This window comes from Agromyces cucurbitae (genome assembly GCF_058349945.1).
In genome coordinates this window covers 600893-658030 of the sequence record NZ_JBYRES010000003.1, presented here as the reverse complement: position 1 = coordinate 658030, position 57138 = coordinate 600893, and the positions used below count along the sequence as shown (strand labels likewise).

The following is a 57138-nucleotide window of genomic DNA, read 5'->3' as shown; positions in this document are numbered from 1 at the left end:
GGTGTTCCTCGTGTTCCTCGTGCTCGGCGACTACGTGATCGCGCTCGTCGTCCTGGTGGTCGCGAGCCTCACCGACCTGGCCGACGGCTACCTCGCGCGACGGCTCGATCAGGTCACGAGGCTCGGCCAGCTCCTCGACCCGGCCGCCGACCGGCTGTACATCTTCGCCGCGCTCATCGGGCTCGCGGCCCAGCAGCTCGTGCCGTGGTGGATCGTGATCGTGATCGTCTCGCGCGACGTGTTCCTGCTCGTGCTCGGGGTCGTGCTCGCCAACCACGGGTACGGGCCGCTGCCCGTGCACCAGCTCGGCAAGGTCGCGACGTTCGCGCTGTTCTTCGGGCTGCCCGTCATCATGCTCGGCGCGGCATTCCCCGCCGTCGCGACCGTGAGCGAACCCCTCGGCTGGGCGATCACGCTGTGGGGCGCATTCCTCTACTGGTGGGCGGGCGTGATCTACGCGATCGAGACGGTGCGGGCCATCCGTATTCCGCGGGTGGCAGGCGACTCGCGATCCGATACGCTGGAAGAGGGAGGTTAGCCGTGGCGGATTCCGACAACACACAGGCCGACGGGGCGGGCGACGACGGGTTCGAGCAGGCCCAGACGTCGTCGCAGCCGGTCTCAGACAGCTCGGTCGACTCGACGATGGGCTTCAGCCGCGAGGCGGCCGCCCAACTCGGCGCGGTCGACGCCGACATCTCCGCCGAAGAGCAGGAGGCGATCGCGGCGCTGCCGTCGGGTTCTGCCCTGCTCGTCGTGCGTCGCGGCCCGAACACGGGTGCGCGGTTCCTGCTCGACACCGATGTGACGGTCGTGGGGCGCCACCCCGACGCCGACATCTTCCTCGACGACGTCACCGTGTCGCGCAAGCACGCCGAGTTCGTCCGGCACCGCACGGCGTTCGAGGTGAAAGACCTGAGCTCGCTCAACGGCACCTACTTCGACGGCGTCCGCATCGAGACCGCGCTGCTGTCCGACGGAGCCGAAGTGCAGATCGGCAAGTTCCGGCTCACCTTCTACGCCTCCCGACGCGACCTGGCTCCGGTGGCGAGCGAGTAGTGGCCGGCACCGCGGCGTCGACGCGCACGAGCGACCAGACGCCACTGCTCGGCATCGGCCAGGTACTGGCCCGGCTGCAGCCCGAGTTCCCCGAGCTGACCCCGTCGAAGCTGCGGTTCCTCGAGGAGCAGCGGCTCGTCGCGCCGGCGCGCACCGCCGCCGGCTATCGCAAGTTCTCGCCCGACGACGTCGAGCGCATCACGGTCGTGCTGTCGATGCAGCGCGACCACTACCTGCCGCTCAAGGTCATCCGGGCGCATCTCGAGGCGATCGATGCCGGCGAGACCCCGGCGCTTCCCGGGGCGACGAGCGCGGCAGGGTTCCTCGCGTCGAAGCGCATGAACCGCGCCGAACTCATCACGGCGGCCGGGGCGAGCGCCTCGCTGCTCGACGAGGCCGTCTCGGCGTCGCTCGTGCCCGCGGCCGAGAACTACGGCGACGATTCGCTCGCCGTGCTGCGAGCACTCGTCGCCCTGCGGGCGGTGGGCATCGAACCTCGACATCTGCGCGGCGTGCGCGGCGCGGCCGAGCGCGAGGCGGCGCTCGTCGACCGTGCGATCGCGCCCTCGCGCCGCAGCGATGCCGCGGGAAAGGCGCGCACCGCCGAGCAGGGCCGCGAGCTCGCGGCGGCACTCGAGACGGTGCACTCGAGCGTCCTGCGCTCCGCCCTCGACCGCCTTGCGAGATGATCGCGCGACACGCCGTGACGATCGGCCCGATATGTTTGGCGCGGGCCGCCCGCCTCGGTAGCGTGGAACTCGCGTCGCCGAGGTGGCGGAGCAGAAGTGAGGGGCGAATCGATGAGTGAGACCGTGCGCTCGCGTTACGACCTCGGCCTGCTGTTCACCGACGGGATGCCCGAGTACGAAGACGGCACCGGCTATCGCGGTGCGATCGCGGCCCGCGCAGCCGGCATCAGCTATCGCCAGCTCGACTACTGGGCTCGAACGCAGCTCGTGGAGCCGACGGTGCGCGGCGCGGCCGGCTCCGGTTCGCAGCGACTCTACGGCTTCCGCGACATCCTCGTGCTCAAGCTCGTCAAGCGCCTGCTGGACACCGGCATCTCGCTGCAGCAGATCCGCGCGGCGGTCACCCAGCTGCGCGAGGCGGGGGTCGAAGACCTCGCCCAGACGACGCTCATGAGCGACGGTGCGAGCGTCTACCTCTGCACCTCCGACGACGAGGTCATCGATCTCGTGAACCGCGGCCAGGGCGTGTTCGGCATCGCGGTGGGCAAGGTGCTCCGCGAGGTCGAGTCGACGCTCGTCGAGCTCGACACGCACCCGGCCGACCCGATGGACGAGCTCGCCGCTCGCCGCGGGGCGAAGTCGCGCAAGATCTCCTGACGTCACACGGCGTCACATTTCGCGACGTCGATCGAGCGGCTCGATGAGCGACCGAGACGGGCGCCCCGAGACGCGACGTCGAGCGTCGGCGTACGTCGTTCAGACGTCGCACCCGGGCCCGACGGCCGTGCTGCAGCTCAGATCGCGTGCGACTCGACCGCGAGCTGACCGTCGGTGTCGTCGGCGATGCGCCCGGTCCGCAGCACGCGGTCGAGCAGCTGGTCGAAGTTCGCCGACATCTCCTCCGCGCTCTCGCCCGGCCACATGTGCAGCGGCTTCGCCGCCCCCTGCGCCTGCTGCAGCGACGTGCGCTCGGGCAGCTGCGGGCTCAGCACGAGCGGGCCGAACATGTCGCGCAGCTCCTTGATGCGGAACTGGTGCTCGAGCGACTGCACACGGGCCCGGTTGACGATGATGCCGAGCGGCTGCAGGCGGGGGGAGAGGCCTCGACGGATCTCCTCGATCGCGCGCAGCGCGCGGTCGGCGGCCGCAACGGAGAACAGGCCGGGCTCGGTGACGACGGCGACGCGGTCGCTCGCGGCCCACGCCGTGCGGGTGAGCGCATTGAGCGACGGAGCGCAGTCGATGAGCACGAGCTCGTAGTCGGCCTCGACGTTGGCGAGCGCCTCCTCGAGCTTCCAAATGTCGCGGATCGACGGGTGCGGCCCGTCGAAGTTGATCGCCGACGGACTGCCGATCATGACGTCGATCGTCGACTGCGGGTTCTGGCGGGCCCAGCCGCTCGGCGCGATCGCCGAGCGGACGATCTTCTCCTTGGGAGAGGCGAGCACGTCGGCGACGTTGAGGTGGCCGGCGACCTGGATGTCCATGCCGGTCGAGACGTCGGACTGGGGGTCGAGGTCGACGACGAGCGTACGGACGCCGCGGGCGAAGGCCGCCGACGCCAGTCCGAGCGTGACAGTGGTCTTGCCGACGCCGCCTTTCAGGGAGCTGACGGAGAGAACGTGCACGAACAGATACGTTACCTTTAGTGCTCGGGCGATACCTAAACGTTCGCTGTGCGGATTCCGTTCGGAAAGGCTTGCATGTTCACGAAGATCCTGGTTGCCAATCGCGGTGAGATCGCCATCCGTGCGTTCCGCGCCGCTGTCGAACTCGGTGCGAAGACGGTCGCGGTGTACCCGTACGAAGACCGCAACTCGCTGCACCGGCTGAAGGCCGACGAGGCGTACCAGATCGGCGAGCCCGGGCATCCGGTTCGCGCCTACCTCGACGTGTCGGAGATCATCCGCGTCGCGAAGGAGTCGGGCGCCGATGCGATCTACCCGGGCTACGGCTTCCTCTCCGAGAACCCCGAGCTCGCCCAGGCGGCCGCCGAGGCGGGCATCGCCTTCATCGGCCCGCCGAAGCACGTCCTCGAGATGGCCGGCAACAAGGTCACCGCGAAGGAGCACGCGATCGCCGCCGGCGTCCCGGTGCTGAAGTCGACGCCGCCCTCGCGCGACATCGAGGCGCTCGTGGCGCAGGCCGACGAGATCGGATTCCCGATCTTCGCCAAGGCCGTCGCGGGCGGCGGCGGTCGCGGCATGCGCCGCGTGGACGCGAAGGACGACCTGCGCGCCGCCCTCGAAGAGGCGATGCGCGAGGCCGACAGCGCGTTCGGCGACCCGACGATGTTCCTCGAGCAGGCGGTGCTCCGGCCCCGGCACATCGAGGTGCAGGTGCTCGCCGACGCGAACGGCGAGACGGTGCACCTGTTCGAGCGCGACTGCTCCGTGCAGCGACGTCACCAGAAGGTGATCGAGATCGCGCCCGCGCCGAACCTCTCCGACGACGTCCGCCGGGCCCTCTACCGCGATGCGATCGCGTTCGCGAAGTCGATCGGCTACGTGAACGCCGGCACCGTCGAGTTCCTCCTCGACACGGCCGGAGAGCGTGCCGGCCAGCACGTCTTCATCGAGATGAACCCGCGCATCCAGGTCGAGCACACCGTGACCGAAGAGGTCACCGACGTCGACCTCGTCGTCTCCCAGATGCGCATCGCCGCGGGGGAGTCGCTCGCCGAGCTCGGCCTCGAGCAGGACTCGATCCGACTCCGCGGGGCGGCGCTCCAGTGCCGCATCACGACGGAGGACCCGACCGCCGGGTTCCGCCCCGACACCGGCAAGATCACGACGTACCGGTCGCCCGGCGGCGCCGGCATCCGCCTCGACGGCGGCACGATCAACCCGGGCGCCCAGATCAGCCCGCACTTCGACTCGATGCTCGCGAAGCTCACGTGCCGCGGCCGCGACTACACGGCCGCCGTCGCCCGTGCCAAGCGAGCGCTCGCAGAGTTCCGCATCCGCGGCGTCTCCACGAACATCCCCTTCCTCCAGGCCGTGCTCGAGGACCCCGCGTTCGTCGCCGGCGACCTCAGCACGTCGTTCATCGACGAGCGCCCGCAGCTGCTCCGCGGCCGCGTCTCGAAGGACCGCGGCACCAAGATCCTGAACTGGCTCGCCGACGTCACGGTCAACCAGCCCAACGGCCCGGCGCCGATCGGGATCAGCCCGGTCGAGAAGCTCCCTGCGATCGACCTGTCGCAGCCCGCGCCCGACGGCTCGCGGCAGCGCCTGCTCGAACTCGGCCCGGCCGGCTTCGCCGCGGCGCTCCGTGCGCAGACGCCGCTCGCAGTCACCGAGACGACCTTCCGCGACGCGCACCAGTCGCTGCTCGCGACGCGCGTGCGCACGAAGGACCTGGTCGCCGTGGCGCCGTACGTCGCCAGGCTGACGCCCCAACTCCTCTCGGTCGAGGCGTGGGGCGGGGCGACCTACGACGTCGCGCTCCGCTTCCTCGGTGAAGACCCGTGGGACCGGCTGGCCGCCCTGCGTGAAGCGCTGCCGAACATCAACATCCAGATGCTCCTGCGCGGGCGCAACACGGTCGGCTACACGCCGTACCCGACCGAGGTCACCGATGCGTTCGTGCGCGAGGCGGCCGCGACCGGCGTCGACATCTTCCGCATCTTCGACGCGCTCAACGACGTCTCGCAGATGCGCCCGGCGATCGATGCGGTGCTCGAGACCGGCCGCAGCGTCGCCGAGGTCGCGCTCTGCTACACGGGCGACCTGCTCGACCCGGCCGAAGACCTCTACACCCTCGACTACTACCTCCGGCTCGCCGACGAGATCGTGGGTGCGGGCGCGCACGTGCTCGCGATCAAGGACATGGCCGGCCTCCTGCGCCCGGCTGCCGCGGCGAAGCTCGTCGGCGCGCTCCGCGAGCGCTTCGACGTGCCGGTGCACCTGCACACGCACGACACCGCCGGCGGGCAGCTCGCGACCCTCCTGGCCGCGAGTGCGGCCGGGGTCGATGCGGTCGACGTGGCGAGCGCCCCCATGGCGGGCACCACGAGCCAGCCCTCGGCCTCGTCGCTCGTCGCCGCGCTCGCGCACACCGAGCGCGACACCGGGCTCTCGCTCGACGCCGTGAGCGACCTCGAGCCCTACTGGGAGGCCGTGCGCCGGCTCTACCACCCGTTCGAGTCGGGTCTTCCCGGGCCCACCGGTCGCGTGTACCACCACGAGATCCCGGGCGGCCAGCTCTCGAACCTGCGCCAGCAGGCGATCGCGCTGGGGCTCGCCGACGACTTCGAGCTCATCGAGGACATGTACGCTGCGGCCGACGAGATCCTCGGCCGGGTTCCGAAGGTGACGCCGTCGTCGAAGGTCGTCGGCGACCTCGCCCTGCACCTCGCGGCGGTGAAGGCCGACCCGGCGGACTTCGCGGCGAACCCCGAGAAGTACGACGTGCCCGACTCGGTGATCGGCTTCATGGCGGGCGAGCTCGGCGACCTGCCGGGGGGCTGGCCCGAGCCGTTCCGCTCGAAGGTGCTCGCCGGTCGCGACGTGCGCATCGGCGTGGCGGAGCTCACGCCCGACCAGCTGGCCGGGCTCGAGGCCGACAGCGCGACGCGACGTTCGACGCTCAACGCGCTGCTCTTCCCGGCGCCGACCCGACAGTTCGAGCAGATCCGCGAGCTGTTCGGCGACCTCTCGGTCGTCGACACGGTCGACTACCTCTACGGTCTTCGGCCCGGTGCCGAGCACGTCGTCGAGATCGCGAAGGGCGTGCGGCTGTACGCGGGGCTCGAGGCGATCGGCGAGGCCGACGACAAGGGCATGCGCACGGTCATGACGATCCTCAACGGGCAGCTCCGCCCGGTGTTCGTCCGCGACCGCAGCATCACCGTCGAGACCAGGGCTGCCGAGAAGGCGGATGCCTCGCAGCCGGGACAGATCGCCGCCCCGTTCTCCGGCGTGGTGACGCTGCAGGTCGAGCCCGGCACCGAGATCGCGGCCGGCCAGAGCGTCGCATCGATCGAGGCGATGAAGATGGAGGCCGCGATCACGTCGCCCGTTGCGGGCGTCGTCGAGCGCGTCGCCGTGCCCAAGACCCAGCAGGTGGAGGCGGGTGATCTGCTCGTCGTCGTGCGCGCACGCTAGGCTTGGCGTGGAACGGCGCTGATGAGGAGGGGTATCGGTGGCTGACGAGACGCAGGATTCGGGGCCGGTGAGCCGGCGCGGTGTCGGAGTTCGCACCGGACCGGTCGACCGCATCCCGGTGACGGGTACGAGCGGCGCGCATGCCGCACGACCCGATCTCGACCTCCGGGTCGACCTGCCGCCCGCTCCGGTGCACGAAGTACCCGAAGACGAGGTCGCGGTCGCGATCGACGACGTGTCGGTCAACCCCGGGGCCGTCGCCTCGGCCGACACCGGCACGCGGTCGGTCCCGATCCTCGCGAGCGGGCTGCCCCCGGCGGGCCGAGCCCCCGTGCACCGCGAAGCATCGCCCTACAGCGCACTGCTCGCCGCCGATGCGACGAAGCGCGCCCGCGACGTCGAACTCGACCGCGCAGCACCGTCGGCGGTCGAGGTCGCCGCGGTCGAGGGCCACGACCCCGCGGCGCCGGCCGAGACGCCCGAGACACCCGACTCGCTCACGCCCGACCGGCTCATCGACGTCAACCGCACGACCCGCCCGGCTCCCGAGGGCGGCCTCAACCGATTCCTCTACGAGGCATCCCTGCATCTCGTGAACCTGGGTGATTCCGCCAAGGTGCGGGCCCACAAGGCGATGAACCAGCGCATCCAGAAGCGCTTCGAGGGCGGCGCCCGCTTCGTGCCGGTGCTGACGCGCAAGGGCGGCGTCGGCAAGACGACGATCACGGCCCTGCTCGGCATGGCGCTGGCCGACGCCCGCGACGACCGCATCATCGCGATCGACGCGAACCCCGACCGCGGCACGCTCGCCGAGCGAGTCGACCGGCAGACGCGCGAGACCGTGCGCGACGTCGTCGCGAAGGCCTCGTCGATCGGCGGCTACACCGATTTCTCGCGTTTCGTCTCGCGCGACGAGACCCGGCTCGACATCCTCGCCTCCGACACCGACCCCACCCTCTCCGAGGCGTTCGACGACAACGACTACAACGTCGTCGCGGGGCTCGCCGCGCGGTACTACTCCATCGTGCTCACCGACTGCGGCACCGGCATCGTGCACTCGGTCATGCGCGCGACGCTCCAGCGCGCCGACTCCATCGTCATCGTCTCGGGCGGCAGCGTCGACGAGGCGCGCCTCGCCTCCGAGACGCTCACGTGGCTCGAGGCGAACGGCTACGGCGAGCTCGTGCGCAACGCGATCGTCGCGATCAACCTCGCGACGCAGGGCACCCATCTCGTCAAGGTCGACGAGATCGAGGCGCACTTCCAGTCGCGCGTGCGCGAGATCGTCCGCATCCCGTACGACCCCCAGCTCGCGGCCGGCTCGGTCGTGAACTGGCACCAGCTGCGCGCCGTCACCCGTGACGCGGCCCGCGAACTCGCCGCCCTCGTGGTGGAAGGCCTGCCCGCCGACCGCGGGCACTGATCGGAGAACATTGCCAGAGCGTCCCATCCGCCTGTTCGGCGACCCCGTCCTCAAGACCGTCTCAGCCCCCGTCGAACAGGTCGACGATCGCGTGCGGTCGCTCGTCGCCGACCTCGTCGACAGCGTGAAGCTGCCCGGACGCGCCGGCGTCGCGGCTTCGCAGATCGGCGTGAACCTGCGCGCCTTCAGCTACAACGTCGACGGTGAGATCGGCTACATCATCAACCCCGAGATCGTCGAGGTGTCGGGCGACACGGAGCTCATCGACGAGGGATGCCTCTCGGTGCCGGGTCTCTGGCACAAGACGCCGCGCCACCCGTACGCGAAGGTGCGCGGCATCGACCTCGACGGCAACGAGCTCGTGCTCGAGGGAACGGGCCTCATGGCCCAGGCGCTGCAGCACGAGACCGACCACCTCGACGGGCTGCTCTACCTCGACCGCCTCGAGAAGGACGAGCGCCGAGCAGCCATGAAGGAGATCCGCGAGTCCGACTGGTTCTGACGGATCCGACCCGCTCGCGGCATCCGCCGACGGCGCACTCGCGCCGTCCACGGGAGGAAGCCGAGCGCCTGACGCAGACGAAAGCGCCCCGCGGGGATTCCGCGGGGCGCTTTCGCGATCGAGCGAGTCCGATCAGCTGACGATCGAGTGGCCCTCGGTGGCGGGCGCGCCCGAGTACATCGCCTCGATGTGCGGGGCGAAGTCCTCGAGGATGATGTTGCGCTTGATGCTGAGCTTCGGAGTCAGGTGCCCGCTCTCCTCGGTCAGTTCGGTCGTGAGGATCGAGAACTTGCGGATGGACTCGGCGCGAGAGACGTTCTCGTTGGCGGCGTCGATCGCGCGCTGCACCTCGGCGAGCACGGCGGGGTTCGTCGACGCCTCCTCGAGCGACATGCCCGCGTCCTCGCCGTTGTTGTTGAGCCAGACGGGCAGCATCTCGGGGTCGAGCGTGACGAGCGCCGCGATGAACGGCTTCTTGTCGCCGACGACGACGACCTGGCCGACGAGCGGGTTCGCGCGGATCGGGTCTTCGAGAGCGGCCGGCGCGACGTTCTTGCCGCCGGCCGTGACGATGATCTCCTTCTTGCGGCCCGTGATCGTGAGGAAGCCCTCGGTGTCGAACGCGCCGATGTCGCCCGTCTTGAACCAGCCGTCGTCGAACGCCTCGGCGGTCGCCTCGGGGTTCTTCCAGTACTCCTTGAAGACGTCGACGCCCTTGACCTGGATCTCGCCGTCGTCGGCGAGTCGCACCGCGACACCCGGCAGTGCCGGACCGACGGTGCCGATCTTCGACTTCGTGGGCAGGTTGACGGTCGCCGGGGCCGTCGTCTCGGTGAGGCCGTAGCCCTCGAGGATCGTGATGCCGAGCGCGTGGTAGAAGTGGCCGAGGCGCGGCCCGAGGGGCGCGGAGCCCGACACCGCGTACTTGACGTTGCCGCCCATGGCCGCGCGCAGCTTCGAGAACACGAGCGCGTCGAACACCTTGAACTTGAGCTTCAGGCCGAGCGGCACCGAGCCCTGCTCCTTCGCCGTCGAGTACGCGACCGCGGTCTCGGCGGCGGCACGGAAGATCTTGCCCTTGCCGCCGGCCTCTGCCTTCTGCTCGGAGACGTTGTAGACCTTCTCGAACACGCGCGGCACGGCGAGGAGGAACGTCGGCTTGAAGCTGCCGAGCGAGGGGAGGAGCTGCCGGGTGTCGGGCTGGTGGCCGACGCGCACGCCCGCGTGCACGCACAGCACGGCGATGAAGCGCGCGAACACGTGCGCGAGCGTGATGAACAGGAGCGTCGAGGCGCCGTTCGGGTCGAGCACGACCTCGTCGAGCGCGACGGCGGCGTTGCGCGAGAGCTCGACGAAGTTCGAGTGGGTGAGCACGCAGCCCTTGGGCTTGCCGGTCGAGCCCGACGTGTAGATGAGCGTCGCGATGTCGTCGCCGTTCGCGAGCTTGCGACGACGCTCGATCTCGTCGTCGGGCACCTCGGTTCCGCCCGCGGCGATCTTGTCGAGGTCGCCGAGGTCGATCTGCCAGCTCTTGCGGATCAGCGGCAGGTCGGGGTGCACCTCGTCGAACCGGGCGAAGTGGTCGGGCGTCTCGAGGATCACCGCGATCGCCCCGGAGTCGCTCAGGTTCCAGCGGACCTGCGCGGGGGAGCTCGTCTCGTACACCGGCACGAGCACGGCGCCCGCGAACCAGGCGGCGAAGTCGATGAGCGTCCACTCGTAGCGCGTCTTGCACATGAGGCCGATCTTGTCGCCGGGCTCGATGCCCGCCGCGACGAAGCCCTTGGCGAGGGCGATCACCTGGTCGTAGAACTCGCGCGTCGTCACCGGGCTCCAGCCGCCATCGGCGGTGGGCCGGGAGAACAGCACCGAATCGGGCGTCGCCGCGAGGCGGTCGACGAGCAGGTCGGTGGTGTTCGCCGTAGGGTCGGGCGCGACCACGGCGGGCGTGGAGAATTCGATCACGGTAGCTCCTTCGGTACCGAGTGGATCGCGCCCGGCTCGGGTACCTGCGCGACCTCGGCTGTGGGGTCTACTACACTCTAGTCGTTGCGCGCGCGGCCCCGTTCCGGCGCGACCCCAGCCCCGTCCCCCTCTGAAAGGCGGCGTCAGCGTGCACGCGATCGGTATCGACATCGGCGGAACGAAGATCGCCGGCGCAGTCGTCGACGAACTCGGCACGATCGTGCGCAGCGACCGCGTGCCGACCCCCGCCGGGGATGCGGCGGCGCTCGAGCGCGCGGTCGTCGACATGATCACGGGCTTGCGCGGGCCCGACGAGATCGAGGCCGTGGGCGTCGCCGCGGCGGGGTTCGTCGACGCCGCGCAGTCGACCCTCTACTACGCGCCGAACATCGACTGGCGCAACGAACCGCTCCGCGAGAAGCTCGAGGCGCAGGTCGGGGGCACCGTCGTCGTCGACAACGATGCGAACGCCGCAGGCTGGGCCGAGTTCCGCTTCGGTGCGGGGCGCCTCGTGAGCGACATGGTCATGCTCACGATCGGCACCGGCGTGGGCGGTGCGATCGTCGCGAACGACCGCCTGTTCCGCGGCGGGTTCGGCGCCGGTGCCGAACTCGGCCACCTCCGCGTCGTGCCCGACGGCCTCGCATGCGGGTGCGGCCAGCGCGGCTGCATCGAGCAGTACGGCTCCGGGCGGGCGCTGCTGCGCATGGCCGGCGAGATCGCCGACGCCGGCGGCATCGGCCAGGCGCTCGCGCGCGCCCGCGCCGAGCACGGCGCGCTCGACGGCGGTATCGTCGGCGGCCTCATCGAGGCGGGGGACCCCGGGGCGGTCGCCGCGCTTCGACAGCTCGGTCACTGGCTCGGCGCAGCGTCGGCGAGCCTCTCGGCCGTGCTCGACCCGCAGCGCTTCGTCTTCGGCGGCGGCGTCGCCGTGGCCGGAGAACTGCTCCTCGAGCCGATCCGCGAGTCCTTCCGGGAGCACCTGCCCGCACGGGGATACCACCCCGAGCCCGACTTCGTCATCGCCGAGCTCGTGAACGACGCCGGCGTGGTCGGCGCCGCCGACCTCGCGCGTGTGTGGGTCGCAGAGCACTCCTGAGCCACCCCGCGTTAAGCTGATCGATGTTCTACGGGAAGGGAGCCGCGCGGTGTTCTACTGGATCATGAAGCACCTCGTGGTCGGGCCGATCCTGCTCTCGATCTTCCGGCCGTGGGTCGTCGGGCTCGAGAACGTGCCGAAGCAGGGCGCGGTCGTGCTCGCGTCGAACCACCTGTCGTTCATCGACTCGATCTTCCTGCCGCTCGTGGTCGACCGCCCGGTGGTGTTCCTCGCCAAGAGCGAGTACTTCACGGGCAAGGGCCTCAAGGGCTGGGCGACGCGCATGTTCTTCCAGGCCGCCGGCCAGCTGCCGATCGACCGCTCCGGCGGCAAGGCGTCCGAGGCGTCGCTCAACACCGGCCTGCGTGTGCTGGCCGAGGGCAGCATCCTCGGCATCTACCCCGAGGGCACCCGGAGCCCCGACGGCAAGCTCTACCGCGGCCGCACGGGCGTCGCGCGCATGGTGCTGGAGTCGGGGGCCCCGGTCGTCCCGGTCGCGATGATCGGCACCGAGCACGTCATGCCGATCGGCACCAGGCTGCCCCGTGTCCGCCGCATCGGCATCATCGTCGGCGAGCCGATCAACTTCTCGCGCTTCGAGGGTCTCGAGGGCGATCGCTTCGTGTTGCGGAGTGTGACCGACGAACTCGTGTACGCGTTGCGCGGACTGAGCGGGCAGGAGTACGTCGACGTGTACGCCTCCAGCGTGAAGGAGCAGCGGGCCTCGCAATCGCGGTAGGCTCGGGGTGCGGCGGCGCGACGTGCGTCGCCGTTCCGTTTTCCGGCGCCGCGGCGCCCCGCACCCTCCAGGACAGTCCAGTGGTACAGCTCGTCGAGCCCATCGTCAACGCAGATCCCTCCGTGATCGCGGGCCTCGACTATTGGCGCGACCTGCCGATCAAGCAGCAGCCCACCTGGCCCGACCCCGAGGCCGCGCGCGCCGCATCGGCCGAGCTCGCCACGCTGCCGCCGCTCGTCTTCGCCGGCGAGGTCGACACGATGCGAGAGCGGCTCGCCGCGGCATCGCGCGGTGAGGCGTTCCTGCTGCAGGGCGGCGACTGCGCCGAGACCTTCGCCGGCGCGACCGCCGACCAGATCCGCAACCGCGTGAAGACCGTGCTGCAGATGGCGGTCGTGCTCACCTACGGCGCCTCGATGCCCGTCGTGAAGATGGGCCGCATGGCGGGCCAGTTCGCCAAGCCCCGCTCGAGCGACACCGAGACGCGCGGCGACGTCACGCTGCCCGCGTACCGCGGCGACATCGTGAACGGCTACGACTTCACGCCCGCCTCGCGCGAGGCCGACCCGAACCGCCTCATCCGCGGCTACCACACGGCGGCGTCGACGCTGAACCTCATCCGCGCGTTCACGCAGGGCGGCTTCGCCGACCTGCGCCAAGTGCACTCGTGGAACCAGGGCTTCGCGAAGAACCCCGCGAACTCGCGCTACGAGTCGATGGCTCGCGAGATCGACCGCGCCGTGAAGTTCATGGACGCCTGCGGCGCCGACTTCGAGGCGCTCAAGCACACCGAGTTCTACACGGGCCACGAGGGCCTGCTCATGGACTACGAGCGCCCGATGACCCGCATCGACTCGCGCACGGGCACCCCGTATGTCACGAGCGGCCACTTCATCTGGATCGGCGAGCGCACGCGCGACCTCGACGGCGCGCACGTCGACTTCCTCTCACGGGTGCGCAACCCGATCGGCGTGAAGCTCGGGCCGACGACGACGCCCGAGACCATGCTCGAGCTCATCGAGAAGCTCGACCCGAACCGCGAGCCGGGCCGGCTCACGTTCATCACGCGCATGGGCGCCGGCAAGATCCGCGACGCACTGCCGCCGCTGCTCGAGGCCATCACGGCGAGCGATGCCAACCCGCTGTGGGTCACCGACCCGATGCACGGCAACGGCATCACGACGCCGACCGGCTACAAGACGCGTCGCTTCGACGACGTCGTCGACGAGGTCAAGGGCTTCTTCGAGGCGCATCGCGCCGCGGGCACGCACCCGGGCGGCATCCACGTCGAGCTCACGGGCGATGACGTGACCGAGTGCCTGGGCGGCTCCGAGCAGATCGACGAGGCGACCCTCGCGACCCGCTACGAGTCGCTGTGCGACCCGCGCCTGAACCACATGCAGTCGCTCGAGCTCGCCTTCCTCGTGGCGGAGGAGCTCACCGCGCGCTGAGCGCATCACGGCCGAACGGCGCACGTCCCGTCGGGGCGTGCGCCGTTCGCGTGAGTGGCGCGGCGAACCCCGTCCGGTCGGGGGCCATCTGCCGCCCGGGCCGTCGCACGCGCGCGTCCGGGCGACGAGGATGCCGCGGCATCCGAGCGCCGAGATCAGGGCAGTGGACTCAGAATCCCTGGAAGTTGACCGTCACGGTGGAGCCGCGCTTGGCGGTCTGGCCGGCTTCGGGCGTCACCTTGGAGACGACGAACGCGTCGGGTGCGATGTCGGCGAGCACGTTGTAGTCGAGGGCGAACTGCGCGTCGGTCAACAGCTGCTTCGCCTCGGTCCAGTTCTTTCCGACGACCTCGGGGATCGCCACGAGGTCGGGTCCCTTCGAGACGGTCAGCTCCACGACGGAGCCGGGTCGCATCGGATCGTCCATCCAGTCGGCGGTGATCACGATGCCCTTCGGCACGGTGTCGGAGAACACCGGATCCTTGACCTTCACCTCGAGCCGGGCGGCCTCGAGCTTCGCCTGCGCCTCGTCGGCCGGCGTGCCCTCGACCGGCGGCACGGCGCCGACCGACACGACCAGCGTCACCGCACCCCGCTCGGGGTAGGGGGACGCGAGCGGTTCGCCGTCGGCGTCGAGCGCCGCGATGACCGAGCCGGCGGCGACGTCGGCCGAGAACTGCTCGACCGGGGAGCCGACCGTGAACGCGGCGAGCAGGTCGTTCGCCTCGGACTCGGGCTTGCCCACGACATCGGGCACGTCGAGCATCTGCGGGCCTTCGGACACGTAGAGCGTGACGGTCGACCCGCGGCGGGCGCTCTCGCCCCCGGCGGGGTCGGTGCCCGCGACCTGCCCCTTCGGGATCTCGGGGTCGGTGCGCGTCGCCGGGTCGACGACGAAGCCGGCGTCCTCGAGCACGGTCGTGGCCTCGTCGGGGGTCATCTCGGCGGTCACCGTCGGGACGTTCGCGTACGCCCCGGGTCCGGCGCCGAAGTACCAGCCCGTTCCGCCTGCGAGCCCGGCGAGCAGGAGGACGAGGGCGAGGATCCAGTACCCGCGGCGCTTGCGGCGTGCCGCGCTCTCGGTGAGCGCCGCGGTGTCGTCGTCGGCGCCGTCGCCGGGGGGAGCGGGAACCGCGGTCGCGACCGCCGGCGCGCCGAGCACGCTCGTCTCGGCCGTCGGCGCACCCGCCGCGCCCACGCCCGCGGGCAGCACCATCGTCGCCTGCGTGGTGATCGGCAGGTGCGAGGCCCGCAGCTCGGGCTCGGCCTCGCGCAGGCGGTCGAGCAGTTCGCGCGCGTCACGGGGACGCTCTTCGGGATCGCGGCGCGTCGCCCACAGGACGAGCTCGTCGAGCGAGGCCGGCACCGCCGGGTTGCGCGTGCTCGGTGCGGGCACCTCGTCGTTGGCGTGCTGGTAGGCGATCTGCATCGGGGCCTCGCCGACGTACGGCTGCTCGCCCGTGAGCATCTCGTACATCATGATGCCGACCGCGTAGATGTCGCTGCGCGCGTCGGCCACTCCGCGGGTGACGAGCTCGGGGGAGAGGTACGCGATCGTGCCGAGCAGCGCCTGGCCGGTCGCCGTGTTCGCGCTGGCGGCGCGGGCGAGGCCGAAGTCGCCGAGCTTGATGCGGCCGTCGTCGGCGAGCAGCACGTTCTCGGGCTTGAGGTCTCGATGCACGATGCCGGCCTTGTGCGCGGCGGCGAGGCCGGACAGCACGGCGTCCATGATGTCGACCGTCTGCTCGGGCGTGAGCTTCTTGTAGTCCTTCAGCAGCTCCCGCAGCGTGATGCCCGGCAGGTACTCCATGACGAGGTACGCCATGTCGGCGTCCTGGCCCTGGTCGAAGACGTTGACGACGTTCGGGTGGGCGAGGCGGGCGGCCGACCGCGCCTCCTGCACGAAGCGCGTCTTGAAGGTGTTGTCGTCGGCGAGGTGGCCGTGCATGATCTTGATCGCGACCCGACGCTCGAGCCTGAGGTCGGTCGCGAGGTAGACGGTCGCCATGCCGCCGCGGGCGATTCGCGAGCGCACCTGGTAGCGACCGTCGATGAGACGGTCGATCATCGGGTCCGCGGGCGCTGTGCTCACCGTTCGAGTCTACGAAAGGGCATATGCCAGGACTCGAACAAACGCCGTCGACGCGCCGATCGCAATCCCATCGTGACCCTCGAGGTGGGGGCGCCGGGCCTTGGTTCAGCCCAGTTCGTCGACCCAGGCCCGTGCCTGCGACTCCCACTTGGCGTAGTGCGCCGGGTGCGCGCTGTGCTGCACGGCCTGTGCAGCTTCGGTGAGCGGCATCGATTCCCAACCGGGAATGTCGAGGAGCCCGGGCGCGCGGCCGACGTTCGGGCCGCCCGGGCCGCCGTAGAAGGCGGCGGCGGCGCGACGGGGGTCGAGCACCTGCTCGGCCGTGCCCCAGCCCTGGCTCGGCCGCTGCTGGAAGAGGCCCTGCGAGTCGCGATCACCGTGCCGGACGTTCTTGAGGCCCGACTCCTGCGCGGCCGCGGCGAGGGCGATGACGATCGCACGATCGGGAACGCCGAGCTCGCGGCCGACGTCGACGATCAGCTGGGCGTTCGCACGCATCTCGTCGGTGAGTACGACGCTCACCGAGGCGACGGCGGCGACCGCGACCGGCTTGGGGATGACGAGGCGCTGCCCGATGCGGATCGTCGCGCGCTCGTCGAGCCGGTTCGCGGCGATGAGCGCGTCGAGGTCGACCTTCGCCCGTGCAGCGATGTCCCAGGCCGTGTCGCCCGCGACCACGACGTGCACCGCGCCGGGTGCCGGGGCATCGGTCGGCTGGGGCTCCGGCTCCGGCGTCGGCTCCGGCGTCGCGTCAGGGGCCGCGGCGGCACCCGGGGGGAGCACGACCTGCTCGCCGGGGAAGATGAGCGACTGCCGCCCCAGCCCGTTGACGCGGAGCAGTTCGTCGAGTCCGACCCCGTAGCGGGCGGCGATGCCGCTCATGGTGTCGCCGGCTGCGACGGTGTGCTTCGCGATGGCGTCGCGCGGAGCCGGTGCGGCGGCGACCGGTGCGCGACCGCCCGGAAGCGCGAGCCGCTGGCCCGGGAAGATGAGGCTCGACCAGCCGAGGCCGTTGCTGGCGAGCACCTCGGCGGTCGAGAGGCCGTACCGTTCGGCGATGCCGCTCACGGTGTCGCCCGGGGCGACCACGACCTCGCGGGGCACCTCGCCCGTTGCGACCGTCGACGCGTGCGCGGCGCCCGAAGCGGGCGCCTTCGCCTTGGGCGAGCGCTTGACCGGTTGCGGGGCGGCCTCCGCCGGCTGGACGATGCCGAGGGTCACCGCGATCGTGCTCGCGACGGCGAGCGGCACGGCGAGGATGCCGCGGATGCCTCGCGGCCGGCCCCGATCCACCGGCCGGTCGTCGCGCCCGGCGGCGTCGTCGACGTCGTACGCCATTGGTTCCCCCTTCGCCGGCAGGGTGCACCGGCTCCCGCCACGGTCGCACAGGGGCCGGGGCGAGTCAACGACCGGCGCCGCGCGTCCGACGAGTCGGATTCGGGGCCCGCTTCCGCGTTCGCCACGGGTCGTGGCAGGCTTGACCCGTGACCGATGCCGCCGACACCACCTGGCTGACCGTTCCCGAACTCGTCGAGCTCCTCGGACAGAGCCCGTCGCGGATCAGGCGCCTCATCGACGACCGCTACCTGCTCGCCGCCCGCCGCGACGGCGTGCTGAAGGTGCCGTCGGTGTTCCTGCGCGACGACGCACCGCTGCCCGAGATCCACGGCACCGCCGTGCTGCTCTCCGACGTCGGCTTCAGCGACGCCGAGGCGCTCGATTGGCTGCTCGCCGAGGAGGACAGCCTCGGCACGACGCCGATCGACGCGCTGCGGGCCGGCCGCAAGGCCGAGGTGCGCCGAGTCGCACAGGCACTGCTCTGAGCCGGGTCAGCTCGTCCGCCGGGTGACGGTGCGCACGAGCGCGCCCAGTTCGGCGCGTGCCGCCCCGCTGAGCGGCGCCGCCTCGAGGACCTCGACGGCCCGCGCCGCACGATCGGCGATCATGGACTCGACCTCGTCGACCGCGCCGCACTCGGCGATGGTTCGCTGCAGCATGCTGATCTGGTCGGCGGTGAGGCCGGGGTCGCCGAGGAGTTCGTCGAGCAGCCGACGCTGCCCGGCCGCGAGCCGTTCGCGTGCGATCGCGATGAGCATGGTGCGCTTGCCCTCACGGAGGTCGTCGCCGCTCGGCTTGCCGGTGACCTCGGGGTCGCCGTAGACGCCGAGCAGGTCGTCGCGCAACTGGTAGGCGATGCCGAGCGGCAGCCCGAACTCGCGCAGCGCCGCGAGCTGGGACGCGTCGGCGCCCGCGATCGCGCCGCCGATGACGAGTGGCGCCTCGATGCTGTACTTCGCCGACTTGTACACGATGATGCGCTCGGCCCGCAGCCGCTGTTCGTCCTCGGGCTGCACGACCCAGGCCCGCTCCTCGAGGATGTCGAGGTATTGACCGGCCGTGACCTCCGTGCGCATGCGCATGAACTCGGTACGCGCGGCGCGGGCGGCGGCCCGATCGCCGAGCGAGTCGAGACCCTCGTCGAGCAGTTCGTCGCTCCAGCCGAGCAGGAGGTCGCCGAGCAGGATCGCGGCGTCGACGCCGAAGTCGGCGCCGCCGCCCGCCCAGCCCGACTCGGCGTGCAGCGCCTCGAACAGGCGGTGGGCCGACGGTGCGCCGCGTCGCGTGTCCGACTTGTCGATGAGGTCGTCGTGCACGAGCGCCGCCGCGTGGAACAGCTCGAGCGCGGCGGCCGCCGAGACGACCGGGCGGAGGTCGGCGTCGTCACCCGCCTCGAAGGGGTCGAACCCCCGACCGTGCACCGCCTCCCATCCCCAGTAGCAGAACAGCGCGCGGAAGCGCTTGCCACCGCTGAGAAAGCGCCGTGAGAAGAGGTCGAGCGGGTCGAGGTCGGGACTGATGGAACGGAGAATTGAGGTACGTTCGGCGAGGAAGTCCTCGATACGTTCGTGAACCAGATCGACCAGTCGGGAACTGTGAGCCACCCGCCTAGCCTACCGAGGCGACGCGGGGCTAGAATGGACTCGGATGCGTCGATCCCGAGCCTGAGGGGAAAGAGATGCCGCTTTCAGAGCAGGAGCAACGTCTTCTCGAGGAGATGGAGCGGAACCTCTACCGCAACGATGCCGACTTCGTGCAAGCCGTCGGCGGCGTACGAGGCCGTCGGCCGAACTACCGGGCGATCGTGCTCGGCGTGCTGCTCGCCGTGGCCGGTGTCGGCGCGCTCATCGGCGGCGTCGCGTCGCAGATCCTGATCATCGGGGTGCTCGGCTTCGTCCTCATGTTCGCGGGCGTCCTCGTCGCGTTCACCCCCGGCAAGCGGGGTGCCGCGGCCCCCGCACCCGACGAGGCCCCGTCGAGCGGCTCGAAGCCGCGCTCGGGTGCCGGGTTCATGGATCGCATGAACGACCGATGGGACCGCCGCCAGGAGGGCCGCGACTAGTCCCTCCACTTCCGACCACCTGAACGGGCCGATCAACTGATCGGCCCGTTTTTCGTGTCTACGCGGTGCCGATCCCGGCCGATCCGACGCCGCGCGACGCGTTCGGAGCCGCGACGCGCCCATTCACCCACGGGGACACGGGATTTCCTCCACTCCGCTCCACTGCAGTACTTCCGCAGGATTCCGGGGATCTTCGATGCGCGAGTGTGCGAAATCGAGCGATTGTCGTTGATCGGTGGATGGAGGTGGAGTAAAGTGGGGTCACCTGGATCCTGGCCGGAGGAAAGGGGGTGGCGCAATGTTCCTCGGGACCTACGAGCCGAAGCTCGATGAGAAGGGGCGCGTCATTCTTCCGGCGAAGTTCCGGGAGGAACTGTCGAACGGGCTCGTGCTCACGCGCGGGCAGGAGCGCTGCATCTACGTGTTCAGCGCTCGCGAGTTCGAGAGCATGAGCGACAAGATCCGCCAAGCCCCCGTGACGAGCAAGCAGGCACGCGACTACATGCGCGTCTTCCTCTCGGGAGCCTCCGCGGAGACCCCCGACAAGCAGAATCGGGTCACCATCCCCGCCAATCTCCGCGGCTACGCGGGGCTCGACCGGGACCTCGCGGTCATCGGTGCCGGCAGCAGGGTGGAGATCTGGGACCAGGCGGCGTGGCAGAGCTACCTCGCCGAGCAGGAGGCGGCCTTCGCGGAGACGGCGGAGGAGGTGATCCCCGGACTCTTCTGAATCCCCGGGTCCCGACTCCCAGCCGGCCGGCCCTGGTGCACTTCCCCGCATCAGGACGAACGGATGGGGATCAGGGCCCGAGGCCCCAGGAAGCAGAGGCGGAATCATGGACATCGAACGCATCCACACCCCGGTCATGCTCGAGCGCACGCTCGAGCTGCTGGCACCGGCCCTCGAGGCCGACGACGCGGTCATGGTCGACGCCACGCTCGGCATGGGCGGGCACACCGCGGCCTTCCTCGAGCGGTTCCCGAAGCTCACCGTGATCGGACTCGACCGCGACACCGACGCCCTCGGCATCGCTCGCGAGCGGCTCGCGAAGTACGGCGACCGCGCGCGATTCGTGCACACGGTCTACGACGGCATCGCGCGCGCGGTTCGCTCGGAGGGCTTCTCCGAGGTGCAGGGCGTGCTGTTCGACCTCGGCGTCTCGTCGCTGCAGCTCGACCGCGCCGAGCGGGGGTTCGCCTATGCGAAGGACGCCCCGCTCGACATGCGCATGGACTCGACGAAGGGCCGGACCGCGGCCGACGTCATCGCCGAGTCGAGCGAGGACGAACTCCGCCGCATCTTCCTGGACTACGGCGAGGAGAAGCTCGCGGCACGCTACGCGCGGGCGATCGTCCGGGCACGCGCCGAGGCGCCGATCACCCGTTCGGCAGAACTCGTCGCCGTGCTGCAGGATGCCACGCCCGCAGCGGTCCAGCGGCAGGGGCATCCCGCCAAGCGCGTGTTCCAGGCGCTGCGCATCGAGGTGAACGAGGAGCTCTCGGTGCTCGAGCGTGCGATGCCCGCGGCGCTCGACTCGATCGCCGTCGGCGGTCGGATCGTCGTGCTCTCGTACCAGTCGCTCGAGGACCGCATCGTGAAGCGCGTGCTGCAGGCGGCGTCGAGCTCGACTGCACCGGCCGGACTGCCGATGGAGCTGCCCGAGCACCGCCCGCAGTTCAAGCTCCTCGTGCGAGGCGCGGAACTCGCCTCAGAGACCGAGCAGGCGGAGAACCCGCGTGCCAAGCCGGTGCGACTGCGCGCCGCCGAACGAGTGAGGAGGCCGTCATGAGTGCCCTGCCGGCCCGTCCGCTGACCATCGAGCAGGCGACGGCGCCCGAGCGCCGCATCGAGCGGGGGCGCTGGCTGCGGCCGGTGCCCGAGCCCGGGCGCCGCGCGAAGCCGACCCTCGTCTACGCGATCATCGCGATCGCGGGCGTCGCCGCGATCGTCGTCGCGCAGTTGCTCCTGTCGATCGCGATCACGCAGGGCGCCTACGACATCGACGCGGCCCAGATGCAGCAGACCAGGCTCGACCGGCAGGAGCAGCAACTTCGCGAGGACCTCGACCGCGTGGAGTCGCCGCAGTACCTCGCCGCCAACGCCGAGGCCCTCGGCATGGTGCCGAACACGAACCCGGTGTTCCTGCAGCTCTCCGACGGCAAGGTCAGCGGCGACCCGGTTCCGGCCGGCGCCGGCGCCGAGGCATCCGTGCCGCTCGTGCCGAATGCGCTGATCAACGGCGTGCCGCTCGTCACCGAGGAGCCGGCGGGGGAGACTCCCAAGCAGAAGTCCACGGGCGCGGAGGGATCCGGAGCGGGCGGACGCGCCGACGCCGCGGGAGCGGCGGCGGGGCAGGCGCCCGAGAAGGCCGCCGTGCCGCCGGTGACCGACGGCCTCCCGACGCCGGCCACCCACTGACCGGCACCCGCCGGACCGAGCACCAGAAGGACCGAGGAACCACCGGATGAAGCGGACGAGCCGTCACCCGATGCGGAGGATCATCGTCTCGGCCGTACTGCTCGTGGTACTGGTCGGGGTCTTCGTCGTGAAGCTCGTCGACATCCAGGTCGTGCGGGCCTCGGCGCTCAACGCGCAGTCGGAGGACGCACGGTCGACCCCCGTCAAGGTGTGGGGAGCCCGGGGCGACATCGTCGACGCGAACGGCAAGGTGCTCGCCGACAGCGTCATGCGGTACGACATCGTCGTGTCCCCGAAGCAGGCGAAGCTCGCGGTCGCCGAGCGAAAGGCCGCGAAGGCGGGCGACTCGCAGCAGGACGTCGAGCTCACCACCGAGGAGCTCGTCGCGGGCCTCCAGCCCGCTGCCGCCGAGCTCGCGCCCGTGATCGGCCTCACGCCCGACCAGGTGATCGGGGTGATCACGTCGAAGCTCGCCGAGGACCCCGACTCCGACTACGCGTTCGTCGCGAAGCAGGTCGACACCGAGGCGTACGACGCGGTGAAGGCGCTCGAGATCGCGTGGGTGTACGCGGAGGAGCATCCGAGCCGCACCTATCCGAACGGCGCGGTCGCCGGGAACCTGCTCGGGTTCGTGCAGGCCGACGACGGAACCCCGCTCGCGGGTCTCGAGCTCGCGCAGGACCAGTGCCTCGCGGGCACCGACGGCGAACTGAGCTACCTGCACAGTGCGGCCGACTGGGTGCCGATCCCCGGCACCGAGGTCGTGCACAAGCAGGCGAAGGACGGCGGCACCCTGCAGCTCACGATCGACTCCGACCTGCAGTTCTTCGTGCAGCGCGTGCTCGAGGAGCAGCGGCGGGCGACCGGTGCGGACTGGGCGACCGCGACGGTCATGGAGGCGAAGACCGGCCGCCTGCTCGCCGTCGCCGACGTGCCGACGGTCGACCCGAACAACCCGGGCGCGACGGGTGCCGACGACCGCGGGTCGCGCTCGTTCACGGCGCCGTTCGAGCCGGGCTCGACGTTCAAGGCGATCACGGCCGCCTCGGTGCTCGACGCGGGCAAGGCGACCCCGCTCGACCAGATCGTCGCGCCCTACCGCTACCTGCCCCCGAACGGCGCGAACATCAACGACAGCGCCTTCCACGAGGATGAGCGGCTGACGCTCACGGGCGTGCTCATCGAGTCGTCGAACACGGGCATGTCGAAGTTCGGCGAGCGACTCACCGACCGCGAGCGCTACGAGGACATGCAGAAGTTCCACCTCGGCGAGCAGACCGAGGTCGGCTTCCCCGAGGAGGCGCCGGGCGACCTGCACGGCGATCCCGACGAGTGGGACAACCAGACGAAGTACGCCACGATGTTCGGCCAGGGCCTCACGACGACGGCCGTGCAGATCGCGAGTGCGTACCAGACCATCGCGAACGGCGGCGTGCGCATGCCCGTGACGCTCGTCGACGGCTGCACGACGGCCGCCGGTGAGGAGACGGCGGCGCCGACGACGGGGGAGCGGGTCATCTCCGAGAAGGCCGCCGACGAGACCTCGCAGATGCTCGAGCGCGTGTACGCCGAGGGCTGGCTCGCGGACACGTGGAACATCCCCGGCTACCGGGTCGCCGCGAAGACCGGAACCGCCCAGGTCGCAGACGGCAGCGGCGGCTATCAGACGGGGTACCTGGTGTCGGTGTCCGGCTTCGCCCCGGCCGACGATCCCGAGTTCGTGGTTTCGGTCAGCATCAAGAACCCCGTTAAGATGAACTCGTCCGCCGCATCCGCGCCCGTCTTCCAGAAGGTGATGAGCCAGGTGCTGAAGAAGTATCGGACCGTTCCATCCGGCGCTCCGGCGCCCGATCTGCCAGCCACCTGGTGAGAAAGTTGGGTTCGTGACCGGATCGCCTCCAACGGCCCTCCGGCCGCAGCACCCGAGCCCTCGATCGCTCCGCGGCCTCGCGGAGGAGTTCGGGTTCGACGTGCGCGGCGAGCTCGGCGACCTCGAGGTCACGGGCGTCGGCCTCGCCTCGGGAGCCGTGCGCCCCGGTGACCTCTACGTCGGCGTGCCGGGTCGCAACGCGCACGGTGCGCAGTTCGCCGCCGCCGCCCGCGACGCGGGCGCCGTCGCCGTGCTCACCGACGAGGCGGGTGCCTCGCTCGCGATCGACGCCGGGCTTCCCGTGCTCGTGACGCCCGACGCCCGCGCGGCGCTCGGTGCCGTCGCAGCCTGGATCCACCGCACCGACGAGAACCCGGCCACGACGTTCGCGGTGACGGGCACGAACGGCAAGACGAGCGTCGTCTACCTCCTCTACGGCATCCTGCGCCAGCTCGGCGTCGTCGCCGGGCTCACGTCGACCGCCGAACGTCGCATCGGCGACGAAGCGGTGACGAGCTCCCTCACGACCCCCGAGGCGAGCGAGCTGCACGCCCTCCTCGCCCGCATGCGCGAGGTCGACGTGCGCGCGATCGCGATCGAGGTCTCCGCCCAGGCGCTCAGCCGGCACCGCGTCGACGGACTCGTCTTCGACGTGGCGGGCTTCACGAACCTCAGCCACGACCACCTCGACGACTACGCCGACCTCGACGAGTACTTCGAGGCGAAGCGCGACCTCTTCCAGCCCGACCGCGCGCGGCGGGGCGTCGTCACCGTCGACTCCGAGTGGGGTGAGCGTCTCGTCGCCGAGTCGCGGATCCCCGTCACGACGCTCACCACGAGCGCCGACCGCGCCGCCGACTGGCGCGTCACCGTGCTCGACGAGCAGGCGGCGTACACGGCGTTCGCGCTGGAGGCACCCGACGGCCGCCGCATTGAGACCCGGGTGCCGCTCCTCGGCTGGTACATGGCGGCGAACGCCGCGCTCGCGATCGTCATGCTGACCGAGGCCGGCTACGACCTCGACCGCATCGCCGCAGTGCTCGAACGCGACGGCGGCATCGACGCCTACATCCCCGGGCGCGCCGAACGCATCTCGGGCGATCGCGGGCCGGTCGTCTACATCGACTACGGGCACAGCCCCGACGCCTTCCTGCAGACGCTCGGTGCGATCCGTCGCATCACGCCGGGGCGGGTCATCATGCTGTTCGGGGCCGACGGCGACCGCGACACGACCAAGCGGGCCGAGATGGGGGCGATCGCGGCGCGCGAGTCCGATGTCGTCGTCGTCACCGACTTCCACCCGCGCAACGAGGACCCGGCAGCGATCCGGGCCGCGCTCATCGCGGGGGCGTTGAACGCGGTGCCCGATCGCGAGATCCACGAGATCGCCGATCCGCGCTCCGCGTTCCGCGCTGCGCTCGCACTGGCTCAGGAGGGCGACGCGATCCTGTACGCGGGGCCCGGCCACGAGGACTACCACGAGGTGAAAGGCGTGAAGATCCCCTACTCAGCACGCGACGATTCCAAGCAGGCGCTCCGCGACGCGGGATGGCTGTCGTGATCGCCCTGACACTCGCCGAGGTCGCTGCGGCGACCGACGGCGAGCTGCGGCTCGACGGCACCGAGGCGACGGCCGAGACCGTCGTCTCGGGCGCCGTCACGACCGACTCCCGCGAGCTCGGCGCGGGTGACGTCTTCGTCGCCAAGCGCGGCGAGTTCGACGACGGGCACCGGTTCGCGCCGGCTGCCGTCGAGCAGGGCGCAGCGCTCCTCGTGGTCGAGCATGCGCTCGACCTGTCGGTGCCGCAGGTCGTCGTCGCCGACTCGGTCGAGGCACTCGGCGCGCTCGCCACCGAGGTGGTGCGCCGGGTCCGCGCGCTGGGTCGGCTCCGCATCGTCGGCGTGACCGGATCGAACGGCAAGACGACGACGAAGAACCTGCTCCGAGCGGTCCTCGAGCGGGTCGGCCCGACCGTCGCGGCGCGGGCCTCGTACAACAACGAGGTCGGCGCGCCCATGACGATGCTCGAGCTCACCGAGCAGACCGAGTTCCTGGTCGCCGAGATGGGGGCCTCGGGTGTGGGGGAGATCGCCCGCCTCGTGAAGATGGCCCGCCCCGACGTCGGGATCGTGCTGAAGGTCGGCCTCGCGCACGCCGGAGAGTTCGGCGGCATCGAGCAGACCGTGCGCGCGAAGTCCGAGATGGTCACCGATCTTCTCGAGACCGATGTCGCGGTGCTCAACGCCGACGACCCCCGCGTCGTGCCCATGGCCGGGCTGACCCCCGCCCGCGTCGTCTGGTTCGGCCTCGGCGACGACGCCGACGTTCGCGCCACCGACCTGCACGTCCACGCCCGCGGCACCGACTTCACGGTCACCGTGCCCGGCGGCGAATCGGCGCGCGTGCGCTTCGGCGTGCTCGGCGAGCACCACGTGATGAACGCGCTGGCCGCGGTCGCGGCATCCCTGCAGCTCGGGGTCGGCCTCGCCGACATCGTGACGGCGCTCGAGGGCGTCACCCTCGCCGAGCGCTGGCGCATGCAGGTCATGGGCGGGCGCGACGGCGTCACGGTCATCAACGACGCCTACAACGCGAGCCCCGACTCGATGGCGGCCGCGCTCAAGACCCTCGCCCAGGTGAAGACCCCCGAGACGCGCACCATCGCCGTTCTCGGCGAGATGAGCGAGCTCGGCGAGTTCTCGGGCGAGGAGCACGACCGCATCGGCCTGCTGGCCGTGCGCCTCGGCATCTCGCAGCTCGTCGTCGTCGGGCAGGGCGCGCGTCGCCTGCACATCTCGGCGATCAACGAGGGATCCTGGGACGGCGAGTCGGCGTACGTCGAGGACGCCGACGAGGCGTTCGAACTCGTCACCGCGAGCGTGCGGCCCGGCGACACGGTTCTGGTGAAATCGTCGAACTCGGCGGGTCTCCGCCTGCTCGGCGACCGATTGGGAGAATGGTTCGCGTGAGCGCAGGAACTCGGCGGGGCGGTCCCGTCGCGCGGCCTGCTCGGCGACCGATTGGGAGAATGGTTCGCGTGAGCGCAGGAACTCGGCGGGGCGGTCCCGTCGCGCGGCCTGCTCGGCGACCGATTGGGAGAATGGTTCGCGTGAGCGCAGTTCATCACGACAGCACTGACGGCCGGGCGTCCGGCCCGCTCGGCGACCGGCTCGGAGGTCGGTCCGCATGAGAGCCCTGCTCACCGCCGGAGCGCTGTCGCTCGCGTTCACCCTCTTCCTGACGCCGTTGTTCATCCGGCTGTTCGTCCGGCTCGGCTGGGGGCAGTTCATCCGCGACGACGGGCCGCAGAGCCACCACGTCAAGCGCGGCACGCCCACCATGGGCGGCATCATCTTCATCCTCGGCACGCTCTTCGGCTACTTCACGGCGACGCTCGTGCAGGGCGAAGGCGCGACCACCTCCGGTCTGCTCGTGCTGCTCATGATGGTGGGACTCGGCGTCGTCGGCTTCGTCGACGACTTCCTGAAGACCCGCAAGAAGCAGTCGCTCGGCCTCGGCGGCTGGGCGAAGGTCGCGGGCCAGATGATCGTGGCCGTCCTGTTCGCACTGCTCGCACTGCAGTTCCCGAACCAGCAGGGCGTGACCCCGGCCTCGACGAACATCTCGTTCATCCGCGACCTGCCGCTCGACTTCATGGTGTTCGGCACGATCGCGGGCGTCGTGCTCTACGTCATCTGGATCTGCCTCCTCTCCGCGGCCGCCTCGAACGGCGTCAACGTGACCGACGGCCTCGACGGCCTGGCCGGCGGCGCCTCGATCCTCGCGATCGGGTCGTTCGTCGTCATCGGGTTCTGGCAGTTCAACCAGTCGTGCGCGAACCCGAACATCAACCCGAGCGACATGTACCGCTGCTACGAGGTGCGCGACCCGCTCGACCTCGCGATCGTCGCGACGGCGATCGTCGGCGGGCTCATCGGCTTCCTCTGGTGGAACACGAACCCCGCGAAGATCTACATGGGCGACACCGGGTCGCTCGCGCTCGGTGGCGCGCTCGCGGCGCTCGCGATCCTCAGCCGCACCGAGCTCCTGCTCCTCCTCATCGGCGGCCTGTTCGTGATCGAGGCCGGTTCGGTCATCGTGCAGCGCGCCTACTTCAAGCTCACGCGAGGCAAGCGCATCTTCCTGATGAGCCCGATCCACCACCACTTCGAGCTGAAGGGGTGGGCCGAGGTCACGATCGTCGTGCGGTTCTGGATCATCGGCGGCCTCCTCGTCGCCGCGGGCGTCGGCGCGTTCTACTTCGAATGGCTGCAGAGCTGATGGCGGATGCCGCCGGCACGGCCGCAGAGCGCCTCGCGACGCTGACGAGCTGGAACGCGGACTGGCGGGGCCTCCGGGTCGCCGTGCTCGGCGTCGGGGTGACCGGCTTCGCCGTCGCCGACACGCTCACCGAGCTGGGCGCCGAGGTGCTCGTGCTCGCGCCGGCCGTCGATGACGACCGCGCCCGCATCCTCGAGGTCATCGGCGCGCGGCTCGTGCGGCACCCGCTCGACGACGTGCCCGACGACCTCGTCGCGTTCGCACCCGAGGTCGTCGTCACCTCGCCGGGTTTCCACCCCGACCACCCGGTGCTCGAATGGGCCGGCCGTGAGGGCGTCGCGATCTGGGGCGACATCGAACTCGCCTGGCGGGTGCGCGACAAGGTGAACACGGCCGAGTGGATCCTCGTGACCGGCACGAACGGCAAGACGACGACCGTGCAGATGACCGCGACGTTCCTCGCCGCGAACGGGCTCCGGGCGGCACCGTGCGGCAACATCGGGGTGCCCGTGCTCGATGCAGTGCGCGATCCCGGCGGGTTCGACGTGCTCGTCGTGGAGCTGTCGAGTTACCAGCTGCACACGCTGCCGACGACGGGTCCGGGCGCGGTGCACCCGTGGGCGAGCGTCGTGCTCAACCTCGCCGACGACCACCTCGACTGGCACGGCTCGTTCGAGGCCTATCGCGCCGCGAAGGCGAAGGTCTACGAGAACACGAAGGTCGCGTGCGTCTACAACCGTGCCGACGAGGCGACCCGGCGCATGGTCGAGGACGCCGAGGTGGAGGAGGGCGCACGCGCCATCGGCTTCGGCCTCGACGTCCCGGGCCCGAGCGACTTCGGCGTCGTCGACGGCATCCTCTGCGATCGTGCGTTCCTCGATGATCGCCGTACTGCCGCACTCGAGATCACGACCCTCGCCGAGCTCGAGCCGCGCGGGCTCGCCGCGCCCCACGTCGTCGCGAACATCCTCGCCGCATCGGCGCTCGCCCGTTCGTTCGGGGTGCCGGTCGGAGTCGTGCACGACGCGCTCGGCGAGTTCCGTCTCGACGCGCACCGCATCGAGACGGTCGCCGTCGCGGGCGGCATCCGCTGGATCGACGACTCGAAGGCCACGAACCCGCACGCCGCCGAAGCCTCCCTGAAGGCGTTCGGTCGGGTCGTGTGGATCGTCGGAGGCCTCCTCAAGGGCGTCGACGCCGATTCGCTCGTGGCGGCTCACGTCGGCCGGCTCCGCGCCGCGATCGTGATCGGCCGCGACCGCGCCCAGCTCGTCGAGGCGTTCCGGCGACACGCGCCCGAGCTGCCCCTCTTCGAGGTCGCCGCCGACGACACTGAACAGGTGATGCCCGACGCGGTCGCGCTGGCTGCGGCGGTCGCCGAGGACGGCGACACCGTGCTGCTCGCGCCCGCGGCGGCGTCGATGGACCAGTTCGCCGACTACGGCGATCGCGGCCGGCGGTTCCACGAAGCGGTCAGAGCGATGCTGGGAGGTGAGGCGGATGGCGACTCCGCCCCGCACGAACCGCCCGCCGAAGCCTGAGCCGGCGGCGCAGGGCATCTCCGCCGCGAGGATCCGCCTCGGACGCGTGTTCCGCGCCGAATCCGCGGACTACTTCCTGCTGCTCGGCACGACGCTCTTCCTGGTCGTGCTGGGGCTCGTCATGGTGCTCTCGTCGTCGCTCGTCGAATCGCTCATCGAAGACGGCGGCCTCGTCGACCAGGCGGTGCGGCAGGGGGTGTTCGCGGTCATCGGCATCCCGGCGATGCTCATCGCGAGCCGACTGCCCGAGCGCTTCTGGATGCGCGTGGCCTGGCCGGCGCTCATCATCACGTGCATTCCGCAGCTGCTCGTCGTCGCGACGCCCATGGGCATCACGGTCGGCGGCAACACGAACTGGCTCGCGATCGGCCCGGTGCAGTTCCAGCCGTCGGAGTTCATCAAGGTCGCGCTCGTCATCTGGCTCGGCCTCATGGTCACGAAGAAGCAGGACAAGCTCGACGACTTCACGCACGGGATCCTGCCGATCCTGCTCGTCGGCGGGGGAGCGATCGGGCTGGTGCTGCTCGGCGGCGACCTCGGCACCGTCATGATCATGGGTGCGATGCTGCTCGGCGCGCTCTTCCTCATCGGCGTCAAGCTCCGGCTCCTGCTGCCGCCGATCATCATCGCCGTCGTCGGCTTCGTGATCGTGGCCTTCTCGAGCGAGAGCCGCATGCGGCGCATCACCTCGTTCCTCGACGCGAACTGCGCGGCCGGCGGCACCGGCGACGCGATCAACGACTGCTGGCAGATCCAGCACGGCACGTTCGCCCTCGCGAACGGCGGGATCTTCGGCATCGGGCTCGGCAACTCGGTGGCGAAGTGGTCGTGGCTGCCGGCGGCCGACAACGACTTCATCTTCGCGATCATCGGCGAGGAGCTCGGGCTCATCGGCGCGGTCGTCGTGATCGGGCTCTTCGTGCTGCTCGCGGTCGCGTTCGCCCGGGTGCTGCGCGGTGCGGGCACGCCCTTCGGGCGCGCGGCCACCGCGGCGGTCATGGTGTGGGTGATCGGGCAGGCCTGTGTCAATATCGGTGTCGTGCTCGGAGTATTCCCCGTCCTCGGTGTCCCGCTGCCGCTCGTGTCGGCCGGTGGCACCGCCCTGCTCACCACCCTCGTCGCGATCGGCGTCGTGCTGTCGGTCGCGCGCACGCCCGAGGCATCCTCGCGCCTGGCCGCCCGCTCGGCGGCCCGCAAGGCCCGAGCGGCGGAGCGGGCCGCGCGATGACGGTCTACCTGCTCGCCGGCGGCGGAACGGCCGGCCATGTGAACCCCCTGCTCGCCGTCGCCGACCGGCTGCGCGAGCGCGACCCCGAGGCCGAGGTGCTCGTGCTCGGCACCGCCGAGGGCCTCGAGGCACGACTCGTGCCCGCCCGCGGTTACGAGCTGCTGACGATCGCGAAGGTGCCGTTCCCGCGGCGGCCGAATCGCGCGGCGGCCGCGTTCCCCGCTCGATTCCGCCGTTCCATCTCGGATGTCACCGGCATCATCGCCGCCCGCGGCGTCGACGTCGTCGTCGGATTCGGCGGCTACGTGTCGACCCCGGCCTACGTCGCCGCACGGCGGGCCGGCGTGCCCGTCGCGGTGCACGAGGCGAACGCGAAGCCCGGACTCGCGAACCGGCTCGGCGCCCGCCGCGCCCAAGCCGTCGGCGTGGCGTTCGAGGGCACACCGCTGCCGGGGGCCGAGGTCGTCGGCATGCCCCTCCGCCGCGAGATCGAGACCCTCGATCGCGCCGCGCTGCGCGCCGAGGCGGCGGAGTTCTTCGGCCTCGATCCCGCCCGGCCCGTCCTGCTCGCGACCGGCGGCTCGCTCGGGGCGCGTCGCATCAACCGCACCATGGTCGACAGCGCCGAGGCGATCACGGCCGCGGGCTGGCAGGTGCTGCACATCACGGGGGCGAACTCCGAGGTCGACGATCCCGGCGTCGCCGGCTACCGCATGGTCGGGTACGCCGACCGCATGGACCTCGCTCTCGCCCTCGCCGATCTCGCGGTCTCGCGGGCGGGTGCGGCGACCGTGAGCGAGCTGTCGGCGCTCGGCATCCCGGCCGTGTACGTGCCGTACCCCGTCGGCAACGGCGAACAGCGGTTCAACGCTGCGGGCGTGGTCGGCGCGGGCGGCGGCATCCTCGTCGACGACGCCCGGTTCGTCCCCGAGTGGGTGGCCGCGGAACTCGTGCCGCTGCTCGCCGACCGCGAGCGCGTCGCCGCGATGGCGGCGGCCGCCGCGACGGCGGGCGTCGCCGACGGCACCGACCGCATGGTCGCCCTCGTCGATCACGCCCTCGGCGGGGGAGCCGCGCGCCGCGGCTGAGACGCGTAACGTGGAAGGCAGCGGATCCATCCCGGTCGCGCCCGACGGCGCGCCGCATCCGACCACCCCGACCGCATTGAGGAAGAGCGCCCGAACGTGACCATCAAGCCCGATCTCTCGATCCAGATCCCCGCCGAGCTCGGCGCCGTGCACTTCGTCGGCATCGGGGGGTCGGGAATGAGCGGCATCGCGCGCCTGTTCATCGGCGCCGGGCACCGAGTCACCGGGTCCGACGTCCGCGACTCGGCGAACATCGCCGCGCTGCGCGAACTGGGTGCCGAGATCGCCATCGGTCACGACGCCGCCAACCTCGGCGATGCCGATGCCGTCGTCGTGACCGGCGCGCTGTGGCAGGACAACCCCGAGTACCAGCTGGCGCTCGAGCGCGGACTGCCCGTGCTGCACCGCTCCCAGGCCCTCGCCTGGCTGATCTCTGGACGGCGCCTCGTCTCGGTCGCCGGCGCGCACGGCAAGACCACGTCGACCGGCATGATCGTCACCGGCCTGCTCGCGCTCGGCGCCGACCCGAGCTTCGTCAACGGCGGCGTGATCGACGGCCTCGGCGTCTCGTCGGCCGCCGGCGCCGACGAGCTCTTCGTCGTCGAGGCCGACGAGTCCGACGGCTCCTTCCTGCTCTACGACACCGCGGTCGCGCTCATCACGAACGTCGACCCCGACCACCTCGACCACTACGGCTCGCGCGAGGCCTTCGAGCAGGCGTTCGTCGACTTCGCCGACCGCGCATCCGAACTCGTCGTCATCTCCTCCGACGACGCCGGCGCGAAGCGCGTGCACGAGCGGCTGGCGCACGGCGACGTCGTCACGTTCGGCGAGGCGTCGGACGCCTCGGTGCGCGTGCACTCGATCGAGACCGACGGTCCCGTGTCGTTCGTCATCGCGTACGACGGCACCGATTACCCCGCGACGCTGCGCATCCCCGGCAAGCACAACGCGATCAACGCCGCCGGCGCGTTCGCGGTGCTCGTCGGCCTCGGCTTCGAGCCGGCCGCGGCGCTCGAGGGCGTCTCGCGCTTCACGGGCACGGGGCGCCGGTTCGAGCTGCACGGCACCGTGGGCGGCGTGAGCGTCTACGACGACTACGCGCACCACCCGACCGAGGTCGCCGCTGCGCTGGCCGCGGCGCGCACGGTCGTGGGCGACGGCCGCATCATCGCCGTGCACCAGCCGCACACCTACAGCCGCACGCAGGCGTTCGCGAAGGAGTTCGCCGAGGTGCTCGAGCAGTACGCCGACGAGACCGTCGTGCTCGACGTGTACGGCGCCCGTGAAGACCCGGTGCCGGGGGTGACCGGCGCGCTCGTGAGCGAGCGATTCGCCGACCCCGAGAAGGTCGCCTTCATCGCCGACTGGCAGGAGGCCGCCGACCACACGGCGAAGATCGCCCACGAGGGCGACTTCGTCATCACCCTCGGCTGCGGCGACGTGTACCGCATCGTGCCGCAGCTGCTCGGCTCGCTCGAGCGGGAGCGCGGGTGACGGCGGGCCGCGCGTGAAGCGGCCGCAGGGTTTCGACGGGCGCGCCCCGCGGCGCCCTCGGCCGGTGACGGGCGCGGCGTCGGCCGAGGCGAACCCGAGTCCGACTCCCGCCGAGCCGCGCACGACCGGAGCGCCCGGCGCGGAGGCGGAGCCGTCGCTCCGCTACCGCGGCGCCGCCTCGGCCGACCGGGTCTCGACCGAGCCCATCGTCGTCGTCGAGCCGGCCGTCCGCACTCCCGTCGGCGACCCCCACGCCGACCGGCCCGGTCGTACGTCCGACGGTCCGTCAGCCGCCGGATCGCCCGCTCGCGGCGCCGACCCGGCCGCCGACGGCGGCCCGGCCGACGGGGCGTCGTCCACGGGAGGCCCGGCCGACGCGAAGTCGGCAAGGCGCGCCCTCGCCGCGGCCGAGCGCGAGCGCCGCCGGTACGAGAAGCAGGAGGTGCGGCGCTTCACGAAGCGGTCGCGTCGGCGCCGCCTCGCCTGGTGGGTCGCCGGGGGAGCGGTCGCGCTCGTGACCGTCGGCATCGTCGCGGGTGCGTACTCGCCGCTCATGGCGCTTCGCGAGGTTCGGGTCGAGGGCGCCTCGCGCATCCCCGCCGACTCGATCGCCGCCGCCTTCGACGGCGAGCTCGGCACGCCGCTGCCCCTCATCACGAGGGACGAGGTCCACGCGGCGCTCGAGGGCTTCCGCCTCATCGAGACGTACTCGGTCGAGACGATCCCGCCCGGCACCCTCGTGGTGCGCATCGTCGAGCGCACGCCGGTCGGCGTCATCGAGGGCAGCCGCGGGCTCGAGCTCGTCGACGGGGCCGGAGTGGTCATCGATCGTCCCGAGGCGCGACCCGACGGCCAGCCGCTCATCGAGGTCGACGGCGGCGTCGGTTCCGACGGGTTCAAGGCGGTCGCCGCCGTCGTGCGCAGCCTTCCCGCGGAGGTCCGTGCGCAGCTCGTCGGCGCCACGGCCGAGACGGCCGACGACGTGCGGCTCGAGCTCGCGGGCGGCGTACCCGTCGTCTGGGGCGGTGCGAACGACTCGCGGCTGAAGGCCGACGTGCTCGCCAAGCTCATGGTGGTGGCCCCGCCCGACACCGTCCCGGGCTATGACGTCTCGTCACCGGAAGCGCCGGTCACGGGCTGACCGCGGGGTCGGATCGTCATCTCGACGGCCGGATCGCGACACGCCGGGCCCGCCTTGCGCGGCGCAACCGGCTCGCGACCTACCGTCATGACAGGAATTGCATACTCAGCAAAACTTTAACCTTCGACTAGAGGTTCAGGGTTCAGAGTTCGCACGGAAGGCCGGACATGTCGACAAACCAGAACTACCTCGCCGTCATCAAGGTCGTCGGAATCGGCGGCGGCGGTGTCAACGCCGTCAACCGCATGATCGAACTCGGCCTCCGCGGAGTCGAATTCATCGCGATCAACACCGACGCGCAGGCGCTGCTCATGAGCGACGCCGACGTCAAGCTCGACGTCGGCCGCGACCTGACCCGCGGTCTCGGCGCAGGTGCCGACCCCGAGGTCGGCCGCCGCGCCGCCGAGGATCACGCCGAGGAGATCGAGGAGGCGCTCGCGGGTGCCGACATGGTCTTCGTGACCGCCGGCGAGGGCGGCGGCACCGGCACCGGCGGTGCTCCGGTCGTCGCGCGCATCGCGAAGTCGATCGGCGCGCTCACGATCGGTGTCGTCACGAAGCCCTTCGGCTTCGAGGGCAAGCGTCGCCAGACGCAGGCCGAGCAGGGCGTCGCGCGCCTGAAGGAAGAGGTCGACACCCTCATCGTCGTGCCGAACGATCGGCTGCTCGAGATCAGCGACCGCGGCATCTCGATGCTCGAGGCGTTCGCGACCGCCGATCAGGTCCTCCTCGCCGGTGTCCAGGGCATCACCGACCTCATCACGACGCCCGGCCTCATCAACCTCGACTTCGCCGACGTCAAGTCGGTCATGCAGGGCGCGGGCTCCGCACTCATGGGCATCGGCTCCTCGAGGGGAGCCGACCGGGCGATCAAGGCTGCGGAGCTGGCGGTCGCGAGCCCGCTGCTCGAGGCGTCGATCGACGGTGCGCACGGCGTGCTGCTCTCGATCCAGGGCGGCTCGAACCTCGGCATCTTCGAGATCAACGACGCCGCGAGGCTCGTGCAGGAGGCCGTGCACCCCGAGGCGAACATCATCTTCGGTGCGGTCATCGACGACACCCTGGGCGACGAGGTGCGCGTGACCGTCATCGCCGCGGGCTTCGACGGCGGCGAGCCGAACGCGAAGCCCGTCGAGGCGCGGCGCTCGAACTTCGTCCCCGCCGCGGCCGCTGCGGTCGGGGTCCCGGTCGCGGTGGGCGCGCCGGCGATCGGCGACTCCCTGAGCGAGGAGGCCGCCGACGTGATCTCGGAGATCGACATCGACGAGCTCGTCGAGACCGCCAACTGGGGCGAGGCGACGACCTCGACCGCCGACCAGATCGTGACCGACCCGGCGTTCGACGACGGCGACGACGACCTCGACATCCCCGACTTCCTCAAGTGAGCGGCTGCGACACGAGCCGGAGGCGAGGCGCATGAGCGGCCTCGCCTTCCGGCTCGCCGCCGTGCAGTCGGCGATCGCGGATGCCGCGGCCGACGCCGGCCGCGAGGCATCCGAGATCACGACCATCGTGGTGACCAAGTTCCAGCCCGCGTCCCTCGTGGCGGACCTCGCCGCCCTCGGCGTGCGCGACGTGGGGGAGAACCGCCACCAGGAGGCGCAGGCGAAGGCGGCCGAGCTCGCCGGCCTCGGGCTGCGCTGGCACTTCATCGGCCAGCTCCAGAGCAAGAAGGCGCGGCAGGTGCGTGCGTACGCGTCGGCGATCCACTCGATCGACCGCCCGGCGCTCGTCGACGTGCTTCGCTCAGAGGAGACGTCGGTCGACTGCTTCGTACAGGTGAACCTCACCGACGATCCCGGTCGCGGCGGCGTCGCGCCGGCGGAGCTCGAGGCGCTCGTCGAGCACGTGCTCGAGGCGCCCGGCCTCGACCTGCGCGGGCTCATGGCCGTCGCCCCGCTCGACGAGCCCGCACGACCGGCGTTCGCCCGCGTGCGGGAGCTCTCCGAGCGGGTGACGCGTCTCGCACCCGCCGCGACCGCGCTGTCCATGGGGATGAGCCACGACTTCCGCGACGCGATCTTGGAGGGTGCGACACACCTGCGGATCGGCACGGCAATCACCGGGAACCGGCCGGCCGCCGGTTAGCCTCGAAGAGACGGAATACAGACGGAGGCATCGATGTCGAACCCGCTCAAGAAGACCATGGTCTACCTCGGACTCGCCGATGAGGAGCTCGAGCAGGAGGCCCCCCAGGTCTCCGCCGCGCCCGCTCCGGCGACGCCCGCACCGGTCGTGCACGCCGCTCCGGCGCCCGCGCCGAAGACCGGGGCGTCGGTCACGCCGCTCCGCAAGCACCACGTCCAGCCGAGCACCCCGCAGGTGGAGATGAACGAGATCCTGACCGTGCACCCGCGCCAGTACCGTGACGCGCAGGTGATCGCCGAGTCCTTCCGCGAGGGCGTGCCGGTGATCATCAACCTCTCGCAGATGTCCGACGGCGACGCCCGCCGGCTCATCGACTTCGCCAGCGGGCTCTCGCAGGGCCTCTACGGCAAGATCGAGCGCGTCACGAGCAAGGTGTTCCTGCTGTCGCCGTCGCACGTCGTCGTCTCGGGCGAGGCGGGCGACGCCGAGGGCGACGTCGACGCGTCGTTCTTCACGCACGCGTAGCCGCAGGTGGGCGCGCTCTCCATCGTCTGGAACGTCCTCTACGCACTGCTGCTCATCTACTTCTTCGTGATGTGGGGGCGGTTCGTGCTCGACCTCGTGCGGACGTTCAACCGGTCGTGGCGGCCGAGGGGCTTCTGGCTCGTCGTCGTCGAGGCCGTGTATTCCGTCACCGATCCGCCGGTGAAGTTCTTCCGGCGGGTCATCCCGCCGATCCGCATCGGGCAGGTCGCACTCGATCTCGGGTGGAGCCTCGCGATGCTGGTCGTCATCGTCGCCATGACCGTCGTGTCATGGTTGGCCGCGGCATCCGCCGTCGGCTGAGCATCTCCTGCGAGCGTGACCGGTGAAGTCGAACGCGGCTCACGACTCGCAGGCGGTGTTTGCTACCGTTAGCAGAACGTGATCGAACCGTTCGACAGATTTGAGGGTGGGAAGCCATGGCGCTAACTCCGGAAGATGTGGTCAACAAGCGCTTCCAGGCGACGAAGTTCCGGGAGGGCTACGACCAGGACGAGGTCGACGACTTCCTCGATGAGGTGGTCGTCGAGCTGCGCCGGCTGAACCAGGAGAACGACGAGCTGCGCCAGCGCGTCGCCGCCGCCGAGGCCCGCGCCGCCGAGGCCGCGAGCGCTCCGGCCCCCGCCGCCGCACCCGCGCCCGCCGCCGTCTACACGGAGCCCGCCGCCCCGCCGCCCACCGTCGCGGTGCCGACGCAGCCGGCCGCGCCCCAGTCCGAGCTCGACGAGCAGACCTCGACGACGAACCTGCTGCAGCTCGCCCGCCGCCTCCACGAGGAGCACGTGCGCGAGGGCATCGAGAAGCGCGATGCGCTCATCGCCGAGGGTCACGCGACCGCGGCCCGCGTCGTCGCCGAGGCCGAGGCCAAGCAGCGCCAGCAGATGGGCATCCTCGACCAGGAGCGCGTCGCGCTCGAGAAGCGCGTCGACGAGCTCCGCACGTTCGAGCGCGACTACCGCGCCAAGCTGAAGAGCTACATCGAGGGCCAGCTGCGCGAGCTCGACACCGCCGCGCCGGTGCAGGTCTCGGGCAACCAGGGCTTCTCGGCCCCCGCCGAGCAGCCTGCTCCGACCTTCCAGGGCTTTGGCGGCTGAGCCGGCCGCCAAGGTCGGCACCACCACCGCCCTGCTGGTCCTGGCCGGCGCCGCACTCGCGGCGTACGGCCTCGACCAGTTGAGCAAGTACCTCGTCGTCTCGAACCTCACCGAGGGTGAGGTCGTGCCGGTGCTGGGCTCCGTGCTCCAGTGGCAGTTCGTGCGCAACCCCGGTGCGGCGTTCTCGCTCGCGAGCGGCATGACGTGGATCTTCACGATCCTCGCCGCGAGCGTCATCACGTTCATCATCTGGTTCTCCCGCCGCATCCGCTCGATCGCGTGGGCGGTCGTGTTCGGACTGCTGCTCGGAGGTGTGCTCGGCAACCTGACCGACCGGCTCTTCCGCGAGCCGAGCTTCGGGCTCGGGCACGTGATCGACTTCATCTCGACGCCGTGGCTGCTGCCGGCGATCTACAACGTCGCCGACATGGCGATCGTGTCGAGCATGGTGCTGTTCATGATCCTCACGATCCGCGGCGTCGGCCTCGACGGCACGCGCGAGACGCGTGCGGCGAAGGCCGCCGACGTGGCGGATGCCGCGGGCGCGGCGCCCCTCGACGGCGAAGCGTCCCCGGGCGGTCCGGCGGCCGCGGGCGACGCCGACGGGCCGCGCGCGGCGACCGTCGCCGAGGCCTGATGGAGCACCGCTCGCTGCCCGTGCCCGATGGGCTCGACGGCATCCGGGTCGACGCCGGGCTCGCGAAGCTGCTGGGCTTCTCGCGCACGCTCGCGGCCGAGATCGCCGAGTCGGGCGGCGTGCTCGTCGACGGCACGGTCGTCGGCAAGTCCGACCGGCTGCGCGCCGGCGGCTGGCTCGAGGTGAGCTGGGAGCCGCCGCGGACGCTCGCGGTCGAACCCATCGCCGTGCCCGAGCTCGGCATCGTGCACGACGACGACGACCTCGTCGTCGTCGACAAGCCGGCCGGCGTCGCGGCGCATCCGTCGCTCGGCTGGAACGGTCCGACGGTCGTCGGCGCCCTCGCCGCGGCGGGCTTCCGCATCTCGACCTCGGGCGCGCCCGAGCGACAGGGCGTCGTGCACCGACTCGACGCGGGCACGAGCGGCCTCATGGTCGTCGCGAAGTCCGAGCGCGCCTACACCGAGCTCAAGCGGCAGTTCCACGACCGCGAGGTCGAGAAGATCTACCACACGGTCGTGCAGGGCCACCCCGACCCGCTCGCCGGCACGATCGACGCGCCCGTCGGGCGCCACCCGCGGTCGGAGTGGAAGTTCGCGGTCACCGCCGACGGCAAGCACGCCGTGACGCACTACGAGACGCTCGAGGCCTTCCCGTACGCCTCGCTGCTCGAGGTGCACCTCGAGACGGGGCGCACTCACCAGATCCGCGTGCACATGGCCGCGCAGCGGCATCCCTGCGCCGGCGATGCGATGTACGGCGCCGACCCCACGCTGTCGGCCAAGCTGGGGCTCTCGCGGCAGTGGTTGCACGCGCACGAGCTCTCGCTCACGCATCCCGGCACGGGGGACTGGACGACGTTCGTCTCCGACTACCCGGTCGACCTCGCGCACGCGCTCGACGTGCTCCGCGGCGACTGACGCCGCTCGTCCCGCGACCCGCGCGGGACCGGGCCGCGATGTGGCCGGGTCGCCGTAGACTCGTTGCACACCCCAGAGATCCACCCCGATGAGGAGCCCCGTGGCCGCCGATTCATTCGTCCATCTGCATGTGCATTCCGAGTACTCGATGCTCGACGGGGCCGCGCGAGTGGGTGAGCTGATCAAGGCGGCGCAGGGCTACGAGATGCCCGCCGTCGCGGTCACCGACCACGGCAACGTGTTCGGCGCCTACGACTTCTGGAAGCAGGCGACCGACGCGGGCATCAAACCGATCATCGGCACCGAGGCGTATCTGACGCCCGGCACCCACCGCAGCGACAAGACCCGTATCCGGTGGGGCAACGGCGGCGGCGACGACGTCTCGGGCTCCGGCGCGTACACGCACATGACCCTCCTGTCGGAGACGACCGAGGGCATGCACAACCTGTTCCGGCTGTCGAGCCTCGCCTCGATCGAGGGGTACTACTTCAAGCCCCGCATGGACCGCGAGCTCCTGCAGAACTACTCGAAGGGGCTCATCGCGACGACGGGCTGCCCCTCGGGCGAGGTGCAGACGCGGCTGCGTCTCGGCCAGTACGACGAGGCCGTGAAGGCCGCCGCCGAGTTCCGCGACATCTTCGGCGCCGACAACTTCTTCTGCGAGATCATGGACCACGGTCTCGGCATCGAGAAGCGCATCATGACCGATCTGCTGCGGCTCGCGAAAGACCTGAACCTGCCGCTCGTCGCGACCAACGACCTGCACTACACCCACGCCCACGACGCGAAGAGCCACGCCGCGCTGCTGTGCGTGCAGTCGGGCTCGACGCTCGACGACCCGAACCGGTTCAAGTTCGACGCCGACGACTTCTACCTGAAGACAGCCGCCGAGATGCGCCAGGTCTTCCGCGACCATCCTGACGCCTGCGACAACACGCTCGCGATCGCCGAGCGCTGCAACGTGCAGTTCAACACGAGCGCCAACTACATGCCGCGCTTCCCCGTTCCCGAGGGCGAGAACGAAGAGAGCTGGTTCGTGAAAGAGGTCGAGAAGGGCCTCCACCTCCGGTACCCGAACGGCATCCCCGCCGACGTGCGCAAGCAGGCCGACTACGAGGTCGGCGTCATCAGCCAGATGGGGTTCCCGGGCTACTTCCTCGTCGTCGCCGACTTCATCAACTGGTCGAAGTCCAACGGCATCCGCGTCGGGCCCGGGCGCGGCTCGGGCGCCGGGTCGATGGCCGCCTACGCGATGAAGATCACCGACCTCGACCCGCTGCAGCACGGCCTCATCTTCGAGCGGTTCCTGAACCCCGACCGCGTCTCGATGCCCGACTTCGACGTCGACTTCGACGAGCGTCGTCGCGGCGAGGTCATCAAGTACGTGACCGAGAAGTACGGCGAGGAGCGGGTCGCCCAGATCGTCACGTACGGCACGATCAAGGCGAAGCAGGCCCTGAAGGACTCGGGGCGCGTGCTCGGCTTCCCGTTCTCGATGGGCGAGAAGCTCACGAAGGCGATGCCGCCGGCGGTGATGGGCAAGGACATCCCGCTGACGGGCATCTTCGACAAGAACCACCCGCGCTTCAAAGAGGCCGGCGACATCCGCGCCATCGTCGAGACCGATCCCGAGGCGAAGACGGTCTTCGAGACCGCGCTCGGCCTCGAGAACCTGAAGCGCCAGTGGGGCGTGCACGCGGCCGGCGTCATCATGTCGAGCGACCCGCTCATCGACATCATCCCGATCATGAAGCGCGAACAAGACGGTCAGATCGTCACGCAGTTCGACTACCCGGCGTGCGAGTCGCTCGGGCTCATCAAGATGGACTTCCTGGGGTTGCGCAACCTCACGATCATCGACGACGCGCTCGACAACATCGAGGCCAACCGCGGGTTCCGCCCCGTGCTCGAAGACCTCGCGCTCGACGACGCCGAGGCGTACGCCCTGCTCTCGCGCGGCGACACGCTCGGCGTGTTCCAGCTCGACGGCGGGCCGATGCGCGCGCTGCTCCGCCTCATGAAGCCCGACAACTTCGAGGACATCTCGGCCGTCATCGCGCTCTACCGGCCGGGCCCGATGGGCGCGAACTCGCACACCAACTACGCGCTCCGCAAGAACGGGCTGCAAGAGATCACGCCGATCCACCCCGAGTTCGCGGAGTCCCTGAAGGACATCCTCGACACGAGTTACGGCCTCATCATCTACCAGGAGCAGGTGATGGCGATCGCCCAGCGGGTGGCCGGCTTCTCGCTCGGCCAGGCCGACATCCTGCGGCGCGCGATGGGCAAGAAGAAGAAGTCCGAGCTCGACAAGCAGTACGAGGGCTTCTCCGCCGGCATGAAGTCGAACGGCTACTCCGACGAGGCGATCGGCAAGCTCTGGGAGATCCTGCTGCCGTTCTCCGACTACGCCTTCAACAAGGCCCACTCCGCCGCCTACGGCGTGCTCAGCTACTGGACCGCCTACCTCAAGGCGCACTTCCCGGCCGAGTACATGGCGGCCCTCCTCACGAGCGTCGGCGACGCCCGCGACAAGCTCGCCCTGTACCTCAACGAGTGCCGCCGCATGGGCATCAAGGTGCTGCCGCCCGACGTCAACGAGTCGATCGGTTTCTTCGCCGCCGTCGGCGACGACATCCGGTTCGGCCTCGGTGCTGTGCGCAACGTCGGCTTCAACGTCGTCGACGCGATCCGCGGTGCTCGTGAGAAGGAGGGGCGCTTCGAGTCGTTCCACGACTTCCTGAAGAAGGTGCCGATCCCCGTCGCGAACAAGCGCACGGTCGAGTCGCTCGTGAAGGCGGGCGCGTTCGACTCGCTGGGGCACACCCGGCGCTCGCTCGTCGAGATCCACGAGGGCGCCGTCGAGTCGGCCGTGAAAGAGAAGCGCGCCGAGGAGAACGGCGACGTCGGCTTCGACTTCGACAGCCTGTTCGACGAGCACGAGAAGCAGGCCGCGCCGTCGCTCGTGCCCGATCGGCCCGAGTGGACGAAGAAGGACAAGCTCGCGTTCGAGCGGGAGATGCTGGGGCTCTACGTGTCCGACCACCCGCTCGCGGGCCTCGAGGCTCCGCTCGCCAAGCACGCGTCGACGACGATCACCGACCTCATGAGCTCCGACGCCACGCAGGACGGCGACACGGTCACCGTCGCGGGTCTCGTGACGAGCGTGCAGCACCGCATCGCGAAGGCCTCGGGCAACCAGTACGGCATGATCCAGGTCGAGGACTTCTCGGGCGAGATCACCGTCATGTTCATGGGCAAGGCGTACCAGGAGTTCGCGCCGACCCTCCAGGCCGACTCGATCGCGGTCGTGCGCGGCCGGGTCAGCATGCGCGACGACGGCATGAACCTGCACGCGTTCAGCGTCTTCACGCCCGACCTCGGTCAAGGAGAAGAGAGCGGGCCGGTGATGATCTCGTTGCCCGACCAGCGCGCGACCACCGACACCATCACGGCGCTCGGCGAGGTGCTGACGAGGCATCGCGGCGACACCGAGGTGCGACTGAAGCTCGTGCGCGGCCGCACCGCGCGCGTGTTCGAGCTGCCGTACCCGGTCGACGTGAGCGCCGACTTCTACGGCGAGCTCAAGAGCCTGCTCGGCCCGAACTGCCTCTTGTGACGCCCGCCCGCCGGGCGGCCGGCGCCGCTCGGTAGGCTGGTGCCACCATGCTGCGAACGATCGACCTCCGCGGAACCCGTCCATCGACGAGCGAGCTGCTCGCACTCGTGCCCCGCGCCGCGACCGACGTCTCGGCCGCCCTCGAGCCCGCCCGGGCGCTCATCGAGGCCGTCCGCGAGCACGGCGAGTCCGCGCTCGTCGAGCAGGCGGAGCGGTTCGACCGGGTGACGCCCGAGCACGTGCGGGTGCCCGCCGACGAGCTCGCGGCGGCACGCGACGCGCTCGCCCCCGAGATCCGCGACGCGATCGAACGCACCATCGAACGCGTGCGCGCCGCGAGCGCGGCCCAGGTCCCGGCATCGCGTCGCACCGAGCTCGCCGCGGGCGCCGTCATCGAGCAGCGCTGGCAGCCGGTCGGCCGCGTCGGCCTGTACGTGCCAGGCGGCAAGGCGGTCTACCCGTCGAGCGTCGTCATGAACGTCGTGCCGGCGCAGGTCGCCGGCGTCGGCTCGATCGCACTCGCGTCGCCGCCGCAGGCCGAGCACGGCGGACGCGTGCACCCGACCATCGCGGGTGCCGCGGCCCTCCTCGGCATCACCGAGGTGTACGCGATGGGTGGCGCCGGAGCCATCGGCGCCTTCGCGTACGGCGTGCCCGGCCTCGGGCTCGAGCCCGTGCAGCTCGTCACGGGCCCGGGCAACGTCTACGTCGCCGCGGCCAAACGCGTCGTGCAGGGGGTCACCGGCATCGACGCGGAGGCGGGGCCGACCGACATCCTCGTCATCGCCGACGACGGTGCCGACGCCGACTTCGTCGCCGCCGACCTGATCAGCCAGGCCGAGCACGACGAGCTGGCCGCCGCGGTGCTCGTGACCGATTCGCCCGCGTTCGCCGAGCGGGTGCTCGGCCGGCTCGCCGCCCGGTCGGCGGCGACGAAGCACGGCGATCGCATCCACCAGTCGCTCACCGGTGCGCAGTCGGCGCTCGTCCACGTCGACGACCTCGACCAGGCCGCCGCGTTCGCGAACGCCTTCGGCCCCGAGCACCTCGAGATCCAGGTGCGCGACCCCGAGGCCGTGCTCGCCCGCATCGAGAACGCGGGCGCGATCTTCGTCGGCCCGTACTCGCCCGTGAGCCTCGGCGACTACGCGGCGGGCTCGAACCACGTGCTGCCGACGGGCGGCCAGGCGCGATTCGCGTCGGGGTTGTCGGCCGCGACGTTCCTGCGACCGCAGCAGGTCGTGCGCTACGACGAGTCCGCGCTGCGCGAGGTCGCGCCCGTCATCGCGGCGCTCTCGGCCGAAGAGGACCTGCCGGCGCACGGTGAGGCCGTGACGGCGCGGTTCGGCGCGGAATGACGCCGCTCCCACGCCGCTAGGCTGGGGGTCACCATGTACTGTCCCTTCTGCCGCCACCCCGATTCGCGCGTCATCGACTCCCGCACGAGCGACGACGGGCTGTCGATCCGCCGCCGCCGGCAGTGCCCCGAATGCGGGCGCCGCTTCTCGACGACCGAGACCGCGAGCCTCGTCGTGATCAAGCGATCGGGCGTCGTCGAGCCGTTCAGCCGTGAGAAGGTCGTGCTCGGCGTCAAGAAGGCGTGCCAGGGGCGCCCCGTGACCGACTCCGACCTCGCCGTGCTCGCGCAGAAGGTCGAGGAGACGATCCGCTCGACCGGCGCGTCGCAGATCGAGGCGAACGACATCGGCCTCGCCATCCTGCCGCCGCTCCGTGAGCTCGATGAGGTCGCCTACCTGCGATTCGCGAGCGTCTACCAGGCGTTCGACTCGCTCGACGACTTCGAGTCCGCGATCGAGCAGCTCCGCGAGGAGCACGGCCGGCTGCCCGCCCGGCCCGTCGAGTGACGGCGTCGGCCCGACGACCGGTAGCCTGATTCCCGGCATGTATCGACTCCTCTTCTCCCTCTTCCTGACGAAGCTCGACCCCGAAGACGCGCACCACCTGGCCTTCCGGGTCATCCGCGCCCTCCCGACGCTCGGCTTCGGCCGGCTCGTCGAGCGTTTCACCGCGCCCGACCCGTCGCTCGCGGTCGAGGCGCTCGGCCTGCGCTTCCCGTCGCCGTTCGGCGTGGCCGCCGGCTTCGACAAGGACGCGCGGGCCGTGATCGGCCTCGGCCAGCTCGGTTTCGGCCACGTCGAGGTCGGCACGATCACGGCGATCGCGCAGCCCGGCAACGATCGCCCGCGGCTGTTCCGCCTCGTCGCGGACCGCGCGTTGATCAACCGCATGGGCTTCAACAACGGCGGGGCGGATGCCGCGGCCGGCCGCCTCTCGCGGCTCTCGCGTCGCACGCACCGACCGGTGCTCGGCGTCAACATCGGCAAGAGCCGGGTCACCGCCGTCGAAGACGCCGTGGGCGACTACGTGCGCAGTGCGAAACTGCTGGCCCCGTACGCCGACTACCTCGTCGTCAACGTGAGCTCGCCGAACACCCCCGGCCTGCGCGGCCTGCAGGAGATCGACGCGCTCGCGCCGCTCCTCGAGGCCGTGCGCGAGGCGTCGGGCACGACCCCGCTGCTCGTGAAGATCGCGCCCGACCTCGCCGACTCCGAGGTCGAGCGCATCTGCGAACTCGTCGTGCGGCTCGGCCTCGACGGCATGATCGCCACGAACACGACCATCTCGCGCGACGGGCTTCGCACCGAGGCATCCGCGGTCGAGGCCATCGGCGCGGGCGGCCTCTCGGGTGCGCCGCTCGCGGAGCGCTCGCTCGAGGTGCTGCGACTCGTGCGGCGCAACGTGCCCGACGGGCTGTGCGTCATCTCCGTCGGCGGCGTCGAGACCGCTGCCGACGTGCAGGACCGCCTCGACGCCGGCGCGACGCTTGTGCAGGGGTATTCGGCGTTCATCTACCGCGGCCCGCTCTGGGCGCGGCAGGTCAACCGCGGACTCGTGTCGTTCCGGCGGTCGCGCGACCGCGCCGTCGCCCGCTAGCCCGGCTCTCGGATCAGTGCCGCGCCGTCGTCGCGGTGGGCGCCGGACGCGATCAGACGACGCCGGCCTCGGCGAGCCCGTCGGCGATCGTCGAGCCGTCGCTCGCCGAGACCCACGGCACCTCGGTGCCGTGCTCCTCGGCCTTGGTGCGCCCGCCGGCCAGCACGGCCTCGCCCGTCGAGAGCCGGCGGATCGCGATGGCCGCGACCCGTTCGGGATGCTCGGCGGCGAACCGTGCGTACAGGTCTTCGTCGTGCTGGCCGTCGTCGCCGATGAGGAGCCAGCGCACGTTCGGGAACTCCTCGGCGAGGCGCCGGAGGTTCTCCTCCTTGTGCTCGCGGCCGCTGCGGAACCAGCGGTCGTGCGTTGGGCCCCAGTCGGTGAGCAGGAGCGGACCCGCGGGGAAGAGGTTGCGCGAGAGGAATCGCGTGAGCGTGGGCGCGACGTTCCAGGCGCCCGTCGAGAGGTAGATGACCGGAGAGCCGGGGTGCGACCGCGCGAGCCGCTCGAACAGCACCGCCATGCCCGGGGTGGGGATGCGCGCGTGCTCGTCGAGCACGAAGGTGTTCCATGCCGCGACGAGCGGCCGGGGGAGCGCCGTGACCATCACCGTGTCGTCGACGTCGCTGATGATGCCGAAGTCGACGTCGGGGCCGACGATGCGGATCGGGGCCTCGACGGGCTCCGCCCCCTCGGTCGTGAGCGTCGCGCGGTGCCAGCCCGGTGCGAGCGAGGCGGGCACCGTCGTGTCGACGACGCCGCCGCGGTCGGCGAGCACCTCGATCGTCTGGCCGCCGACCTCGATGACGACCGGAACGTCGCCGACCGGCACGCTCGTGAAGCTGCGCCAGCCGCGGATGCCCTGTTCGCGACGCTTGCGCCGGCGCTTCGACGGCTCGTCGGCTGCGACGGGCTTCGACAGGAGCACGCGGCAGAACACGCGGACCCACTCGGTCGACCCGTAGCCGGTGTACGGCACGACGGTCGGCACGTGACCCCGACGGCGGGCGCCTCGCGAGCGCACGTCGTGGAACCAGTCCTCGAGGCGCGCGGCGCGGTGCCGGACCTGGCGCTCTCGTGAACCGGGCGGGGTGGGGGAGCTCGCCGGCATCCACACAGTCTGTCATGCACGGGGGACACGTCGCGAAACGTCGGGTGCACGCCGGGTGTTCGACGCCCGGTAGAGTGGACCGAGCAACTGAGGAGGTTCCGTGCCGAACATCGACCTGATCCTCGGGGCCGATCCGAGCCGGAGGCGCTCGGTCCGCACCGAGCCGACGCAGCGTCGCTCCAGCCAGCGCCTCGACGCGCTGCTCGACGCCGCCGCCGAGATCGTCGACGAATCGGGGTTCGAGCGGCTGACGACCCAGATGGTCGCCGAGCGCGCAGGCGCATCGATCGGCACGGTGTACCGCTACTTCCCCGACCGGGTCGCCGTGCTCTACGCGCTCCGCGAGCGCTCGGTGCACCGGTACCGCGAGCGGGTCGCCGACGAGATGGCTCGCACCGAGCTCGCCTCGTGGTGGACCGTCGTCGACGTCGCGCTCGACGTCAGCGCGAAGATGTACGCCGGGGAGCCCGGCTTCAGCGTCGTGCACGCCGCGCAGCGCGAGCTCGCCGAGGGCGATGTGGAGCCCGAGTTCGCGCACCGCATGGCCCGGCTCATCGAGGCCGAGTTCGGCGGCGAGGGCGACCAGGCCGAGCTGCGGTTCCGCCTCGGCGTCGCGATGGAGATCGGCGACGCGCTCATCAGCCGCGCCTACGAGCGCGCGGTCGACGGCGACGAACGGTACCTCGCCGAGGCGAAGCGCCTCGTGCACGACTACCTCGCCGAGCACCTCGGCAGCGCACTCGCCGCTTCGTCGGCGGCCTGACGACTCGCCCCGGAGCCCGTTGCGCTCGGGGCTCGATCGGTGTTTGGCTTGAAGCTGCATTTCGCAGCGAACGCCGACGACGGGATTGAGCCAGCATGATCGAGTTCCGCGGCGTGTCGAAGCGCTTCCCCGACGGCACCCTCGCCGTCTCCGGCGTCGACATCGTCATCCCGCCCCGCAAGACGACGGTGCTCGTCGGCTCGTCGGGCTCGGGCAAGACGACGCTGCTGCGCATGATCAACCGAATGGTCGATCCGACCGACGGGCAGGTGCTCATCGACGCCACCGACGTCGCGACCCTCGAGCCCGTGGCGCTCCGCCGCAGCATCGGCTACGTCATGCAGAACTCGGGCCTGCTCCCGCACCGCAAGGTCATCGACAACGTGGCGACCGTGCCGCTGCTGCGCGGTGTGCGCAAGCGCGAGGCGCATGCGAGGGCGCTCGAGCTGCTCGACACCGTCGGCCTCGACCGCTCGCTCGCCGACAGGTACCCGAGCCAACTCTCGGGCGGGCAGCAGCAGCGCGTCGGCGTCGCCAGGGGGCTCGCGGTCGACCCCAACATCCTGCTCATGGACGAGCCGTTCGGCGCCGTCGACCCGATCGTCAGGGCCGAGCTGCAGCAGGAGCTGCTGCGGCTGCAGGGCGAACTCGGCAAGACGGTGGTGTTCGTCACGCACGACATCGACGAGGCGTTCCTCCTCGGCGACCAGGTGGTCATCATGCAGCAGGGCGGGCGGATCTCCCAGGCGGCGTCGCCCGCCGAGATCCTCGCGCGTCCCGCCGACGAATTCGTGGCGGACTTCGTCGGGGCGAACCGCGGCAAGCGGGTGCTGCACCTCGCCGAGGTCGACGGCCGTCGGGTCGTCGTCGACGACGACGGGCGCCCCGCCGGAGTGCTCGCCTCGTGAAGTGGCTCTGGTCGAACCTCGACCTGGTCTGGGAGCTGACGCTCCTGCACCTGGCATTGTCGGTGCCGGCGATCATACTGAGCTTCGTGATCTCCGTTCCGATCGGCTGGGCCGCGCACCGCTATCGCTGGTCGCGCGGCGTGCTGCTGTCGCTCTGCGGGCTCCTCTACGCGATCCCGTCGATCGCGCTGCTCATCGCGCTGCCGGCCTTCACCGGCATCGGCCTACGTTCGCCCCTGAACCTCGTGATCGCGCTCACGCTCTACGGCGTCGCGGTCATCGTGCGAACCGCCGCCGATGCCTTCGACGCGGTCGACCCCGACATCGAGCGCTCGGCCACCGCGGTGGGCTACTCGCCCGGCCGCCGATTCTGGGGCGTCGAGCTGCCGCTCGCAGGGCCGGTGCTGCTGTCGGGACTCCGCGTGGTGATCGTGAGCACGGTGAGCCTCGCGACGATCGGCGCCGTCATCGGCGTGCAGAGCCTCGGCAGCCTGTTCACCGACGGCTTCCAGCGCGGCATCCAGGCCGAGATCGTGACCGGCATCGTCATGACGATCCTCGTTGCGCTGCTGCTCGACGCCCTCGCGGTCCTCGGCGGGCGACTGCTCCTGCCGTGGACCAGTCGCGGCCGCCGGGGCGCCCGCCCGGCACCGTCCGTGCTCGTCGACGAACCCGACGTGGTCGCATGAGCCTGTTCGCAGCAGCGTTCGCCTGGCTCGCCGATCCGGCCAACTGGTCGGGTCCCGGCAGCATTCCCGAGCGGCTCGGCCAGCACTTGCTCATCTCGGTCGTCGTGCTCGCGATCACCGCGGCGATCGCGCTGCCGCTCGGCGGGTTCATCGGCCACACGGGGCGGGGCAAGCAGTTCGTCGTCATGACGTCGGGCGGACTGCGGGCGCTGCCGACCCTCGGCCTGCTCACGCTCTTCGGCACGTGGCTCGGCATCGGCCTCTCGGCCCCCATCCTCGCGCTCGTCGTCCTCGCGATACCGCCGCTGCTCGCCGGCGCGTACGCGGGGTTCGAATCCGTCGATCGCCGCACGATCGACGCCGCGCGAGCGATGGGCATGGCCGAGCACCAGGTCGTCGGCAAGGTCGAGCTGCCGCTCGGCATGCCGATCGTCGTCGGCGGCATCCGCTCGGGCATGCTGCAGATCGTCGCGACCGCGACGCTCGCGGCCTACGTCGCGAACTTCGGCCTCGGCCGCTTCATCTTCGAGGGGCTGAAGACCCGCAACTACGCCGAGATGCTCGGCGGCGCCATCCTCGTCATCCTCCTCGCACTCGTCGTCGACGGGTGCTTCGCGCTCATCCAGCGCGTCGTCGTGCCCGCCGGCGTGCGCGCGACCCGAACCGCAGAAGCTCGTTCGCGATCGACCCGGTCGCGTACGGTCACGGGGCGACCCGTCCATGAAGGGAATGCATCATGAACACAGCAGGAAAAGGCCGGCTCGTCGCACTCGCGGCGGTCGCGGTCGGGGCGACAGTGGCCCTGGCAGGGTGTGCGTCGGGCGACCCGCTCGACAGCGGATCGGAGACGCCTGCGGGCGGCGGTGAGACGCTCGTCGTCGGCTCGCAGGACTACTACTCGAACGAGATCATCGCCGAGCTGTACGCGCAGGCGCTCGAGGCCAACGGGTTCACCGTCGAGCTGCAGCCGCGCATCGGCCAGCGCGAGGTGTACATGCCCGAGATCGAGAGCGGGGCGATCGACGTCTTCCCCGAGTACACGGGCAACCTGCTCCAGTACTACGTGCCCGACACGACGGCGACCACCGCCGACGACGTCTACGCCGAGCTCGAGACGGCGCTGCCCGACGGCCTCCGCGTGCTCGACCAGTCGCCGGCGACCGATCAGGACTCGTACAACGTCACGAAGGAGTTCTCGGAGCAGAACGACGTCACGAGCCTCGCCGACCTGTCCAAGGTGACGACGCCGCTCACCCTGGGCGGCAACTCGGAGCTCGCAACCCGGCCCTACGGCCCCGACGGGCTCAAGAAGGTCTACGGCGTCGACGTCGCGTTCACGCCGATCGAGGATTCGGGCGGGCCCCTGACGATCAAGGCGCTGGAAGACGGCGACGTGCAACTCGTCAACATCTTCAGCGCGAGCCCGGCGATCGCGACGAGCGACCTCGTGACGCTCGACGACCCCGAGGGGCTCTTCCTCGCCTCGCATGTCGTGCCGGTCGTCAGCGACAAGGTCGACGACAAGGCCGCCGAGGTCATCAACACGGTGAGCGCGGCGCTCACCGCCGACGAGCTCGTCGCGCTCAATGTGAAGAGCGTCGACGACCAGGAGTCGGCGGAGCAGATCGCGAGCGACTGGCTCGCCGAGCAGGACCTGTTCTGAGCGAACGGCGGCGCCGGGCCTCAGCGGTCGACGTCGAGCTGCGAGGGGTCGGGTGCCGAGGCATCCGGCCCCTCGTCGTCGGTGCGGGCGGCGACGGCCCCGCCGTCGACGACGACCGGCGCGCCGGTCGATGCCGGGGCGAAATCGACCGCCGGGTCGATCGCGGTGTCGAGGGCGCCCGAGTCGTCGGCGGCCTCGGCCGCCTCCATGTGCTTCGCCTCCGACCGCACGAGCACCTTCTTCACGCCCCAGACGATCACGAGGAAGACGACGATGACGCCGACGAACAGGTAGCCCGCCCAGTGCAGTTCGCGGCTGAGCTCGCGGTAGCTGCCGGCGGCGAGCCAGCCCACCGACACGTACGCGAAGGCCCAGATGATGCAGGCGGGCAGCGTCCACGCGATGAACTTGCGGTAGCGCATCGTGCTCATGCCCACGGTCAGCGGGATGAGCGAGTGCAGCACCGGGATGAAACGCGAGATGAAGATCGCCGGCCCGCCGCGCCGGTCGAGGTAGCGCTGGGCGCGGTGCCAGTTGTCCTCGCCGAGCCTGCGGCCGAGGCGGGAGTGCTGGATGTGCGGGCCGAACCACCGGCCGATCGCGAAGCCGAGGCTCTCGCCGATGAGTGCGCCGACGATGACGGCGAACGCGAGCGCGAAGTACTGTGCGAGGTTCTCGACTCCGGTGGCGGCGACGAGCACGATCGTGTCGCCGGGAACGACGAGTCCGATGAGCACGCTCGTCTCCAGCATGATGCCGATCCCGGCGAGGAGGGTCCTGACCACCGGGTCGACCGACTGCACGGTGTTCAGGATCCAGTCGAGGATCTCGTTCATCGTTCGAGCGTATCGACCGCGGGTGCGGCGCGCGTCAGACCCAGGTGGTATCCGTGAACGTCACCGCGTACCCCAGGAGGGGGATCGCGATGAGCGCGATCGCGGCGGTCAGCACCAGGGCGCGCGGCGGCACGCCCGCCGCATCGCCGTCGAGCCGGGCCAACCGGGCCTCGAGCATGTCGGCGTCGGGGATCACTCCGTCATCGCCGAGGCCCGCGGGTCCCGCGTCGGCACCGACGACGAGCATCGCGCCGCGCAATGCGTCGTCGCCCGCGACGCGTCGGGCGCGGTCGTCGGCGAGCATCTCGGCGAGGAGGATCACCGAGCGCTCCGCCCGGTTCGCGATCGGGAACCACGGCAGCGCACTGTGCCAGGCGCGGAACGCGAGCAGCACGAGGTGGTGCAGCTGATCGAGGTGGGCGCGCTCGTGCGCGATGACCGCGGAGAGCTCGGCGGGGCTGAGCGCGTCGACGAGGCCGTCGGTGAGCACGGTCGCGGTGCGGATGCCGGGCACGCAGTACGCGAGCGGCGTCGGGTGCGCGAGCACGCGCGTCGACGGCTCGCCCGGCATCGGGTCGCCGAGCAGGGCGACGAGCTGGTGCTGGCGGCGGCGCTCGCGCTCGGCGTGCACTGCCGTCAGCGCGAGGTTGAGTGCGAGGTGCAGCGCGAGTCCGGCGGCGAGGGTGAGCGCCGCGAGCTCGAGCACGTCGAACTCGGGTGGGATGGGCCCCGTGAAGAGCACGGGCACGAGCGCGTTCCACGCGCCGACGAGCGAACCGGCCGGAGCGGCGCCGTAGACGAGGAGGCATCCGATCATCGACAGGCCGCCGGCGATCGCGATCGACTGCCAGAGCGCGAGGGCGACGGCGGGGGAGCGAGCGGGCCACGCGGCGCGCGAGAGTGCGACGGGGATGGGCCAGGCCAGCGCGAACGCGAGGACGCCGAGCACCGCGGCGACGACGAGCATCGTCAGTGTCGGACGAGCTCGTCGAGGAGACGTCGCAGGGTCGCGGCCTCGCCGTCGCTCACCGTGCCCACGAAGCGTGCGAGGGCCGCATCACGGTCGCTCGCCCGATCGAGCACCTCGTGCATGAGCTCGGCGGTGTGCTCCTCGCGCGACAGCAGGGCCTGGTACTGGTGCGGCCGGCGCTCGCGCGTGCGGCTGACGAAGCCCTTGCGCTCGAGCCGCGAGAGGACGGTCAGCACGGTGGTCGTCGCGACCATGCGACCCGAGTCGCCGCTCTGCAGCGCCAGCGCGTCGCGCAGCTCGTTGGCCGTGCGCGCGCCGTCGCTCGACCAGAGCAGCTCCATCACGGAGCGCTCGAGATCTCCGAGACTCGCCATGCATCCAGAGTACCGCCGTTCGCGCGATTGTTCTACGCTGTGTAGAAGCAGAGTTTTACGCACCGTAGAAGAACGTCGCCACGACGTTCGGAGTCCGCGAAAGGGGCATCCGTGAACGAGCTGCTCGATCCGTTGCTGCTCGCCCGATGGCAGTTCGGGTTGACGACCGTCTATCACTTCCTGTTCGTACCGATCACGATCGGACTCGCGACGACCGTCGCGATCTTCCAGACCGCGTGGTACCGCACGGGCAAGAACCAGTACCTCCAGGTGACGAGGTTCTTCGGCTCGATATTCCTCATCAACTTCGCGATGGGCGTCGTCACCGGAATCGTGCAGGAGTTCCAGTTCGGGATGAACTGGTCGGAGTACTCGCGGTTCGTCGGCGACGTCTTCGGCGCCCCGCTCGCACTCGAGGGCCTGCTCGCGTTCTTCTTCGAGGCGACGTTCATCGGGCTCTGGATCTTCGGCTGGGACAAGCTGCCGAGGGGCCTGCACCTCGCGACGATCTGGTGCACCGCCGTCGGCACGATCGTCTCGGCGTACTTCATCATCGCCGCGAACGCGTTCATGCAGAACCCGGTCGGCTACGAGATGAACGCCGAGAAGGGCCGCGCCGAGCTCGTCGACATCGGGGCGCTGCTCACGAACCCCGTCGCGCTCGCGGCGTTCCCGCACACGATCGCGGCGAGCTTCATGGTCGCCGCCGGCCTCATCATCTCGGCGAGCGCGTGGCACCTCGCCCGCAACCAGCACCTCGACTCCATGCGCCCCGCGCTCAAGTTCGGGCTATGGCTCATGGTCGGCTCCGGCATCCTCACGACCCTGTTCGGCGACCAGCTGAGCCTTGCGATGGTCGCGACGCAGCCCATGAAGATGGCGGCCGCCGAGGCCACCTACGACACCGTCTGCGGGGCCGACGCGTCGTTCTCGCTGTTCACCCTCGGCACCCCCGACGGAACCACCGAACTGTTCTCGATCCGCGTGCCGTACCTCCTCTCGCTGCTGTCGACGCACACGTTCGACGGCTGCGTCGAGGGCATCAACGACCTGCAGGCCGACTACCAGGCGCTCTACGGTCCGGGCGACTACGCGCCCATCATCTGGATCACCTACTGGTCGTTCCGCTGGATGATCGGGCTCGGCATGCTGCACGTGATCGTCGCCGTCGTCGGTCTCTGGCTCACCCGCAAGGGCCGGATGCCGCGGCAGAAGTGGGTCTGGAAGGTGGCGATCTGGAGCTTCCCGCTCTCGCTCGCCGCCATGATCGTCGGCTGGATCTTCACCGAGATGGGCCGGCAGCCCTGGATCGTGTTCAGCCTGCTGCCGACCGAATCCGCGGTCTCGCCGAACGTCACCGGTCTCGACGTGCTCATCTCGCTCGTCGCGTTCACGCTCATCTACGGCGCGCTCGCGGTCGTCGAGGTACGGCTCGTGATCCGCGCCATCAAGAAGGGCCCGCCCGAGATCGGCGAGCCCGACCCCGAATCGGGCCGCGTCGAGCCCGCGACCACGGTCTACTGAGAGAGGAGCACGTCATGGATCTCGCAACGCTCTGGTTCTGGATCGTCGCCTTCCTCTTCGTCGGCTACTTCGTGCTCGACGGCTTCGACTTCGGCATCGGCATGTCGCTGCCGTTCCTCGGCAGGGACGACACCGACCGCCGGGTGCTCATCAACACCATCGGCCCCGTGTGGGACCTCAACGAGACGTGGGTCATCGTCGCCGGGGCATCGCTGTTCGCCGCCTTCCCCGAGTGGTACGCCACCCTGTTCTCGGGGTTCTACCTGGCCCTCCTGCTCATCCTGCTCGCGCTCATCGCCCGCGGGGTCTCGTTCGAGTACCGCCACCAGCGGCCCGAGTCGAAGTGGAAGGCCTGGTTCGACGGCATGATCGTCGTCGGCTCGGCCGTGCCGGCGCTGCTCTGGGGCGTCGCCTTCGCGAACATCGTCCAGGGCGTACCGCTCGACGCCGACCACAACTACACGGGCACGCTGTTCGACCTGCTGAACCCGTATGCGCTGCTCGGCGGGCTCACGACGCTCCTGCTCTTCTTCACGCACGGCGTCGTGTTCGCCTCGCTCAAGACCGAGGGCGACCTGCGGGCGAGGGCGCGGAAGCTCGCGACGCGGGCGGGTCTCGTCACGATCGTCGTCGCGGCGGTGTTCCTCCTCTGGACGGGGCTCGCGTTCGGCACCGCGTGGTTCTGGATCCTCGCGGCGATCGCGGCGGTCGCGCTCATCGGCGGCTGGCTCGCGAACCGGCGCGGCGCCGAGGGCGTCGCCTTCACGCTGCTCGCCGTGACGGTCGCCGCGGCGGTGCTCGCGCTCTTCGCCGCACTGTTCCCCGACGTGATGCCCGCATCGAACGATCCGGCGAACAGCCTGACGATCGAGAACGCGTCGTCGACGCCGTACACGCTCACGGTCATGAGCTGGGTGGCGCTGATCTTCCTGCCGCTCGTGCTCGCCTACCAGGCCTGGACGTACTGGATCTTCCGCAAGCGGGTGAGCCGCGCGCACGTCGAGGCGGCCGTCCACTGATGGGCGAACGCGCGTGAAACCGCTCGACCCCAGACTCGTCAGGCGCTCGCGCGCCGCCCGCGGCTTCCTCGTCGCGGGCGGTGCGCTCGCCGTCGTGCAGGCGGCGGCGATCATCGCCGTCGCGTGGGCGATCGCCGGCCTCGTCACCGGGCTGATCGACGGCAGGCCGATCGACGACGTGCGGCCGCTCCTCGCGCTCCTCCTCGGCGGCGCGGCCGCCCGGGCGCTCGGCGCCTGGGGGTGGGAGGTCGTCGGCTCCGGCGGGGCGATGCGGGTGAAGGGCGAGCTGCGCGCGGAGCTGCTGGCCGCCCTCGAGCAACGGCCCGCGGGCGTCGCGGGCTTCTCGACGGCGCGCATCGCGACGTTGCTCGGTCCGGGGCTCGACGCGCTCGACGACTACTTCGGCCGGTACCTCCCGCAGCTCGTGCTCACCGTCGTCGCGACGCCCGCGCTCATCGCCGCGGCGTGGATCGCCGACCCGCTGTCGGGTCTGATCCTCGTGATCGTGCTGCCGCTGACGCCCGTGTTCATGGCGCTCATCGGCATGGCGACCCAGGGCGTGCAGCGCCGCCAGTGGGAGAGCCTGTCGGGCCTCTCGCGCGGATTCCTCGAGGTCGTCGGCGGCCTCTCGACACTGCTGCTCTACGGCCGCGCCGAGCGTCAGGTGGGCCGCATCCGAGCGGTGACCGACGGTTACCGGCGCCACACGATGAAGGTGCTGCGGGTCACGTTCCTCTCGGGATTCACGCTCGAGCTGGCCGCGAGCCTCTCGGTCGCGCTCGTCGCGGTCGCCATCGGCCTGCGCCTCGTCTCGGGCGACATGGCCCTCGCG

At 70.9% G+C, this 57138-nt stretch carries 51 protein-coding genes and 1 pseudogene (2 of these 52 only partly in view); 43 read left to right on the top strand and 9 right to left on the bottom strand.

Features of this window, described 5'->3' with window-relative positions:
* The 4 genes from AC3RJ6_RS14315 to AC3RJ6_RS14300 all read left to right on the top strand — a co-directional run.
* Positions 1-538, top strand: the 3' portion of a protein-coding gene (locus AC3RJ6_RS14315) for a CDP-alcohol phosphatidyltransferase family protein (protein ID WP_491427745.1). 86 nt of this gene lie to the left of the window's left edge; 538 of the gene's 624 nt are visible here — the last part of the coding sequence; its start codon lies beyond the left edge, outside the window; its stop codon occupies positions 536-538.
* Positions 539-645: 107 nt separating this feature from the next.
* A complete protein-coding gene (locus AC3RJ6_RS14310) occupies positions 646-1059 on the top strand; it encodes an FHA domain-containing protein (RefSeq protein WP_491427808.1) in 414 nt (137 codons plus the stop codon).
* Positions 1059-1748: a transcriptional regulator FtsR gene (gene ftsR, locus AC3RJ6_RS14305; RefSeq protein ID WP_491427744.1), complete on the top strand. Its 690-nt coding sequence runs from the start codon at positions 1059-1061 to the stop codon at positions 1746-1748. Before AC3RJ6_RS14310 ends, ftsR begins: the two co-directional genes overlap by 1 nt.
* 111 nt (positions 1749-1859) lie before the next feature.
* Positions 1860-2405, top strand: a complete 546-nt coding sequence (locus AC3RJ6_RS14300) for a MerR family transcriptional regulator (RefSeq protein ID WP_491427743.1) — start codon at positions 1860-1862, stop codon at positions 2403-2405.
* Positions 2406-2542: 137 nt separating this feature from the next.
* Here AC3RJ6_RS14300 and AC3RJ6_RS14295 read toward each other — a convergent pair whose 3' ends face one another.
* The gene (locus AC3RJ6_RS14295; RefSeq protein ID WP_491427742.1) at positions 2543-3376 is read right to left on the bottom strand and encodes a ParA family protein; all 834 of its coding nucleotides are present in this window, start codon (positions 3374-3376) and stop codon (positions 2543-2545) included.
* A 75-nt stretch (positions 3377-3451) separates the two neighbouring features.
* On the opposite strand from AC3RJ6_RS14295, the gene AC3RJ6_RS14290 reads away from it, so the two are divergent.
* From AC3RJ6_RS14290 to def, 3 genes are read left to right on the top strand one after another with little or no spacing between them, the layout of a single operon-like run.
* A complete protein-coding gene (locus tag AC3RJ6_RS14290; protein ID WP_491427740.1) occupies positions 3452-6856 on the top strand; it encodes a pyruvate carboxylase in 3405 nt (1134 codons plus the stop codon).
* A gap of 37 nt (positions 6857-6893) precedes the next feature.
* Positions 6894-8279, top strand: a complete 1386-nt coding sequence (locus AC3RJ6_RS14285) for a MinD/ParA family ATP-binding protein (protein ID WP_491427739.1) — start codon at positions 6894-6896, stop codon at positions 8277-8279.
* A 10-nt stretch (positions 8280-8289) separates the two neighbouring features.
* Positions 8290-8781 (top strand): peptide deformylase, encoded by a 492-nt coding sequence (gene def, locus AC3RJ6_RS14280; RefSeq protein ID WP_491427738.1) that lies wholly within the window; start codon positions 8290-8292, stop codon positions 8779-8781.
* 132 nt (positions 8782-8913) lie between these two features.
* On the opposite strand, the gene AC3RJ6_RS14275 is transcribed toward def, so the two are convergent.
* The gene (locus AC3RJ6_RS14275; RefSeq protein WP_491427737.1) at positions 8914-10746 is read right to left on the bottom strand and encodes an AMP-dependent synthetase/ligase; all 1833 of its coding nucleotides are present in this window, start codon (positions 10744-10746) and stop codon (positions 8914-8916) included.
* Positions 10747-10894: 148 nt separating this feature from the next.
* On the opposite strand from AC3RJ6_RS14275, the gene AC3RJ6_RS14270 reads away from it, so the two are divergent.
* From AC3RJ6_RS14270 to AC3RJ6_RS14260, 3 genes are all read left to right on the top strand, one after another.
* The gene (locus tag AC3RJ6_RS14270) at positions 10895-11845 is read left to right on the top strand and encodes an ROK family glucokinase (protein WP_491427736.1); all 951 of its coding nucleotides are present in this window, start codon (positions 10895-10897) and stop codon (positions 11843-11845) included.
* A 49-nt stretch (positions 11846-11894) separates the two neighbouring features.
* On the top strand, positions 11895-12584 hold the full coding sequence (locus AC3RJ6_RS14265; protein WP_491427734.1) for a lysophospholipid acyltransferase family protein: 690 nt from the start codon (positions 11895-11897) through the stop codon (positions 12582-12584).
* 80 nt (positions 12585-12664) lie between these two features.
* On the top strand, positions 12665-14035 hold the full coding sequence (locus AC3RJ6_RS14260; protein WP_491427733.1) for a class II 3-deoxy-7-phosphoheptulonate synthase: 1371 nt from the start codon (positions 12665-12667) through the stop codon (positions 14033-14035).
* 169 nt (positions 14036-14204) lie between these two features.
* Here AC3RJ6_RS14260 and pknB read toward each other — a convergent pair whose 3' ends face one another.
* Both pknB and AC3RJ6_RS14250 read right to left on the bottom strand, forming a co-directional pair.
* A complete protein-coding gene (gene pknB / locus AC3RJ6_RS14255) occupies positions 14205-16127 on the bottom strand; it encodes a Stk1 family PASTA domain-containing Ser/Thr kinase (protein ID WP_491427732.1) in 1923 nt (640 codons plus the stop codon).
* 105 nt (positions 16128-16232) lie between these two features.
* Positions 16233-17465: a LysM peptidoglycan-binding domain-containing protein gene (locus tag AC3RJ6_RS14250; protein ID WP_491427731.1), complete on the bottom strand. Its 1233-nt coding sequence runs from the start codon at positions 17463-17465 to the stop codon at positions 16233-16235.
* Between the two features lie 146 nt (positions 17466-17611).
* Between AC3RJ6_RS14250 and AC3RJ6_RS14245 the strand changes: the two genes are divergently transcribed.
* Entirely contained in the window at positions 17612-17950 is a 339-nt protein-coding gene (locus AC3RJ6_RS14245; protein ID WP_491427730.1) for an Rv2175c family DNA-binding protein, read from the top strand.
* A 6-nt stretch (positions 17951-17956) separates the two neighbouring features.
* Here the strand turns inward: AC3RJ6_RS14245 and AC3RJ6_RS14240 are convergent, their stop codons facing one another.
* Entirely contained in the window at positions 17957-19069 is a 1113-nt protein-coding gene (locus AC3RJ6_RS14240; protein ID WP_491427729.1) for a polyprenyl synthetase family protein, read from the bottom strand.
* A 74-nt stretch (positions 19070-19143) separates the two neighbouring features.
* Here AC3RJ6_RS14240 and AC3RJ6_RS14235 point away from each other — a divergent pair, with 74 nt between their 5' ends.
* The 24 genes from AC3RJ6_RS14235 (at position 19144) to AC3RJ6_RS14120 (ending at position 46449) form a co-directional block, all read left to right on the top strand.
* Positions 19144-19527 (top strand): SCO2097 family morphological protein, encoded by a 384-nt coding sequence (locus AC3RJ6_RS14235; RefSeq protein ID WP_491427728.1) that lies wholly within the window; start codon positions 19144-19146, stop codon positions 19525-19527.
* 298 nt (positions 19528-19825) lie between these two features.
* Entirely contained in the window at positions 19826-20257 is a 432-nt protein-coding gene (gene mraZ, locus AC3RJ6_RS14230) for a division/cell wall cluster transcriptional repressor MraZ (RefSeq protein ID WP_491427727.1), read from the top strand.
* A gap of 106 nt (positions 20258-20363) precedes the next feature.
* Complete coding sequence (rsmH, locus tag AC3RJ6_RS14225; protein ID WP_491427726.1) at positions 20364-21317, top strand: 16S rRNA (cytosine(1402)-N(4))-methyltransferase RsmH; 954 nt, start codon at positions 20364-20366, stop codon at positions 21315-21317.
* Positions 21314-21946, top strand: coding sequence for a cell division protein FtsL (ftsL, locus tag AC3RJ6_RS14220; RefSeq protein WP_491427725.1), 633 nt, complete (start codon positions 21314-21316; stop codon positions 21944-21946). The genes rsmH and ftsL overlap by 4 nt, the downstream gene beginning before the upstream one ends.
* A 46-nt stretch (positions 21947-21992) precedes the next feature.
* Entirely contained in the window at positions 21993-23816 is a 1824-nt protein-coding gene (locus AC3RJ6_RS14215; protein ID WP_491427724.1) for a peptidoglycan D,D-transpeptidase FtsI family protein, read from the top strand.
* 13 nt (positions 23817-23829) lie between these two features.
* Positions 23830-25377 carry a Mur ligase family protein gene (locus tag AC3RJ6_RS14210; RefSeq protein ID WP_491427723.1) on the top strand — a complete coding sequence of 516 codons (1548 nt, stop codon included), beginning with the start codon at positions 23830-23832 and terminating at the stop codon, positions 25375-25377.
* A complete protein-coding gene (locus AC3RJ6_RS14205) occupies positions 25374-26786 on the top strand; it encodes a UDP-N-acetylmuramoyl-tripeptide--D-alanyl-D-alanine ligase (RefSeq protein WP_491427722.1) in 1413 nt (470 codons plus the stop codon). The genes AC3RJ6_RS14210 and AC3RJ6_RS14205 overlap by 4 nt, the downstream gene beginning before the upstream one ends.
* A 217-nt stretch (positions 26787-27003) precedes the next feature.
* On the top strand, positions 27004-28098 hold the full coding sequence (mraY, locus tag AC3RJ6_RS14200; RefSeq protein ID WP_491427721.1) for a phospho-N-acetylmuramoyl-pentapeptide-transferase: 1095 nt from the start codon (positions 27004-27006) through the stop codon (positions 28096-28098).
* Positions 28083-29639: a UDP-N-acetylmuramoyl-L-alanine--D-glutamate ligase gene (gene murD, locus AC3RJ6_RS14195; RefSeq protein WP_491427720.1), complete on the top strand. Its 1557-nt coding sequence runs from the start codon at positions 28083-28085 to the stop codon at positions 29637-29639. The genes mraY and murD overlap by 16 nt, the downstream gene beginning before the upstream one ends.
* Positions 29599-30867 (top strand): putative lipid II flippase FtsW, encoded by a 1269-nt coding sequence (ftsW, locus tag AC3RJ6_RS14190; RefSeq protein ID WP_491427719.1) that lies wholly within the window; start codon positions 29599-29601, stop codon positions 30865-30867. The genes murD and ftsW overlap by 41 nt, the downstream gene beginning before the upstream one ends.
* On the top strand, positions 30864-31955 hold the full coding sequence (locus tag AC3RJ6_RS14185; RefSeq protein WP_491427718.1) for a UDP-N-acetylglucosamine--N-acetylmuramyl-(pentapeptide) pyrophosphoryl-undecaprenol N-acetylglucosamine transferase: 1092 nt from the start codon (positions 30864-30866) through the stop codon (positions 31953-31955). Before ftsW ends, AC3RJ6_RS14185 begins: the two co-directional genes overlap by 4 nt.
* Positions 31956-32051: 96 nt before the next feature.
* Positions 32052-33452: a UDP-N-acetylmuramate--L-alanine ligase gene (gene murC / locus AC3RJ6_RS14180; RefSeq protein ID WP_491427717.1), complete on the top strand. Its 1401-nt coding sequence runs from the start codon at positions 32052-32054 to the stop codon at positions 33450-33452.
* Positions 33453-33465: 13 nt separating this feature from the next.
* Positions 33466-34593, top strand: coding sequence for an FtsQ-type POTRA domain-containing protein (locus tag AC3RJ6_RS14175; RefSeq protein ID WP_491427716.1), 1128 nt, complete (start codon positions 33466-33468; stop codon positions 34591-34593).
* 167 nt (positions 34594-34760) lie between these two features.
* Positions 34761-35978: a cell division protein FtsZ gene (ftsZ, locus tag AC3RJ6_RS14170; protein ID WP_491427715.1), complete on the top strand. Its 1218-nt coding sequence runs from the start codon at positions 34761-34763 to the stop codon at positions 35976-35978.
* A 31-nt stretch (positions 35979-36009) separates the two neighbouring features.
* On the top strand, positions 36010-36681 hold the full coding sequence (locus AC3RJ6_RS14165) for a YggS family pyridoxal phosphate-dependent enzyme (RefSeq protein ID WP_491427714.1): 672 nt from the start codon (positions 36010-36012) through the stop codon (positions 36679-36681).
* A 33-nt stretch (positions 36682-36714) separates the two neighbouring features.
* The gene (locus tag AC3RJ6_RS14160; RefSeq protein WP_491427713.1) at positions 36715-37206 is read left to right on the top strand and encodes a cell division protein SepF; all 492 of its coding nucleotides are present in this window, start codon (positions 36715-36717) and stop codon (positions 37204-37206) included.
* Between the two features lie 6 nt (positions 37207-37212).
* Entirely contained in the window at positions 37213-37527 is a 315-nt protein-coding gene (locus tag AC3RJ6_RS14155; protein ID WP_491427712.1) for a YggT family protein, read from the top strand.
* A 116-nt stretch (positions 37528-37643) separates the two neighbouring features.
* Positions 37644-38318, top strand: coding sequence for a DivIVA domain-containing protein (locus AC3RJ6_RS14150; protein WP_491427711.1), 675 nt, complete (start codon positions 37644-37646; stop codon positions 38316-38318).
* Positions 38308-38955 carry a signal peptidase II gene (lspA, locus tag AC3RJ6_RS14145; protein WP_491427710.1) on the top strand — a complete coding sequence of 216 codons (648 nt, stop codon included), beginning with the start codon at positions 38308-38310 and terminating at the stop codon, positions 38953-38955. The genes AC3RJ6_RS14150 and lspA overlap by 11 nt, the downstream gene beginning before the upstream one ends.
* Entirely contained in the window at positions 38955-39875 is a 921-nt protein-coding gene (locus AC3RJ6_RS14140; protein WP_491427708.1) for an RluA family pseudouridine synthase, read from the top strand. The genes lspA and AC3RJ6_RS14140 overlap by 1 nt, the downstream gene beginning before the upstream one ends.
* Before the next feature lie 88 nt (positions 39876-39963).
* Positions 39964-43494, top strand: coding sequence for a DNA polymerase III subunit alpha (gene dnaE, locus AC3RJ6_RS14135; RefSeq protein WP_491427707.1), 3531 nt, complete (start codon positions 39964-39966; stop codon positions 43492-43494).
* 47 nt (positions 43495-43541) lie between these two features.
* Entirely contained in the window at positions 43542-44852 is a 1311-nt protein-coding gene (gene hisD, locus AC3RJ6_RS14130; RefSeq protein ID WP_491427706.1) for a histidinol dehydrogenase, read from the top strand.
* A gap of 33 nt (positions 44853-44885) precedes the next feature.
* On the top strand, positions 44886-45359 hold the full coding sequence (nrdR, locus tag AC3RJ6_RS14125) for a transcriptional regulator NrdR (RefSeq protein ID WP_491427705.1): 474 nt from the start codon (positions 44886-44888) through the stop codon (positions 45357-45359).
* Positions 45360-45396: 37 nt separating this feature from the next.
* Positions 45397-46449, top strand: a complete 1053-nt coding sequence (locus AC3RJ6_RS14120) for a quinone-dependent dihydroorotate dehydrogenase (protein ID WP_491427704.1) — start codon at positions 45397-45399, stop codon at positions 46447-46449.
* 52 nt (positions 46450-46501) lie between these two features.
* Here AC3RJ6_RS14120 and AC3RJ6_RS14115 read toward each other — a convergent pair whose 3' ends face one another.
* The gene (locus AC3RJ6_RS14115) at positions 46502-47560 is read right to left on the bottom strand and encodes an App1 family protein phosphatidate phosphatase (protein ID WP_491427703.1); all 1059 of its coding nucleotides are present in this window, start codon (positions 47558-47560) and stop codon (positions 46502-46504) included.
* A gap of 100 nt (positions 47561-47660) precedes the next feature.
* Here AC3RJ6_RS14115 and AC3RJ6_RS14110 point away from each other — a divergent pair, with 100 nt between their 5' ends.
* The 5 genes from AC3RJ6_RS14110 (at position 47661) to AC3RJ6_RS14090 (ending at position 51583) form a co-directional block, all read left to right on the top strand.
* Positions 47661-48323 carry a TetR/AcrR family transcriptional regulator gene (locus AC3RJ6_RS14110; RefSeq protein WP_491427702.1) on the top strand — a complete coding sequence of 221 codons (663 nt, stop codon included), beginning with the start codon at positions 47661-47663 and terminating at the stop codon, positions 48321-48323.
* Positions 48324-48418: 95 nt separating this feature from the next.
* Entirely contained in the window at positions 48419-49231 is an 813-nt protein-coding gene (locus AC3RJ6_RS14105; protein WP_491427701.1) for an ABC transporter ATP-binding protein, read from the top strand.
* Positions 49228-49920 (top strand): ABC transporter permease, encoded by a 693-nt coding sequence (locus AC3RJ6_RS14100; RefSeq protein WP_491427699.1) that lies wholly within the window; start codon positions 49228-49230, stop codon positions 49918-49920. Before AC3RJ6_RS14105 ends, AC3RJ6_RS14100 begins: the two co-directional genes overlap by 4 nt.
* Positions 49917-50660 (top strand): ABC transporter permease, encoded by a 744-nt coding sequence (locus AC3RJ6_RS14095; RefSeq protein ID WP_491427698.1) that lies wholly within the window; start codon positions 49917-49919, stop codon positions 50658-50660. Before AC3RJ6_RS14100 ends, AC3RJ6_RS14095 begins: the two co-directional genes overlap by 4 nt.
* The gene (locus tag AC3RJ6_RS14090; protein WP_491427697.1) at positions 50657-51583 is read left to right on the top strand and encodes an ABC transporter substrate-binding protein; all 927 of its coding nucleotides are present in this window, start codon (positions 50657-50659) and stop codon (positions 51581-51583) included. The genes AC3RJ6_RS14095 and AC3RJ6_RS14090 overlap by 4 nt, the downstream gene beginning before the upstream one ends.
* Positions 51584-51750: 167 nt before the next feature.
* Here the strand turns inward: AC3RJ6_RS14090 and AC3RJ6_RS14085 are convergent.
* From AC3RJ6_RS14085 to AC3RJ6_RS14075, 3 genes and pseudogenes are all read right to left on the bottom strand, one after another.
* Positions 51751-52419: pseudogene (locus tag AC3RJ6_RS14085) on the bottom strand (DedA family protein); the annotation flags it as partial.
* 34 nt (positions 52420-52453) lie between these two features.
* Positions 52454-53386 carry a M56 family metallopeptidase gene (locus tag AC3RJ6_RS14080; RefSeq protein ID WP_491427696.1) on the bottom strand — a complete coding sequence of 311 codons (933 nt, stop codon included), beginning with the start codon at positions 53384-53386 and terminating at the stop codon, positions 52454-52456.
* Positions 53387-53388: 2 nt separating this feature from the next.
* Positions 53389-53763, bottom strand: a complete 375-nt coding sequence (locus AC3RJ6_RS14075; RefSeq protein WP_491427695.1) for a BlaI/MecI/CopY family transcriptional regulator — start codon at positions 53761-53763, stop codon at positions 53389-53391.
* Positions 53764-53874: 111 nt separating this feature from the next.
* Between AC3RJ6_RS14075 and AC3RJ6_RS14070 the strand changes: the two genes are divergently transcribed.
* The 3 genes in view from AC3RJ6_RS14070 to cydD are tightly spaced (at most 14 nt apart) and all read left to right on the top strand, a layout consistent with a single transcriptional unit that may run on beyond the window.
* Positions 53875-55287, top strand: coding sequence for a cytochrome ubiquinol oxidase subunit I (locus AC3RJ6_RS14070; RefSeq protein ID WP_491427694.1), 1413 nt, complete (start codon positions 53875-53877; stop codon positions 55285-55287).
* A 14-nt stretch (positions 55288-55301) separates the two neighbouring features.
* Positions 55302-56306, top strand: a complete 1005-nt coding sequence (gene cydB / locus AC3RJ6_RS14065; RefSeq protein WP_491427693.1) for a cytochrome d ubiquinol oxidase subunit II — start codon at positions 55302-55304, stop codon at positions 56304-56306.
* 13 nt (positions 56307-56319) lie between these two features.
* On the top strand, positions 56320-57138 hold the 5' portion of the coding sequence (cydD, locus tag AC3RJ6_RS14060; RefSeq protein WP_491427692.1) for a thiol reductant ABC exporter subunit CydD. 813 nt of this gene lie beyond the right edge of the window; only the first 819 of its 1632 coding nucleotides appear in the window; its start codon is at positions 56320-56322; the stop codon falls past the right edge of the window.

Bases quoted from the DNA above. Each gene is read 5' to 3' on its own strand.
- AC3RJ6_RS14310 (WP_491427808.1), top strand. From the start codon at position 646: ATGGGCTTCAGCCGCGAGGCGGCCGCCCAACTCGGCGCGGTCGACGCC.
- AC3RJ6_RS14300 (WP_491427743.1), top strand. From the start codon at position 1,860: ATGAGTGAGACCGTGCGCTCGCGTTACGACCTCGGCCTGCTGTTCACC.
- AC3RJ6_RS14290 (WP_491427740.1), top strand. From the start codon at position 3,452: ATGTTCACGAAGATCCTGGTTGCCAATCGCGGTGAGATCGCCATCCGT.
- AC3RJ6_RS14250 (WP_491427731.1), bottom strand. From the start codon at position 17,465: ATGGCGTACGACGTCGACGACGCCGCCGGGCGCGACGACCGGCCGGTG.
- AC3RJ6_RS14235 (WP_491427728.1), top strand. From the start codon at position 19,144: ATGCCGCTTTCAGAGCAGGAGCAACGTCTTCTCGAGGAGATGGAGCGG.
- mraZ (WP_491427727.1), top strand. From the start codon at position 19,826: ATGTTCCTCGGGACCTACGAGCCGAAGCTCGATGAGAAGGGGCGCGTC.
- rsmH (WP_491427726.1), top strand. From the start codon at position 20,364: ATGGACATCGAACGCATCCACACCCCGGTCATGCTCGAGCGCACGCTC.
- ftsL (WP_491427725.1), top strand. From the start codon at position 21,314: ATGAGTGCCCTGCCGGCCCGTCCGCTGACCATCGAGCAGGCGACGGCG.
- AC3RJ6_RS14215 (WP_491427724.1), top strand. From the start codon at position 21,993: ATGAAGCGGACGAGCCGTCACCCGATGCGGAGGATCATCGTCTCGGCC.
- mraY (WP_491427721.1), top strand. From the start codon at position 27,004: ATGAGAGCCCTGCTCACCGCCGGAGCGCTGTCGCTCGCGTTCACCCTC.
- murD (WP_491427720.1), top strand. From the start codon at position 28,083: ATGGCTGCAGAGCTGATGGCGGATGCCGCCGGCACGGCCGCAGAGCGC.
- ftsW (WP_491427719.1), top strand. From the start codon at position 29,599: ATGGCGACTCCGCCCCGCACGAACCGCCCGCCGAAGCCTGAGCCGGCG.
- AC3RJ6_RS14185 (WP_491427718.1), top strand. From the start codon at position 30,864: ATGACGGTCTACCTGCTCGCCGGCGGCGGAACGGCCGGCCATGTGAAC.
- ftsZ (WP_491427715.1), top strand. From the start codon at position 34,761: ATGTCGACAAACCAGAACTACCTCGCCGTCATCAAGGTCGTCGGAATC.
- AC3RJ6_RS14165 (WP_491427714.1), top strand. From the start codon at position 36,010: ATGAGCGGCCTCGCCTTCCGGCTCGCCGCCGTGCAGTCGGCGATCGCG.
- AC3RJ6_RS14160 (WP_491427713.1), top strand. From the start codon at position 36,715: ATGTCGAACCCGCTCAAGAAGACCATGGTCTACCTCGGACTCGCCGAT.
- AC3RJ6_RS14150 (WP_491427711.1), top strand. From the start codon at position 37,644: ATGGCGCTAACTCCGGAAGATGTGGTCAACAAGCGCTTCCAGGCGACG.
- AC3RJ6_RS14140 (WP_491427708.1), top strand. From the start codon at position 38,955: ATGGAGCACCGCTCGCTGCCCGTGCCCGATGGGCTCGACGGCATCCGG.
- dnaE (WP_491427707.1), top strand. From the start codon at position 39,964: ATGAGGAGCCCCGTGGCCGCCGATTCATTCGTCCATCTGCATGTGCAT.
- hisD (WP_491427706.1), top strand. From the start codon at position 43,542: ATGCTGCGAACGATCGACCTCCGCGGAACCCGTCCATCGACGAGCGAG.
- nrdR (WP_491427705.1), top strand. From the start codon at position 44,886: ATGTACTGTCCCTTCTGCCGCCACCCCGATTCGCGCGTCATCGACTCC.
- AC3RJ6_RS14120 (WP_491427704.1), top strand. From the start codon at position 45,397: ATGTATCGACTCCTCTTCTCCCTCTTCCTGACGAAGCTCGACCCCGAA.
- AC3RJ6_RS14115 (WP_491427703.1), bottom strand. From the start codon at position 47,560: ATGCCGGCGAGCTCCCCCACCCCGCCCGGTTCACGAGAGCGCCAGGTC.
- AC3RJ6_RS14105 (WP_491427701.1), top strand. From the start codon at position 48,419: ATGATCGAGTTCCGCGGCGTGTCGAAGCGCTTCCCCGACGGCACCCTC.
- AC3RJ6_RS14095 (WP_491427698.1), top strand. From the start codon at position 49,917: ATGAGCCTGTTCGCAGCAGCGTTCGCCTGGCTCGCCGATCCGGCCAAC.
- AC3RJ6_RS14090 (WP_491427697.1), top strand. From the start codon at position 50,657: ATGAACACAGCAGGAAAAGGCCGGCTCGTCGCACTCGCGGCGGTCGCG.
- AC3RJ6_RS14080 (WP_491427696.1), bottom strand. From the start codon at position 53,386: ATGCTCGTCGTCGCCGCGGTGCTCGGCGTCCTCGCGTTCGCGCTGGCC.
- AC3RJ6_RS14075 (WP_491427695.1), bottom strand. From the start codon at position 53,763: ATGGCGAGTCTCGGAGATCTCGAGCGCTCCGTGATGGAGCTGCTCTGG.
- cydB (WP_491427693.1), top strand. From the start codon at position 55,302: ATGGATCTCGCAACGCTCTGGTTCTGGATCGTCGCCTTCCTCTTCGTC.